Consider the following 57,671-nt stretch of genomic DNA (forward strand, 5'->3'; position numbering starts at 1 on the left):
CGAGAAAGAGACTAAAACAACTGAGAAAGAAACGGCTAAAGCAACTGAGGAACAGCAAAAACAGATGGAAGAAATGAAGAAGAAGCTGGACAAGCAAAAGGTGGATGAAAAGAAAACGGTAGCCATCGTCAATGACGAAAAAATTTCAGGTGCGGAATATAATACCGTGTTGTCCACCACACAAATGCAGATGCAGCAATTCGGACAAGACCCAACATCCAAGGAGGGCGCCAAACAAATTAAAGAGCAAACGCTCAACTCTTTAGTGGGGCAAACATTGCTGCTTCAAGCAGCTGATAAAAAGGGCTACACAGCTTCCAAGGCTGAAATCGAAAAGCAACTTGCCGAAATCAAGAAGCAATATGAGAGTGAAGAGAAATTCAAGGCGGCATTGAAGCAAGCAGGTCTGAATTCGGAAATGCTGAATGCCCAGATCGCAGAGAACATCCCATATACGAAGTACGTTGAAAAAGAGATTAAAGTAGAAGAAGCAACTGATGAAGAAATCCAAAAGTATTACGACCAGGTTGCGGAGCAAGCTAAAACAAGCGGACAGAAGGTACAGAAACTCGAAGAAATGAAGCCGCAAATCAAGGAACAACTAGAGCAGCAAAAGAAACAAGAAAAGCTTGTGAAGCATGTCGAAGAACTTCAGAAAAATGCTAAAGTCGATATTAAGATTTAATGATGAAAAGAGCTGCCGATTTTGAAGTAAACCCCAAAAGTTAGACACTTTATTTACTTAGGCAGCCTTGAGGGCATGACCCGGTAATCTTCCAGGTCATGCCTTTTAATGTTACCTTGATTCGTTGATGATTTTAGTAATGGATATATTCTTCTAGTTCTTGTTCGAAATGCTCCATGCTTTCAAATTCTTGAAGATAGAGTAATTCGGATTCCAAAGAAGTTTTCAATGACCCCATTATCGAGACAATTTCCTTTGCGGGACATGCTTTGTGTAACGTTATGTTCTTTCAAATAATGCGAGTATCGTTTCATCTGTAATGTCAGGCATTCAACTTTTTTAGATAGGCATTCTCTGCACGTAAGTTTTCTAATTCGTCAAGAAATGCTTCCTGAAAGACATTAGCTGGCGATTTTTTTTATATCTTTTTTCATGGATAGACATCCCTTTTTCTCTGGTTTAAGAGCATCTAAACCTCCTTCCTTAAACCGATTTGCCCAATTCAAAGATGTAGAATCGGAAGGGAGGTTATAATGGACAGCGGTCTCGTTGATTGATGCCCCATATTCGTTCATATATTTAAGTACCTATAGTTTAAAGGGCAGAGTGTAATTGGTATAGGTTCAAAAAAGTCCTTCCACCCTATGAGACCCATCTTTTCAGAGAGGATAAACCTTCATTTCTTTCTTGAGCAATGGATTTAATGGGTTTTTCCACTTATAAGTACTTTAAAACTGCATTTGATTTTTCATCTATCGTATATTTAGTCAAAAAAACTGCACCTCCAATTGTTAGATGTTGTCTAACAATTGGGGTGCAGTTTAAAATTGGCTGCTCTTTCATTATAATCTTGGTCGGCCTACTAAACGCATTAACCGTTTTAAGGTCATTCTGGTATTTGCGGGATTATAACCAGCCGCGCAATTTCTTAACAACAACTGCTACCGCCCACCAATACCAATCCTGCACCCTCTTGATTTTCTTCTTTGTCTAAAGTTAACTCCTCAGTTCCGGTAATCTGTGAATCGATAGCCACTTTGATTCCATTAATAGTTTTAATAATGTCAGATTCCTGCGGTTCCTCTAAAGATATGGTAAATTGCGGTCCACAACAACCAGCAACAGAAGTAAGACGAATTCCTCCTGCACCTTTTTCATTTAAATAGTTTTCAAGTAATTCTTTTGCACCATCTGTTATCTTCATATTAATTCTTCCCCTTTTCTTTTATGCATTAGGAAATATTCTTTTTAACGCATCCTTCATTTCTGGTTTCACCTTAATTTTAGGACGTGCGGACTTAGCTATTTCCTCTGCTTCTTCGATGGACTTTGCCTTACCCAAAGTCAACAAGGTTCCAACGGCAACAGTTCCCGTACGATTGCTTCCTCCAGCACAATGAAAATACACTTTCTTTCCTTCATTATATGCTTTTACGACATGAGCGATCGACTTTTTAATGGATTCATCTTGGTGTTCAGCATCATCGACAATTGGACTATGCATGCGGTTATACTCCGTATCTTCAGGCGCTTCTGCACGCAAGTCGAAAATAATATCGGCTTTCTCATTTTCCATCATGTCTTTCACATCATCTGCTCCACCGATGTAAATGCAATCTTTAATTAATTCATGATAAGTCTTTGTTGTCATTATATCCATCCTCCAATTAAAGTGACTTACTCTAGTAATGTACAACTTATCAATCAGTTAATGTAATCTTTTAGCTTTTCATACCCAATCTTTTCCTCATGCATCCAAGGGATGATTACACATTTCTCAGATGACTTTTCTTTAACTTCATGAATCCATTCCTTTTCTGACACTGCTTTCCCGCTTAATACAGGGTCAACCGTATTTGTAGCATATAGACTCTGATTAATCACCCACCACTGTGGATTGATATTCGCCCTTCTTAAATCATCTTGTAATCGGGATGCTTCTAACACGGGTGTGGCTTCGGCAAGTGTGACGATCACGACGGCAGTTTCTTCTGCATTCCTAATTTGAGGAAGTAATTTTGTTACACTCTCAGGGACTTCACCCGTTGACTTCGCAATCTCTTTACTATAAGACTGTGCAGCATCCAATAATAACAACGTGTGTCCCGTTGGTGCCGTGTCAATAACGACCATTTCATCTTCTGATTTAGCGACCACTTCAGCAAAGGCTCGGAATACGGCTATTTCCTCCGTACAAGGTGAATTAAGATCTTCCTCTAAATAAGCGAGTCCTTCTTCATCTAAATCTTGGCCTGCGTTCTTTAAGACATCTGCTTTGTATTTTTCGACTTCTTCTTTTGGATTAATGCTGCTAATCGTTAAGTTTTGGTTGAATTGATCATTTTCGAATTGGTAATTCAAGTGCCCCGCGGGATCTGTTGTCGTTAAGTGTACACGGTGCCCCTTCTCAACTAAACCAACGGCAATCGCGGAAGCCACCGTTGTTTTCCCCACTCCACCTTTGCCCATTGTGAAAATAAGCTTTGTATTATTTAATGAGAAATCAGTGATCATTTCATTCAATCTTGGAAGATTCGCTGTGTCATCTTCATATGTCACCATCTTTGATGGGATCGTGTACTGTTTAAATAAATATCGTAAATTGTCTATCCCTGTTAAGGAAAAAGAAACAAACGGTAACGAGTAAACAGCGATCTGTTTTAAATGTTCTGGTATGTGCTGCAACGCGTTTCGTTGTCGGTGATAAAAGGCTGATGACACTTCATCCTCTTCAAGGTGTGTCTGAAGAAGCCCATTCACGATAAGTATTTGGTTTTTAACGCCAATCTCTTTGAGTTCTTTTGAAGCACGGCCCGCTTCAAAAAGGGATGAATCATCAGGTCTTGTTACCAGGATTAATGTGGTTTTACTTGGATTGGAAAGGACCTCTACGGTTTTAGAATAGAGATCTTTTTTGTCCGCCAACCCTGATAAAGGACCTAAGCATGACGCACCGTGTGTGCTTTCTTCCAGGAATCCACTCCATGCCGTCGGAAGCTGTAAAAGCCTTAACGTATGCCCAGTTGGAGCGGTGTCAAAGATAATATGGTCATACTGATTGACTATGTCAACATTAGTCAGCAAATTGGAAAATTCATCAAATGCAGCAATCTCCACCGTACATGCTCCTGATAATTGTTCTTCCATGGTGGCAACAACAGAGTCAGGAAGGATTCCTTTATATGGACCCACAACCTTGTCACGATATGCTTTCGCTGATGCCTCAGGATCTAAATTACTGGCATATAAATTTTCAACACCAGGTACGGCTATGGGTGAATTGGTTAACGCTATTCCAAATACATCTTGTAAGTTGGAAGCTGGGTCTGTGCTAATGAGCAACACCTTTTTCCCACTATCGGCTAATGCAACGGCGGTGGCACTGGCTGTCGATGTTTTTCCTACCCCACCTTTTCCCGTTAAAAATAAAAAGGGTGTTTGAATGACATTCTTCGGATTGAAAGATTGAAACATGCTTTTTCCCCTTCTTTCTTTCTTATTTCAGTTGATTTAGATCAATGGAAAGACGAGCTTTTGGCTTTTCATTTAACTCTTCAGGTTTTACTTCAAACCATTCTCCAAACTCTTCGTTCGTTGGATAACTTCCCTCTTTTACAATCTGATTATTGACTAAAATAATTGGCAAGACGTCAGGTCCTTTTTCATGTAAAGCTTTATTAATCTCAGGGTTGTCTGCGAACTTAGCAGGATCATTGGTTAATTGATAACGTTTGATATCGAACCCTTTCTTTTCTAAAGAATAAACAGCAGATGCCACCCTTGTTAATTCAGGATCAACACTCGGTCCACATACCCCCGTTGAACAACACATCGCAGGATCAAAGATTTCAACTTTCATCACTTGCTCAACTCCCCTTCACATATAATCATTTACTTATGCCTTGGATAAAAGGAAAGCCGAGTGATTACTCGGCTTTTCAGTTTTATTTATACGCCCGTTTTAGAGAAACGTTCGATTCTTTCTCCGATTTCATCACGAACACGTTGGAAGGTAGCCCATTTTTCTTCATCTGTTCCTTCCGCTCTTGCAGGGTCATCAAAGCCCCAATGTTCACGTCTCACATTCGGTGGCGTCATTGGACATTTGTCTGCCGCATCGCCACATAATGTGACCACAAAATCGGCATTATTCAATATGTCAGGGTCAATGATATCGGAAGTTTGATTGGTAATATCCATTCCAACCTCGTTCATCGCTTTAACGGCATTCGGATTCAAGCCATGTGCTTCAATTCCTGCACTTAGGACTTGCCATTCGTCTCCTAGATATTTCTTCCCCCATGCTTCAGCCATTTGACTTCTACACGAGTTACCTGTACATAAGAAGTAAAGTGTTTTTTTAGCCATGTTGTTTCTCTCCTTTGAGTAAAAAGATGTGTTTAATGAATAATGAGCAACCATATATATAAGCCAACCAATGTGATGAACAATGTTGGGATGGTTAAGATGATACCCGTTTTAAAGTAGGTTCCCCATGAGATTTTCACGCCTTTTAGTGAAAGGACATGCAGCCACAATAACGTAGCTAAAGAACCAATCGGTGTAATTTTCGGTCCCAAGTCCGAACCGATGACATTTGCATAAATAAGGGCTTCCCTAATCGCACCAGTTGTATTGGTACTATCAATTGCAAGAGCGTCTATCATGACCGTCGGCATGTTATTCATAAGTGATGAAAGAATAGCTGCGATGAATCCCATCCCGATAGTAGCAGCGAATAATCCTTGATCGGCCGTCACTTGGATAAGGTCAGCTAAAATGTTCGTCAATCCAACGTTTCTCAATCCATACACCACGACATACATTCCAATGGAGAAAAACACAATCGCCCATGGTGCGCCTTTTAAAACGGTCTTGGTATTTACAGCTGGACTTCGTCTTGCCATAAACAAGAAGAATATGGCGATAACACCTGCAATGATGGATACAGGAATGTTCAAAAATTCACTGATAAAATAGCCTACCAACAGAACACCTAAAACAATCCCAGACAGGCGAAACATTTTCACATCCCGAATGGCATCGACTGGCTTCTTCAATTGAGCCATATCATAATTCTTCGGAATGCTCTTTTTAAAGTACAAATATAATACCAGGATGCTTGCTGCTAATGAAAATAGGTTGGGAACGATCATTCTAGAGGCGAATTCAATAAACCCGATATCAAAAAAGTCAGCAGAAACAATGTTGACCAGATTACTTACCACAAGCGGTAAGGATGTAGTGTCCGCAATAAACCCACTCGCGATGATAAATGGGAAGATCATTCGCTCTTCCAACTTCAGGTTCCGAACCATTGCCAATACAATCGGTGTAAGGATAAGAGCGGCTCCGTCGTTTGCGAAGAACGCAGCGACTAAGGCTCCGAGAATGCTCACATACACAAACATCCTTACTCCATTTCCCTTGGCCGCTCTAGCCATATGCAGGGCTGCCCATTCAAAAAATCCAATCTCATCTAATATAAGGGAGATAATAATAATAGCAATGAACGCCAACGTCGCGTTCCATACAATACCCGTAACGGTTATTACATCCTTGAAGTCAACAACCCCAACGAGTAAGGCAAGTACCGCCCCCCCACATGCTGACCAGCCGATTGACAATCCCTTGGGTTGCCAGATGACGAATGTCAACGTCAGCAAAAAGATGCTACTAGCTAATATAACTGTACCCAATTATGTTCTCCTCCTCGTCAGTCACAACAAATTCGTTTTCCTTGTGCAGTTAATTCTTCTACTTTAAATGCTTGACTTGGCAAATCCTTGATAACCGTTTGAATAAATGAGTAATACGAGGATGTTTGATTTAACGAGTAAAATATCCATTGTCCCCTTCTCGCTTCATTCACAATTCCGCTATCTTTCAACTTTCGTAAATGTTGGCTAATAGCAGGTTGGCTCATATCAAACAGGTCTACAAATTCACAGACACAACATTCATGTTCAGACATAATTTTCACCATCGTCAAACGTGTTTTATCACCTAAAAGTTTAAGAACGTTTGCCGTAGCTTCTATATCCAACGCTTCATTCGTTTGCATGTTATCCCTCCTAGCCGAATCGAACATATAATCAAATGCTTATGTGGTTATTCAATATCATTGTATAAGCATATTCTTATTTAATCAAGGATTAAATATTCAACAAAAATTAACGGAATATTGAGCATACTCTTCCTCTATCCCTTTTTTCTGATATTCTGAAAATCTTTTCATTACACCCCTATAAAATAAATAAGAAGGCTCCTTCCAAAGAACGGGAGCCTTCTTAATCAAGAAATTACATTATATTAATGGAACTTTATAAGCACCTGGTATCAATTACTTCACTATAAGAGCTGGACATTTAACTCTTTTCACCACTTTATGACTTACACTTCCCAATACCATTTCTTGTAAAGAGTTCAGACCACGGCTGCCAATTATCACTAAATCAAAAGGTCCTTTATTTGCATATTCGACGATGGTTGGACCTGGTTCTCCTCGTAAAACCTTAAAAGTGTATGACACATTATTGGTTTTCAACCGTTCTTCAATAGGCAAAAGTTTCTTTCGTCGGGAAAGTTCTAATTCTTCTTTTCCAAACGAATGAAGAACTTCGTCCTTTGCCTTAGAAAAGTCAACTACATAAACCAATTCAATGGTACAATTTTCAATCAAAGAAGCAATCTTAACTGCTTCTTCCGTTGCCCGCACTGAATGTTCCGACCCATCTACCGCTAATAAAATGTTTCTATACATATTTTTGCTCCTTTTCTTAAATTAATGTGATGATAATTTAGGATTGGTTTGATTATATATAGCTAACTTTTCCACTAACCTTTTACTAGCTGAATCTAACCCTTTAATGGTTACATTATTATTATTCTCACGATATTTTAAGACCACTTTGTCGATGGCTCCTACGGCTGAATCATCCCAAATATGTGCATTAGAAAAATCAATTATGATATTTGTATTTTGGACGCTAAAATTAAAGGACTCTACAAATCCTTCAACAGATGCAAAAAACAATTGACCTTCAACCTCAAAGATTTTATCTGAATCATTAAGTCGTTCTTTTACTTTTATGGTTGAAATTTTTGCTACAAAGAATATGGCGCTTAAAATAACCCCTGCAATAACGCCTTTTGACAAATCATGCGTTGCCACTACGATTATGACGGTTACCAACATGACTACTGCATCACTCTTTGGTGCTTTTACTAAATAGGTAAACGAAGACCAGTCGAATGTTCCAATGGACACCATAATCATGATACCAACGAGAACGGGCATTGGAATTTGTACAACTAGATCTCCCAAAACAATAATTAAAAAGATTAAAAACAAGCCAGCAGTAAGGGTAGAAAGTCTTCCACGCCCACCTGATTTCACGTTGATTACAGATTGTCCAATCATGGCACAACCCGCCATACCTCCAAAAAGTCCAGTAATGATATTGGCAATCCCTTGTCCTCTGGATTCTTTGTTCTTTTTACTTTCCGTTCCTGTCATATCATCAACGATGGAAGCTGTTAATAAGGACTCTAATAAGCCCACAATAGCTAATGCGATTGAGTAAGGAAAGATAATTTTTAGGGTTTCAAAAGAAAATGGTACGTCAGGAATGAAAAAAGAGGGCAATGATTGTGTGATTGCACCTAAGTCTCCAACTGTTCGTAATTCCGCATCTGAAAAGATTGAAATAGTTGTTAAAACAATAATGGCTATCAATGGTGCAGGAATCGATTTAATAAACCTCGGAAATACATAGACAATTACCAACGTAATGGCTACGAAAATGTATGTTAGCGAGGATATGCCAAGAAAATGCGGGACTTGAGCCATAAAGATGAGAATGGCTAATGAATTGACAAAGCCAATCATGACAGCCCTTGGAATGAATTTCATGAACCTTGCTATTTTAAATACTCCGAAAATCACCTGGATTACACCTGTTAATATCGTTGCTGCCAATAAGTAATTCAATCCGTGTTCCTTCACCAATGGAACCATTAGTAATGCCATGGCACCTGTTGCAGCTGAAATCATTCCTGGGCGCCCACCTACAAAGGCAATGATCACAGCAATACAAAATGATGCATATAATCCGACCATTGGATCTACTCCAGCAATGATGGAAAAGGCGATTGCCTCTGGAATTAAGGCTAAAGCAACAACAACCCCCGCAAGGATATCCGCTCTAACATTAGAAAACCATTCTTGTTTTATTTTTTCGACCACTTCTTTACACCTCATGTCTTTTTATTTTCTCACTCATACTGTATACAAGTTGAATTCGAATTTAATAAACCTAGTCTAACATCAACATTCCCAAAATGGAACATTTTTAGGACTTTTTTTAAATGGATAAATATTATGGTATGATGAAAGAAACGTAGAAAAGTAAGGGAGAGTCTTAATGTTAATTGGATATATAAGACCAAATGAAGATGACCTTGATTGTAATATTCAACGAACTATTTTAATGAAATTACATTGTGAAACAATCGTATCTGAGGAACATTCATCCGCTAAAAGAAGAACACAACTTGATAACATGATGAACACCCTCGATCGAGGAGATAAAATAGTCGTGACTAATCTATTTGCTTTAGCAGACTCTACACGGCATTTGGTTGAATTATTAGAAATAATTAATGGTAAAGGAGCTTTTCTCCACTCACTTAAAGAGGATATTGACACACAGCATCATTCTGGATATCCATTTTATGATATCGTCAAACACCTTTTAGAATTTCAAAGTGATGTGATCAGCGAAAAAACAAAAAAAGGATTATCCGAGGCAAAACAAAAAGGAATTACGACAGGGAGACCTAGAAAACCCGATGAAAATGTAAAGCGTGCCATTATTATGTACCAAAGTAAAAAGTATAGTCTAGCTGAAATTAAAAACGAAACAGGGATTAGTAAATCCACCTTATATAGATACTTAGAAAATTAATTTTGCTATCAACGTTTTAATGATAATATGACAATTTAAATATGGATAAAGTGACACTGCCATTAATCATGTTTTATCATTTCTTCTTGTATAAGAAAAGACCAGTCTGCATTAGACTGGTCTTCTGTTTTATTCGCAACAAGAATTATTTTTGATTTCCAACCTCACTGGAACAGGATTGCCACAGCAAGAACCATCCTTCACTTCAGTTGCTGGAGTACCAGAATCGCAGGAATTAATAGCCAGATTCACACTGCAAACTCCTGTTTCAGGGAGTTCCAACTGTACTTCTTTTGCTCCCTCCACATCCCCTGTCAGATATGCCACCACGGAACGGACTTGTTCGTAGCCTGTCGCCAGTAAGAATGTAGGTGCTCTTCCATAACTCTTCATGCCAACAATGTAGAAGTTCTTTTCAGGGTGTCGTAATTCTTGTTCACCATGCGGCCGCACAGTTCCACAGCTATGAATATTGGGATCAATTAGCGGAGCAAGCGCTTCTATGCTTTCCACAGCTGAATCAAGGTTTATCCTTACTTCATTTAAAAAGGATGTATCGGGTCTAAAACCTGTACTCACAACGATTTCATCGATATCACCGAGTGTGAATTCTTCCCCGTCTAACTCTCCCACCACAGTGATTTGACCGTTTGTTGGATACACTCCGGTAATATGAAAGGGAGTTAGAATATGGATTCGTCCAGACTCCACTAATTGCTGAATTCTTATGCCCAATTCTCCACGAGCCGCCAAGCCGTCGTTTTCTTGTCCTCCGTACACTTCATTAATCTGTTTTTTACGAAGAGCCCAGTAAATCTTTGTATCCGTAAATTTTTGCTGTAAAGTGGCCAGATCCAATAGAGCATTTATGGCCGAATGACCGCTTCCGATCACCACGGTGGATTTATTTTGATATCTGTTTTCCAGTTGTTCGACGTTAGGAATGCCATAGTAAATTTGATTGTGTAATTTTCTCTCGGCATTCGTCCAAATACCATTTGAAAGGATTGGGTTTGGATTGGTCCAAGTACCTGATGAATCAATGATAGCTTTAGCTTCAATGACTGTTGTGTCACCATTCCCTTCTACATATAGTTGAAAGGGAACATTGTCCCGTTTTCCTGTTTTTAATTTATCGTGAGCCTTTTTGGCAACGCCAACTACTTTTGCCTGTAAGATGATCTGTTCTTTTATTTCTGGAAGATTACTCAGCGGAAGAAGGTACTCTTCCACCAGTTCGCGACCTGTTGGCAAAGCATTTTCGTCAGGTGCTGTCCATCCAGCGTTCTCCAGTAATTCCTTTGCTGCTTGATCGATGTTATATTTCCACGGAGAAAACATTCGAACGTGTCCCCATTCCAACATACTCGAACCAACGGAATCCCCCGCTTCCAATACGATAAACTTCTCCCCTTTTTTTAGTAAATGAGCGGCAGCAGCCAGCCCCACAGGACCCCCACCTATAATGGCTACGGGTAAAGCACTTTTATCAAATTGACCCATTATTATTCCCTCCTATATTATCATTCTTTAAAAAAGTTGTAAATTGCAAGTATTGTCGAAAAATTATACTACCCCCAAGGAGTAGTACAACATACCGAAGACTTCAGCATTTTATCATTAAGCAATTTCAGGGAACGCACGACGGATTCCTTTTCAAACTCATTCATCGTCTTGAAGACCTCATTCAAGTAATCATTCATTTGCTGATCGATGGTTTGATTGACCTTCATTCCTTCTTCGGTCAAAGAAAGGATGGAAATTCTCCGATCTTCAGCATCTTGCGTTTTTGTGACCAAATTCAATTTTATCAGGGATTGGATTTGTCGGCTGAACGTCGTAATGTCCGTTCCCAGGGTTTCTGCAATTTGCTGGATGGAAGCTTTGTTTTGTCGATGTATTTCATACAGGATATGGCTTTGAACGAGTGAAATTTCAATTCCATCAGCGCTACAGCAATTTTTATTCAATAATCCAAACCGTCTTGTCAAGAGTTGGAAGAGACCTCTAAGGTTTTCATTTTCCATTACTTTCACCTCGCTTTATTTATACGCTAATTATTTGCATTTTGCAACTATTTGATTCAATTATTTTTTATTTATCCTTTTAGCTTGTTAAAAGCCGTCATAAATTTCGGTGAGTTTCCTCGCCGTAATAGCACGCTTCTCCTTTGAAAAAATTCTTTTCGATGTATTTCTTTGCATTATCCGCCACAGGTTCACGCGATGCTAAAACAAGCTTGAAATAGGCATCAAAATAACTGACAGACAATACGCTTGAATGGTTCACTGTCATAATACTCCTACCCCCTAATTGTTTACAGTAATTTCTCCATAGCCATCACATCGACAAATTCACCGTCTAATATTCCCTGGTTCTTAAACACTCCCACTTCTCTATACCCCCGTTTTCTGTACAATCCTTGCCCAATCTGGTTAAAGGGAAAAGTGAATAACACAATCTTATTGAAGTCATTTTCTTTTGCGTGCTTTTCGATGGATTGCAGCAATAAACCGCCAATCCCTTTTCCTCGATGATCTCTCGAGATATATACGGATAAATCGGCAACCCCTTTATAAGCAATACGGCTGTTATATTGATTCAAGGAAGCCCAACCGACAATTTCCCCATCTTGCTCGGCGACAATCAGCTTATATCGCCCGATATGCTTGGCAAACCATTCCTCCATGTAAACTTGATCCTTCGTTTCCGTTTCCAACGTGGCAATTCTATCCTCAATCCCCTGATTGTATATATCTTTGACCGAGTCCAAGTCTGCTTCAATCGCTTCACGAATGATCATAACATACCATTCTCCTTTCGTTTGCCAAATGATTTTTTTAATATTCTTAGTTGATTTATAACATCAATAGTTGCAAATTGCAAATATTTTGTTTTTTTACAGGATCACTATACGAATAACAGTGCTTGAAACAAGAAAACTGCCGAATGACCGGCAGTTTTCAGCTTTATAAATATTTACGGTGAATGCCTTTTCCATCATAGGAAAACAGGACTTCTTTTCCTTCTATGACTGATTCCATATGCACGGAGCGGCCCCAAAGCTGATGGATATATGGCATGACTTTTTCGAGATATTTCAGATCCAGCTCAATATCTTCATACCAATGTTTTAGATAAAGTTCCCCATTACGCATGAAGTCCCCATCGTTAACTGTGATATAAGGGAAACCTCCGTTAACCCTCATGCTCACGAGTTGATCACGAACATGTTCCCATGCCTTATCGACGACTTTATAATCCTTGCCCTGCTTTTGGAATAGGTACATATCCTCCCGCATGACCAGGTCCTTCGTCAAATAATTGCGGAGAAAGGAAATATCCGATTCGATTTCCCTGACCTCGAACATCTTTTCCCGGCCAGATCCTGGCTTGACGCCGAGCCTGATCATTTCTTCGGTCGGATTATCATAGCGTTCTTCAATATCTTCAAGCACTTTCAATCCAAGATAATAAGGATTGATGCTGGTCCGTGAAGGCTGCACGACACCTGCGTTCAGTTTCGCGAATTCAATGGCTTCCCCTGAGGATAGATCCAATTCACGGATAATGCGCTGATGCCAGTAGGATGCCCAGCCTTCGTTCATGATTTTCGTTTCCAGCTGCGGCCAGAAATACAGCATCTCTTCCCTGATCATCGTCATGATATCCCGCTGCCAATCGGTTAAATCCCTGCTGTACTGTTCTATGAAAAGCATAATATCCTTTTCTGGCCTTGGCGGGAATTTCTTTCTTTTTTTAATGTTGGATTTCTGCGGTTTATCCTTATTATCAAGATTCCATAAATCATCGTATTGTGTGGCTGTCGGTTTTATTTCCTCTTCTTCTTCCTCATCTTCCATCGTCCAGGCAAGCTTCGGTCTCATCAGCGACGGATCGATATGTTCTTCAATGGCTAAAAGTGCATCCAGGAAGGTTTCCACTTCCTTTTTGCCATGCAGGATTTCATATTCACGGATTCTTTCTGCCGTTGCCGACATACTTTCTACCATATCCCTCTTGGTATTATTGAAACGTATATTATTCTTAAAGAAGTCACAATGCGCCAAAACGTGGGCAACAATCAATTTATTTTGTACAAGTGAATTGGAGTCCAGCAGAAAAGCGTAACAAGGATCAGAGTTAATGACCAGTTCATAGATTTTACTTAATCCAAAGTCATACTGCAGCTTCATTTTATGAAATTGCTTTCCAAAGCTCCAATGAGAAAAACGGGTCGGCATCCCGTAGGCACCAAATGTATAAATGATTTCTGAAGGGCAAATTTCATAGCGCATCGGGTAAAAATCCAACCCGAACCCCGTTGCTATTTCTGTAATTTCACTAATGGCATATTCCAGAGCCTTTTGCTCCGCTTCATTCATCCGATATCCCCCTTGTCTTCCGCCTTTAAACTAATGTATGAAAAAAAGGAGGAAAAATGCCGTGATCATGAGTAAAGGTCCTCGATAACAGAAAAAAAAACACCTCCATGAAGAAGATGTCAGGCCAAATGTTTTATGCAGTTCTGCACTCAATCTCTTTGATATTAAAATTTCGCTAATTCCGGATTCACAGCCTCTTTTTTCATTTTTGAACGGATCCAGGAAATGATGAGCGCTGCAATGATGACAAAACCTAAGTATCCTGTGATTGGGTATACTGTCCCAACCAAATTAATAAAGCCAACGAAACTTGCAAGGAAGGCGAGAATCCCGACTATAATCACGGATAATTTAAATCGTTTCGTTTCCGCAGGCACCAGCCTGGCAGTGAATGCATACAGCATCCCGACAGCTGTATTATAAATCATTCCTAAAAGGATGATTGATAGGATATATCCCAACCATGGAGAAATCTGATTCGCTAAATGAAGGGTAGGCATACCAGAGCCTTCTATGCCCTTCAAGTCGGACATCATCCCCAAATTGATCAAAAATAACAGGATCCCCAATCCGATACCTCCCAGGATTCCTCCCATTCCAGCCTGTTTCTTATTCTTGAAGGTCCCGCCCATTACGGCCAGCATGGCAATTCCGGCAGTCATATTATATGAAACATAAAGTAATGAACCCATCAACCAATTTCCGGTTGCAGCCGTTCCTTTACTTGAAGATGAAATGATTTGATTGAAACTTAGATTGGATGTGAAAAATGAATAACCTGAAATAATGATCATGATAACGAATAAAAACGGTGTAACGGCACTAATGATGGACATTATTTTATTAACATTAAGTAAAAGCGTACCGATCGTGAGCACCGTCATGACGATTGCACCGACTATGCTTGGAATCCCGAATTGTTCCTCAAAAATCGTTCCGGAGCCGGCAATCATGATGACTGTAACGCCAAACAAGAAAAATGTGATGATAATATCGACCACCCTGCCTATATAGCGGCCGCAAATATGATCGATGATGCTTTTATGGGAACGTGTCTGGAGAGTGCTCCCCAACTGGGTAACTTGCATGCCCAAAAACGCGAATAAAACTGTCGCCACCACAATTCCCAATACACTGTAGATTCCAAAACTCGTGAAGAACTGTAACACTTCTTGTCCTGAAGCGAAACCTGCTCCAATGATGATTCCAATATATGCTCCTGCAAGATTAATACTGTTTTTCATATTAAATACCACCCTAATTATATGATTATTCTGAAAATTTTGGTTATAAGAATATCTTTCCTTTCATCGTTATCCTCCCAGCTTCAAGTTAACGGGCAATTGCCCATGAAGCCGGGAGGTCCTTTAATTCCAACTCTTATTAATTTGTATATCTTTTACTATAGGAAGTGAATTCATCGACCGCTGTGTAATCGACTTCATAGCCAATGCCTGCCGCTTTTGGAACGGTTATGACCCCATCATTCACTGTAACCTCTGGTTGGATGATGTCTTTATGCCAATAATTCGCGGATGCTGCCGTATCACCAGGCATCGTGAAGTTATCAAGTGTTGTCAATGCGATATTATGGGCACGCCCCACACCAGATTCCAACATGCCTCCGCACCAAACCGGTACATTCCTTTCTTTACATAATTCATGTATTTTCATAGCTTCCGTTAAACCGCCAACCCTGCCAATTTTAATATTAATGATTTTACAGCTTCCCAATTCAAGGGCTTTTCTCGCATCTTCGACGGAATGTATACTTTCATCCAAGCAAATCGGTGTTTTGATTTCCGCTTGTAATGTGGCATGATCGACAATATCATCCGATGACAAAGGCTGCTCGATCATCATTAAATCAAATTGATCAAGTTGTTTGAGTAATTCAATGTCTTTCAGCCGGTAAGCGGAGTTTGCATCTGCCATGATCGGGATATCGGGATATCGATTGCGCACCTCCCTGATTACGTCTACATCCCAACCTGGTTGAATTTTCATTTTGATTCTTTTATACCCATCCTTCAATCCAGCTTCTATCTTTGCCAGTAATTCAGGTACCGTTTTTTGGATGCCGATACTGATCCCAACATCGATTTTTTCCAGCTCCCCGCCTAAAGCCATACTTAAAGGGATATTCTTTTCTTTTGCGTATAAATCCCAGATGGCTCCCTCGATTGCCGATTTTGCCATATTATTTTTACGGATATGCGAGAACATATCCGATACATCACGAGGATGCTCTATTTCTTTATCCAATACAAGCGGAATCAGGAAATCCTCCAGCATGGTCCAATTGGTTTTTATCGTTTCTTCGTTATACCAAGGTGCTGAAAATGCCACAGATTCAGCCCAGCCTGAAAGTCCCTTTCCATTTTTCACTTCCACAAGAATGAACTCCTTATCCACAAACGTTCCAAAGCTTGTTGTAAAGGGAGCTACCAAATCCATATTTAAATGACGTAAACGCACTTCCGTTATTTTCATCCCGATTCCCCTCTTATTCTTGTTTTTTTAATAAATAGTTTTGAATGTTTTCACCTTGTTCCCGTTCGATCCCGGCTGCAACATATCCTTTGGCAAAAAGAGCTTTGAATAATTCACCGGTTTTTAACCGCCAATCAATCGCAAGGCGAAGATCAGATTTTTTGATTTGTTGAATATCCGTCGGAATGGGGATGGCGATCACCTCGGCATTGGTTTCGAAATGATAATCCTTGATGTAAGGAAAGCCTTGGTCATTCATTCCTGTCGTTACGATGTGTATGGCTTTATCAGGAAGCGGAGTCTCTTCCTTTGCTTCCTGCCGTATATTCCATTCCACCATGAATCGATCAGTGGAAAGTCCTTCATTGAGGGTATCCTTCATATTTCCATAACAATCTTCCATATATGTAGAGCAAACAGCTTTTAGCTTACCGATATTCAAGTTTGCATTCACACTTTCCAATGGATCATATGTCCATTTGATCAAGTCGTAGCCCTTTTTAAGTGCTTCTTCTTTTTGTGCAAGTTTAAGTAATCTGCCGTAGCCCTTCTTTTGATGGGCCGGATGGATGGCTAACATATGTGAACAAAGATATCCCCTTCCGTCCTTGAATCCCGGGAAACTGTATTGAAACCCGACTAACTGGCCATTGATATAGCCGCCTAATACAAGCCCGCCGTTTTTGACAGCTGTAATCGTCTGATGGATGGGAACGCAATCCATGCCCCATACAAGGGCTTCCAGCCGCTGCACTTCTTGTAGATCCTCTAGTCCGGATAGGGATTTTATGATGAATTCTTCAGTCATGTAAGTGGCCCTCCCCTCCATATTTCTCGAAAGTGAGTATGATGGCTTTGGCCAGGATTTCAATTCCCGATAACAAAGCTTCTTTGTTGAATGTCATGTTCGGATGATGGAGCCCTGGTGCCAAATCACAGCCCAATCCAAGCATCGTCGCTTTGAGTTCAGGTCTTTTCAACGTATAAAAATGAAAATCCTCCCCTCCTGTTGTAATGACAGGCGCTACCAAATTTTCCTCTCCAAGTGTATCGGCTATCGCTTCAGACATTATTTCCTGGGCTTGATCGTTCACGGTTGCTGCAGCAACACAGGTTCCCGGTTCGAGTTTCACTTCGACTCCATGGACAATGGCCAAAGATTCTGCAACCTTTTCCACCTTTTTGGTGAGCTCTTTCATCACTGCATTATCCTGTGCCCGTAAATCCAATGAAAAAGTGGCTCTCCCCGGGATGATATTGGAACTTTCGCCGCCAGCAAAAAACTGCGTCATTTTTACGGAATAAGGGATGGACGGATTGAGATGGATTCCATTTAACAAAGTGATGAATGCCGCTCCTATCTCGATGGCATTCTGCCCTTGATGCGGTCTGGCTCCATGCGCATCAGTTCCCGCTATTTCACCTTTAATGAACTGAGCGGCTCCATGGACAATGGCTGGCGCCGCTTGCCCATCTTTCACTTCCTCAACCGGTCTTAGGTGCACTCCATAAAGGAAATCGACATTATCCAATACTTTTTCTTCAATCATCTTCAAGGCGCCCGTACCTTTCTCTTCAGCAGGTTGGAAAATGAATTTAAGCTTGCCTCTTGGGCGAAAGCCCATTTCCTTCAATACAAGGAATACTCCAAGTGCCAAGGTCATATGACCATCGTGTCCACAGGAATGATTGGCTTGAAACGTCCCTTGCACCTCCTGCCAAAGTGCATCGATATCCGATCGTAATCCCACCGTGAAATCCCCATCCCCGATTTCGCCAACCACGCCTGTACAGTCCTCGAATGTTTTCACCGTACACTGATTGCCCGTTAAAATATTTGAAATGAAAGCTGTCGTATTCACCTCATTCCAACTCGTTTCTGGATTTGCGTGTAAATGGTCAAAAATATCGAGTATACGCGGCCTTAATTTTTCGATAGTTTGTGTGATATCCATTTCTGTCTCCCCCTTATTTAATCGGCATGTTCACCAACCGATGGATGTTTTATCTCAAAAGAAATAATCGTCTTGATTGAACGCATCATATATAGCTTTTCTTTCTTTGAATCCTTGTTCATCCTTAATCGATACACCAGCTACTAAACTATTCAATAATGAAAATAACACTGGCGCCGTATCGATCGTAGAAGTCCTTGGTGTTGAAATGGGCAATAAAATGTCAGTGTATTCCGTAATCGGAGCCAGTTCGGAATCCGTAATCCCAATTACAAATGCACCCGCTTTTTTGGCCATTTCCGTTATTTTCACAGTCTCTTTAACATAGCGGTGAAATGAAATGGCGACAAAAACGGAATTTTCAGTCATTTTATCCAACAGTAAAAATATATCATCAGTATCAGGCCGATATAAATGGACCTCTTCCCTAACAAGCCTTAGCGTAAAGGTTAACCAATGTGCTGCCGAAAATGATAAACGGTGTCCGGAAATCAAAACATTGTCAGCTGCCGTCAATTTATCGACTGTTTTGGTGAAATCTTCATTTGATAAATTTTTCATGGTCTTTTCGATGCTGATGATATCCTGCCCCATCACTTGAGCCATGAAGTTTGGCTGACTCGCGGCTTCAAGTTTTGAAGAATGATATTCATTCAAACTGCTGCTCTCATATATCAACTGATTTCGAATAAGGTTTTGAAGCTCTGCATATCCGCTTAGCCCCAATGAATAGCAAAAGCGGATGATGGTCGTTTCACTCACACCAATCTCTTTTCCAAGCTTTTGAGCTGAAGTGACTGCAAATGTATGTGAATGCACCAACAAGTATTTTGCTACCTTTTTTTGACCAGTAGATAAACCAGGGAATACTTCTTTAACTTTTTGCTGTAAATCCATAAAACATCCCCTCTGATGCAAGATATGAATCCAATACTTTTTATATGACAATATGAAGTATTAACTTCATTAATAATAGTGAGTATTTTATCACGGTCCTTTTAATAAAACAATAATATTCTGAATTTTCATAATGAGATGGTGACAATGTCCTTCAAGCACAAAAAACAGAGATGGACTCCATGGATTTAGTTTGGCGAAATAAGATGGGGTTCGGAGTACGAGGATGGTTTTTCAGTCGGCGAAAAGCGAGCGGATTTCTGAAAAAGGGTATGTGTAATGATTTCCACTCCAGGCACTCGCTTTCCGCGGGCGGTCCTTGCGACTGTGTGGTGTCCCTCGACACGCTTTTCCCTCAGGAGTCTCGTACCTTCCGTTCCAATCAACTGTAACTTTTTTCAAAAGAAATATTGTAGGAAAACTGGCTCTTCTCCAATTCGTCTACAGTCTGGGGGTTCCATCAATTTTTCGACAAAAGGAGTTTCGGATTGTTTCCCCTGAACCAAGATAAAAATAAACTTGATTATCTTTCATGTTTTTTACTGCCTAATCTCGTTGGATTGAAGAAATTTGAGACGCTCCTGCCGAATTTACCGGCTAGCCGAGACCCCACAGACGCTTGCTTTGATGCGGCTTGGCAGACAATCGGCGGAAAGGGAGCGGAATTCTGCAATCACCTGAACTTTTCCAATAAAAAAACTGCAGGCAAACTGATTTTCCATCGAGTTTGTCTACAGTCTGAAACCACGAAGGTGAACTCCGTAATTTTCCTTCATTTATTTTTTATGACGCTTTGCGTAGCCACATCGTTTACATAATTCTTCAACTGCACATCTTCTTGAGAAACCATCATACATATTTTTAGCCCGTTCACCATTTAAAATGTCTTCAAGTGATGTTTCGAATATATTTCCAAGCGGTATTTTCCCTTCACTATCCAAACAACAAGGTACGACTGTACCATCCACCAAGATACCTAACTGATCTCTAAGAGCATAGCAGAAAATATTTTCATCGATAATGTCACGGTCCAATTCCGGCCACTCGAATTTTTCGGCCATGTTTATATAAACCCGGTCCCTTAACTTAATATTATTCTTTTGCTGAAGAGCTTCACTTAAGCGAATGTCCAATGAAAGCTTCTCCTCCAGCATGCTCAGAATATCATCGTTCAGGCCATTACTCGCTTTTAATTCAGCCGTATCCATATTCCATAAACGAATGGCACAAATCACTTCACTTTTTTCATTTGCTTCATTTATAAAATCGGCAATATTACTGACATAAGAGTCAAGACTATTGGTCGTATCGTTTGCCTCAAAGCTATGAAGTGAAATATTCACCTGCCGGAGGGCTTTTTTGGAGAGCAGCTTGTCTTTGACCTTTTGAATCAAAGTACCATTCGTTGTAATATTAACCTTCAGGTCATTTTCAGCACTGATATCCAGGAATGTTCCCAAATTTTTATTTAAAAACGGTTCACCCATCAGATGAAAATAAATATGATCGGTGTGTGGTTTGATTTTCTTGATAACATCCGTAAACCCTTCGGGATCCATGAATTTAAGGGTCCTTTGCAAGCTGGAACTTGGGCAAAAATTACACTTCAAATTACATATATTCGTAATTTCCACATAAACTTTCTTAAACTTTCTCATTTTCTAATACCCCTACAATCAAGCTTATTGTTTCAATCTGATACTAACTATACTGGTTAGCTGCCCATAAATGCAATGAAAACTTCATGGCAGCTGACCGTATTGGAATAACAACGATTCCGATATCCCCTTTTCCGGACAACTTTTAAAAGAAATCAGAAAAAAACACCTTCTCGAGGTGAAGATGTTCGGTAAGATGCCTACCTGGAATTTCGGTTTGTCCTGATCTCACTTTCCTTTTTGCTCTGTAACTTTCAAACTAAGTAATTTTTCATTTTTCAAATCATGTTGTACGGTAACGATGACATTGAAGTCCTGACCTTTATCCTCGACCAAAAATCTGAAATCGTCTTCGACGAGGTTTTTCGCTACAGTTTTTCTGCCTTTATATTCGTAGTCAGTAATCTCAACTTCAGGATAATCTGCCTGCACAACCGTAATCGCAATCTTTCCGTATTTTTCATAATCGGGTTTTTGGGCCTGTGCTGAAATGGATCCTGCTTGTATGATCAAAAAAATCCCCATTAGCATCACGATGACTTTTTTCAAAATCTTTTCCTCCTCATACTTTCCGCTTAGTATTATTATGTAAAAATGTTCAGTTGTTATGCAGCTGCTCCGCTTCTTTTACAAGCATGATGCCAACTAATCGATTCCTCTTCCATTCCTCAGGAAACACAGTCAACGGCGGATTGGTTTCATCCACTAAATAACTAAGTTCGATCGTCATTCCCGGGCGGCTGAATTCAGTTATGAACCAATCAGTAAACCCGCTTCCTACCGCTTCTTTCTCCGGAAAGGTCAGTTCATATCCCGTCATTTCGGCAGTCTTTTTGGCAATCCCATAATCCCTCACCATATTTTTCCGTTTATTTTTGTAATGCCAAAAGATTTCCCTTCCTGAGGTATGATAGGAAACAGCAATAAGGGGATCGATCTCCTTCGTGAAATCCGTAAGCGCTTTTACTTCGGCTGCTTCCAGTGGTTGTCGGCCTTTATAAAATTGATACGTCGGTTTTGTTTCACGACTCATTACTTCCTTCCATCCAGCCGGATATTGCCTATTCAAATCAATGCCTTTAGCGTTGGCTTTCCACCTGGACCAATTCTTGCTATATCGGTTCATTTTCCATACTGCAGTCTTTTCAAGAACATTTAAATTGGATAAATCTCCTTGCTGGATGCTCACGCCATCTGGATTAAGCATCGGGATGAACCAGATGCTCACTTCATCCAATGATTCCGACGGAAATTCTCCAATAGGATTGCCCGCTCGATAGGCGGCTGCATACCCTTCAAGCATACGCATTAAAAGTATGGAACTGAGCCATTCCCGTCCATGATGTGATCCCACCAGCAAAATCGATTTTTTCCCTTTCCCTAACTTGACTGCCTTTATATTTTTCCCCTTTTCAGTTTGTCCGATTATTCGAGCGTCCAATTCATACTGCTTTTGGATTCCTTGCAAATCCATTTCCATCTGTTCAGGGGAATACACTTCTGCTGCCAGGGATGGTTCAGGGAAAAAAAGAAGCACCAATATTCCAATTACCATTATTTTTCTCATGTACTCACCTTTTATTTTTATTCAGGTAAAAAGCAACAACCGCGGTCCAAATACATCGCCACTTATTGTAAGGAAATGTTCTGTCAGATCTGAACAAAATACAAATAGCTCCTTATTAAGGGGGAGAAGAACATGAGGATTGCGGATTATGATCAGGCATTGTTTCACACACACCGTTCTGATTGGGACAGCTTGTTAGTATTGATGGTTCGAACGAAAGATCACTTTCTTTCGAAAAAAATAGAACATTTCTTGCACGCTTACAGGTTTGAGCATGATTATCAAATCGTTCAATCCCAGCTGTATGCACTGCTTCGTTATCTGGATCATGCGGCAGAAAAAACAAGTGATTATTTAAGTGAACTTCCAAGCTAAAATCAACTATAGTTTTTGCAAATCGGGAAAATTTATACAAGAGGATTAAATATCGGGGATATAACTTTGGCTGGTGAAACCCTATAAAAACAAGGAAGGGTCAGGTATTGAATACCTGACCCTCATTTCATCATTTTTTCATTGTAGCATATGCAGTTGAATACATTTTAAGCTCTTCGATCATACCTTCAACAAGTACCGCAGACTCTTCAAATAAACCATCATTTTCGTAATCGAAGCAATGCGGATCCAGAACCAATTGTTTGGCAATCACATTTGCATAAAGGCTTCGACCCACTGTCCTCATGGAATTCAAGGCATTGATCCCGCCTTTTCCTCCCCCGGAGACAGCCAATAGGGCGACAGGTTTATGCGTGAATTGTTCACTGCTTAAAAAATCCAAGGCATTTTTCAAGGCTCCGCTCATGGAACCATGATATTCCGGAGAGGCCAGAATTACGCCATCAGCTTCCTCGATGCTTTTCCTGAGCCCTTGAATCACTTCCAATTGATATTGCTCACCTTCACCTGAATATAAAGGGATTTCGCTATTGCTTAAATCAATAAGTTCCGCCCCGTATTTCTTGGATATGTAGCGTGAGGCAATCCCTGTACGCCCTTGTTTACGTGGTGAACCATTAATGATTACTAATTTCATGAATTAAACCTCCATTATTCCCGATGTTTCCGAGATCAGTCGCCAATACAGTATACCAAAACCGAAACGGAATTTCCTAGAATTTTGATTTTTCATTCAACTAAAAATCAAAAAAAACGAAAGACCGAAGAAGTCTTTCGTTTAGCTTTCATTCATTTAAACCAATGCTTCAATCTTGCTCATGAAATCTTCCATGACTCCAGATAACTTGGACTCAGCTTCTTGCATTGATTTACCTTGGACACCGAAATAGAATTTAATTTTCGGTTCGGTGCCTGAAGGGCGCAGGCAAACCCATGTACCATCCTCAAGGAAATACTTTAATACATTTGATTTCGGAAGCTCGATCAATTCTTCATCATTTGAAAGTAATGTCCGCTTCTTGCTGCTTTGGTAATCTTCTTCAATGACTACCGGAATGCCAGCTATTCGGGAAGGTGGATTTTGACGGAATTGATTCAATATTCCTTGAATCTGTTTCGCTCCCTCAATGCCCTTTAAAGTCAATGAACGCAAACCTTCCAAGTAAAAGCCGTACTTTTCAAACACATTCAGCAACCCTTCATATAGTGTCAATCCCTGCTTTTTATAATGGGCACAGACCTCGACAGCAAGCACTGCAGCTTGAATGGCATCCTTGTCACGTGCAAAGTCTTTAATCAAATAACCGTAGCTTTCTTCATATCCGAACAAAAAGCTACTTTCCCCGCTTTCATGATACTGATTTATTTTCTCGGCGATGAACTTAAACCCGGTAAGTACATCAACTGTCTTCAAGCCATATGACTCGGCAATCGTCCGACCGATTTCCGAAGTGACGATGGTTTTTAAGACTACTCCATTTTGGGGAATCTTTCCTTTCTCTTTTTTCTGGGACAGTAAATAGTCCAGGAAAAGTGCACCTGTTTGATTTCCAGTCAGGACAACATATTGACCCATCTCGTTTTTAACGGCAATTCCAAGCCGATCGGCATCTGGATCCGTTGCTATCAATAAGTCTGCCTCCACCTTGTTTCCAAGCTCAATGGCCATTTCAAATGCAGCTGGTTCCTCTGGATTTGGAGACTGAACTGTCGAAAAATCCGGATCCGGCAATTCCTGTTCCTTAACGATATGCAAATTTTGATATCCTAAGCTTTGAAGTGCCCGCCTGACGGATTTATTTGCCGTTCCATGAAGCGGCGTAAAAACGATTGACACATCTATTTCCTCGGCAAGCTGCGGATTCTCAGGAACCGTCAGCAGCTCACGATTATAGGCAGCGTCCAATTCCTCCCCAATCATTTCGATGAGGCCCTGCCCTTTAAGGACTTCAGCTTCTTCAACCTGAATTTCAAGCTCACTTTCAATGGCATTCACATAGCCGATCACCTGATCCGCTGCTTCCGGCGGCAATTGTGCCCCATCTGACCCATAAACCTTGTAACCATTATATTCAGGCGGATTGTGGCTCGCCGTGATGACGATTCCAGCAAAAGCATTCAGCTCGCGAACCGCAAATGACAATTCTGGAGTTGGACGCAATTCATCGAATAAATAAGCCTTCACCCCAAATGTAGCCAAGGTCTTAGCCGCTTCGAGTGCAAATTCCGGGGACTTATGTCTCGAATCATAAGCAATCACAGCCCCTCTTCCTTTTGCTTCTTCCCCAAACGAAGAGATATATTGAGCCAATCCAACCGTTGCCTTCCTTACAGTATAAAGATTCATCCGGTTCGTTCCCGCTCCGATTTCCCCACGCATTCCGCCTGTTCCAAACTCTAAATTTTTATAAAAGGCATCTTCGAGTTGTGCTTCATCCCGCTGCATTTCCTCAAGGAGGACACGTAATTCCCCATTTAAATTCTGGTACCCTGCCCAAGTAGTGTATAAAGATTTCCAATCCATCTCCAACATCTCCTCCCAAACGCCTTATTTGTAATTATTATGTATCTGCCTTACATATACAAAATTATCATATTTATTCCAATAAATGAAGTAAAGGCTCGTAATGAAAAGAACCTAATCCAGTGTTCTTCACATCACGAGCTGTTTTCTTCCTATTTATTTCCCGCCATCTTTGTAATGCAGATGGTATATATCATGACGGCGATCTTTCAATTGCTTTACAGTACCGGACTGACGCTCCCGCCTTAAGATCTCCAAGTCGACATCGCCAATGAGGACCATCTCAAGGTTCGGGCTGGTTTCCCCGACTATGCCGTCACGTGCAAATTCGAAATCCGAAGGTGAGAAGATTCCCGATTGGGCATATTGGATATCCATATTTTCCGTTTGCGGGAGATTTCCAACCGTTCCGGAAATGACGGTATAAATTTGGTTTTCCACGGCACGGGCCTGGGCACAATAGCGAACTCGCAGGTAGCCTTGCCTGTCTTCAGTACAAAATGGAGTGAATATGATTTTGGCTCCCATGTCGGTAGCAATCCGGGCGAGTTCCGGGAACTCAATATCATAACAAATTTGTATGGCGATCTTACCACAATCCGTATCAAAGACACGAACGCGGTCACCTGCGTTAATACCCCACCATTTTCTTTCATTCGGTGTAATATGAATTTTATATTGCTTTTCAATCGTTCCATCGCGACGGAATAAATAAGCGATATTATAGATATTATCATCATCTTCTTTAACGAAATGGGAACCGCCGATGATATTGACGTTATACCTTACAGCTAAAGTGGTAAACAATTCAATGTACTGCTCCGTGAAATCCGACAGTTTCCTGACAGCCAAGCTTGGTGATCTTTCATTCAAGAACGACATCAGCTGGGTTGTGAACAATTCCGGGAACACGGCGAAATCCGCATTGGCATCCGAAGCAACGTCGGTGAAATACTCAACTTGGTTAGCAAAGTCATCGAATGAATCGATTTTACGAAGCATGTATTGCACGACGCAAATCCGTACCGGTTCCGATGTTTTATAATACCGTTTTGTTTTCGGCTGATAATCTACGTTATTCCACTCCATGAGCGTAGCATACTTATTGGATTGCAGATCGTCCGGCAAATAATTCGGATTGATCCTCATAAGCGTGAACCCATTTAAAAGCTGGAACGAAAGAACAGGATCATATATTTTGTGCAATTGAACTTCTTTTACATACTCCCTTGGTAAGAGTTCCTCCGCATGTTTATGGTAATTGGGAATCCTGCCCCCGATAATGATGCTTTTTAAATTCAAGTGGGCAACAAGTTCTTTCCTTGAATCATATAGTCTTTGACCAATTTTCATCCTGCGGAACTCAGGATGGACCATGACCTCGATTCCATATAAATTATAACCATCCGGATTATGATTACTGATGTACCCATTATCGGTTACATCATCCCATGTATGGCGGTCATCATATTCGTCAAAATTAATAATGAGGCTGGAACATGAGCCAATCACTTTTCCATCATATTCAGCCACAAACTGCCCTTCTGGAAAAATTGCCAGATGGCTCTCAAGCTGATCTCGCTTCCATGGAACCATTCCCGGAAAGCAACTCGACTGCAAAGCAATTATTTCATCTATGTCTCCTAGCCTCATATTACGTATTTCCATTATTTTTTCATATTTATGCAGGTCCAAATTAGGCATTTTCCTCAGACTCCTTTAATCTCTTCCATAAGAATTATACCCCTTATTCAAAAATTAAAACAACCGAACCTACCCATTGATTTCAAATAATAACATTCTGAATGTCCGTTAAAAGAATATATATTTTACAGACGCGGTCCTTACATACTATACTTTTCATGAGAGTAAAAAGAGATGGGGAAGAGGAACCATGAACAATACAAAACGCAGTGTGGAAAACTTATTATTTGCAGCCCGGGCTGCTTCCATCATTGCGATGTTTGGAAGCTTATATTTTTCTGAAATTAAGCAATACGAACCTTGTGCACTCTGTTGGTATCAGCGGATCATCATGTATCCTTTTATGATCATATCAGGAATTGCAATCATTCGAAAAGATTATTGGATCAGTTTTTATACCATGATATCGTCCGCTATCGGTGCATTCATTTCCACGTACCATTACTTGATACAAAAGGATTCATTCTTTCCCGACCACACCCTTGCATGAGAAGGGTTCCAGGTACAGGACAATATATAAACGTATTGGTTTCATCACCATCACGTTCTAGCCTTGACTGCATTCGTCATTATTTTTACATCGTATGGACAAGATCCAAGGAGGTTGCAGCTTAATGAAGAAAATGGCTATATTTTTAGTGATAATCGTCGCCCTTTTTGTCCTGCTGAGCGTTTTTACAAACATGAAAAAAGAAGAAAAATCAAAAGGAAATCCATACGGCAAGGATAAGCTTAAACCCGCTACCGTCGATCAGCTGGATGACCCCAATTATCAAAATTTGATTCTTCCTGTAGAGCTGGAGCAGGACCTCCAAGATAGTAAAGACGTGACCGTTTATTTCTATAGTCCTACGAACTCAATCAGTCAAAAAACCACACCAGTCGTGGCACCTTTGGCAGAGAAATTGGGTATTGATCTTGTTCAATTCAATCTTTTGGAGTTTGAACAAGGATGGAGCGACTATGGCATCAAAAAGACCCCGACCATCGTCCACTATAAAAATGGGGAAGAACAAGAACGAATCGTCGGATTTAAAGATGAAGTAACGTTCGAGAAATGGTTCGAGGACCACGATATTAATTAAGGATGAAAAAATGAGCCGGCCCTAACGGAAATGCTTCTCCCGTTATAGCCGGCTCATTTTTTTTGCCTTATACTAAATATTGATTCGCCACCTGGATGTCCATCATCTGCATATCATTATTCGCTTCAAGGTTTATACTTGAAAAATGGTCATAATAAAAGGGGAAGAATATTCCGCATTCATTCAATAGAGTGATGTTATGTTGGAACAATTCTTCAGACTTAGGTTCCATCACCCTCTTTTGTTTGTCTAATATCGACATAAGGACTTGAAGACATGTCATTACTTGAAATGCGTCTCTTAATGTTGCCAAGTAAATAACAGAACTTTGATTGGGCTCTAAAACGCCAATCTCACGAAAATGAAGGATTTCACTTTCCGTAAAGTACTTTGGAAATACAGATTCGTAGAAACGAGACACGAGACTCGCTATTTCTTGCTCTTGTTCTTCCGTTGAAGAAAAGACCGTCTTCACTAAAAAAACCACCTTTTTTCAGATCCGTTAGACCTATCTATTATATGTATATTCTAGGACAAGGGATTTCTTTCCCCCTAGAATAACATAAATTTTGTAAAAAATATGTGGTAATTTCCACCACTGAAAATCTTAGCAATAGGCCCAAGGTTACTTTTTTACACCATTTCCATAATTATTATAGATTTTTTTCATTTAAGCACAACCAAACGAGTCGAAAGTAGGAGTTAAATTGGAAAATTTCAAAATAACTAACCAACATTTAATAATTGATGTACTCCAAAGTTGGAATGGATTAACATTGGAAAAGCTTTTCAGGGAGCGTTGGAAGGCCCCGAAAAAATTAGTGCATGAATGGAGGATGAGTAAAGAAGTGTCAATGAATGGGAACTACGTCACCTGGTCAACTATCCTCAATGAAGGAGATACGATCAGCATCCCCTTATTGGATCACGCTGAAAATGAAACAGTTCAAGCCGCAGACTTAGGAATTACCATCTTATATGAAGATGATGTGTTGTTGATAGCCAATAAGCCGGCTGGAATGGAAACCCACCCTTCTCAACCGGGTGATGCACACTCCCTCCTCAATGGAGTCGCGCACCATCTTCAAAAAACCAGCCAGACCTGTATGATCAAGCATATTCATAGGCTTGATAAAGATACCACCGGTGCGGTCCTTTTTGCCAAAAACCGCCTCATTGGGTCCATGCTGGATAGAATGTTGGAAGAAAGGGAAATCAAGCGGACTTACCTAGCTTTAGTCGAAGGAAATATTAAAAAGGATGAAGGAGAAATCAAAGAAAAAATTGGACGTGACCGCCACCATGCCACTAGACGAAGGGTTTCCCCTACTGGCCAGACGGCAGTCACCCATTATCGGGTGCTTAACCGTGATTCCAAGAAAAACTTGACCCTCGTCAGCTGCACCCTGGAAAGCGGCCGAACCCACCAGATCAGGGTGCATTTCAGTCATTTGAATCATCCCTTGGCCGGAGATACATTGTATGGCGGAAAAAAGACATTTCCACGTCAAGCCCTGCATGCAAGGAAAATCGAATTCATCCATCCCATTTCAGAAGAAAAAATGATCGTTGAAGCTCCTTTCATTGATAGACCTGAAATATTCGATGTTCACATATAATCCAAACAGAAAACACCGTTCCATTTCGGAACGGTGTTCATTCAATTTCTTCATGAAAGCGAAATTGTTCCTCATATTTTTATGCACCAGCGGACGGATTATATATCAATTTTAATTTTATTTTCGCATTTTTTTATTATTTATTTTACGTAAAAAAGATTAGCAACCTTTAAAATTTAATGGCTGATAAGCTAAAGTTTATTTATTACTAATGAATGAAATCCGTCTGGTATAGGTTATCAGAATTTCTCCTTAGGGAATTATCACAATGGAAATTCAATGTATCTTCTGCGTACAGCACAAGAAAAATTATTCTCCCTGGTATGACTACTATAGAAAGGCTTTTTGGAAAACTCGTCAGCGAGTAAATCATTGACTTGTACTCTTTCCAAAGGGCAAAAACAAAAGTTAGATATACTTATAGAACCTTTGTAGACAATAGAAAAACCCCTTAGCATGGCTGTGGGAACTTCCCGGCTACTCTTCACCAGTATTTCTATAATTTTATGCGCCGATATTTCCCCCATGATCATCCGTTATCTTTAATTGTTTAATGAATTAAAATATTTTTGTATGCATTCAATATCACAATTAGTATTATGCAAAAAAATTCTAAGCGCTTTATTACTTTTTAAAAAAGAAAAACAAGCTATTTGTAGTTTCTTGAATTATGACAATATATCGAATTTTCAAAATACGAATGCTACTATTATAATGGTTATACTCCGAGGTAAGGGTTAAAATTGCTATTCAACCATTTATTTGAAATAAAATACTACTATATTAAAGGAGTGGAATTATGGATCAATTATTTAAAGGATTAGATGATATTTATAACGAAATCGTTGATATTCGACGCCATCTCCATCAACATCCTGAGCTCTCTTTTGAAGAACTGAATACGGCAAATTATATTGCAGCTTATCATGAAAAACTTGGGCATAGAGTACGCAAAAGGGTTGGAGGAAATGGGGTCTTAGCTTATCTAGAAGGAGATAAACCCGGGCCGACGGTTGCTGTACGGGCAGATTTTGATGCACTTCCGATCCATGAACAAACGGAAGTTCCGTTTAAATCAGTTAATGAAGGTGTCATGCATGCATGTGGCCATGATGGGCATACTGCAACATTATTAGGCCTTGCAAAGGTTCTAAATGGCATGAAGTCGGAAATTGAAGGGACAGTTGTTTTTCTCCATCAACATGCCGAAGAACTTCCTCCAGGTGGAGCAATTGCTATGATAGAGGATAGATGCCTGGATGGGGTTGATGTAATTTTTGGAACGCATTTACAGGCACAGATGCCTTTAGGTGAAATTGGTTATCGGACAGGCCCTCTTCAAGCAGCACCTGATCGTTTTGATATAACAATTCAGGGTAAAGGCGGACATGGCGCTGCTCCTCATGAAACAAAGGATAGTATTGTAATTGGAGGACAGCTAATAGGTAATCTACAACAAATTGTTAGCCGGAAAGTAGACCCATTAGAATCTGCTGTTGTATCTGTTTGTGCTTTTGAAGCAAAAAATCCTTACAATGTTATTGCAGATACAGCTACTTTAACTGGTACAGTTCGAACATTTAAAGAAGAGATTCGTAATTTTATAGAAAAAGAAATTGAAAGAGTCGTTAAGGGAACATGTATTGTATCAGATGCAACATATGACTATAAGTATATGAGAGGATATCCGACGACAGTTAACCACAAGGAGGAGACTGAATTCGTTGCGAAATTGGCTCACTCAGTACCTGGGGTTGAATCTGTTAAAGAAACCCCACCTATTATGGGTGGTGAAGACTTTTCCTATTATTTAGAAAAGGTAAAAGGAACATTCTTTTTCACAGGAGCAAAAAATCCTGATTGGGAACAAGCCTATCCACATCATCATCCAAAGTTTGACATCGATGAACGCTCGTTATTAATCGCTGCGAAAACTCTTGGGGTAGCGACATTACAATACATGAAGAATAGTTCAAAAACTTTATCATCACAACAAGTAACCAAATAGGTGAAATTTAGGGGCCTATTTGTATTTGGCCCCTAATTCAAGACCAAAAATCAAAGGGGATGATAAAGTTGACGATTGAAACACAAAAACTTTGGAAAGATTGGCGAGTACATGCCACCGTCTTTGCTATCGTATTACTGTCTGAAACGATTGGTACACACGAAATTTCGTTAGGACCAGGAGTTATTTTATTATTACCAATGCTTTATGCAGTTATAATTGGAATTTCTTTATTCTTCACACCACTTGTTAAGGAAAAGCAATCCAAAAGTGCTGAATCACTTGTTTTTATATCGGTTACATTACTTATTGCGAAGTTTGGGGTACAAGCAGGGCCAGCCTTGCCTCTGTTAATTGAAGCAGGACCTGCACTACTCCTTCAAGAAATAGGAAATCTCGGCACCATTTTTCTGGCACTTCCAGTTGCAGTTTTACTAGGATTGAAACGAGAATCTATCGGAATGACACACTCTATTGGACGTGAGCCCAATGTCGCTTTAATTACTGATAAATACGGTTTTTCCTCACCAGAAGGCCGTGGAGTTATGGCTGTATACATATTTGGTACCGTTTTTGGCGCTATATTTATGGGATTAATATCTGGATTGTTAGCAACTGTTACGCCCATTCATCCATTATCCTTTGCTATGGCAACAGGAATAGGAAGTGGAAGTATGGCAGCTGCTGCATTAGGTCCTCTAGTTACGGCGTTTCCAGAAATGAAAGATCAAATTATTGCTTTTTCAGGTGCAAGTAATCTTGCGACATCTGTAACAGGTTTATATGTGAGTATTTTTATTGCTTTGCCATTAACAGAAAAACTCTATGGATGGATGACAAGAAGAAAAAGTAAAAATATGAAATCGAATGTGGGGGTGTAACCAATGTTAAAGAACATCCAAGAATGGATATTAGTTTTAGGGATTATCGGAGTTGTGGTGTTAATTGGAAATTATATTGGCTATGATATACTCCCAATTACTGCTTTACCAGGAATGGTTATATTAATCCTTATTTCTTTAGCGGGCCTTGTTATCGGTAAACTAGTCCCACTCAAAATCCCAAGTATAGCTTACATTGGAATATTAGGGTTTATACTTACTGTTCCTAGCATGCCTGGGTCAGATCAAATTGTGAAGTGGACTGCAGATGTCAGTCTTTTAGCAATAGCTACACCCATTTTAGCCTATGCTGGGATAGGTATTGGCCGTTCATGGGCAGACTTTGCTAAACTAGGTTGGAAAACGATCGTTGTTGGAATGTGTGTTTTACTTGGTACCTTTTTGGGTTCCGCAATTATTGCTGAAATTGTTCTGCGCTTTCAAGGGATTATTTGAAATCATATTATTATATCAATTTGTCATGGGAGATGGGGATAAATGTCATTCTCAGAAATCCCACACCTACAAAAACTTTTTTAATAAGATTCCTATAGCCAAATTTATAAAAACTGATTTACAAATTCACTTACACTTTAATTATGATCGATTAGTTCAAAACCTTTTTCCCATTTTACGCAATTGGGACGGATTATCTGCATGTAGGAAGCAATCCGTTCATTTTGGCATAAAAAAATAGCTGGCCACTTGGGCCAGCTTTATTTTTGTATTTATGAAGCTTTTCTCATGCCTTTTAAGATAAGGCTTAAGATGAAGACAAATACGATTGCACCAATCAATGCTGGAATTATAGCGAAATCTGCCACTGAAGGTCCCCAGTTCCCAAGAATTAATGAACCTAACCATGCACCTACAAAACCAGCGATAATGTTACCGATAATTCCAAATGGTACGTCACGTCCAACAATCATACCTGCTAACCAACCGATGATACCTCCGATAATTAATGACCATAAAAATCCCATAATATATTTCCTCCTTCAAATTAGTTATTTTTTGATTTTCTGCAGCAGACTCCAAGAAATTAAATCACTTCCATATTGTCATGCTTTTTTTCAGTACTTTTAACCTTTACATTCAAATGGTATGATGCCGATTCGCACAATATCTAATGAATGTGAATGTTTAGTTATTGGGTAGTGTTAGCTAGCTATAGCCCTTGAGTAACTGATTGGACAATCCTCGTGTTAGTGAATTTTTTCTTTTTGTTTGCTGCTGTACTCATTATTTTCCCCGTTTAATTAATCTAAAACCTAATTTTTTTTAAAAATATTTGGCAACAAAAACAGGATTATCAGATATATTAAACGGGTATACCATAGGCTTAACTTTGTCACATAGTTAGTATAAGCAGCATTCGTCTCAATTATGTTCATAAAGCAAAAAGAAAAAGGTGCCCCATTATCGGGACACCCTCCTATCATTTGCAGTATTCTTTTTAGAACAAAAGTTCATCGGGATTGCTGCCGAAACGTTCATTTTTGTTCAAGGCATCTATTTGATTCATTTCATTTAAACTCAATGAAAAATCAAATACCTGTGCATTTTCCTTGATACGGGATGGCGTAATCGATTTAGGTATTACAACTAGATCATGTTGCAAATGCCATCTAATCAACACTTGTGCTGGACTTTTCCCGTGCTTCTTTGCTATATGATTAATTGTCGGCTCTTCCAAAAGGTTCCCTCTGCCTAGCGGGCTCCAAGATTCTACCTTTATTTCATGTTTTGCACAGTAATCACGAAGTTCGACTTGAGTCAAAAGTGGATGCAATTCAATTTGATTGACGACCGGCTTCACTTCACTGTTTGCAAGTAAATTTTCCAAATGATGAACATGGAAATTACTTACACCGATTGATTTCACCTTTCCATCCTTATAAAGCTTCTCCAAGGCCCTCCAGGTTTCCAGATATTTATCTTTTCCCGGCCAGTGGATCAGGTATAAATCCAAATATTCCATTCCCAGTCGATTTAAACTATCTTCAAATGCCTTGAGCGTTGTATCATACCCTTGCTCGGTATTCCACACTTTGGAGGTTATGAACAATTCTTCACGTGGCACTCCGCATTCCCGAATCGCTTGGCCTACACCTTCTTCATTTTCATAAATGGCCGCTGTATCAATCGCACGATAACCGACTTTGACCGCTTTTTTGACGGACTCAACCGTTTCATTGCCGTTTTTCACTTTAAATACACCGAAACCCAACTGTGGCATTTTAACTCCATTATGTAAGGTGATCGTTTCCCCAATATTCGAAATCATTCCATCATTCCCCCTTACTTTTATTTACCAATTATACATCCCTCCACCCTCTATTTCTAACCATAAGCATCGGGATTTATTGAGATTCCTTTTAGCGAAAACACATCCTTAAATACCATTTATATATATTAAAGGAAACATTTTTTCTATTTAATCATTCACTAAGTTAAATATTTTGTAAAAAAATGACGAAACATCTATCCTAATAGGTATGTAATTCGTTACAATAGTATAGTTCGATTTTAAACCATGTAAAAAAGAAGGTGCCATCTTTAAAGAATAATCAAAACTAAAACTCCCATTCTAAATATTGAGGAGTGCAACTGTCCTGCGCCCATTCATTGGCCACAATCTATATACACTTTACATACTTGAAATCAAGGGAGTCCTCCATGTATGAATAGCATACTCATCTTAACCGCGCTAATAATAATTTTTGCTTTGGTCTTTGACTTTATCAATGGTTTCCATGATACGGCTAACGCCATCGCTACAGCCGTATCAACCAAAGCGCTTAAACCACGTCATGCAATCATCATGGCTGCGGTCATGAATTTATTGGGAGCATTGACCTTTACCGGTGTAGCGCATACCATTACGAAGGATATCGTCGATCCTTTCACATTGAATAATGGTTCTTATGTTATCCTTGCTGCACTAATTTCGGCAATAATATGGAATTTAATCACTTGGTATTTTGGCATTCCAAGCAGTTCCTCCCATGCGATCATTGGTTCAATAGCTGGAGCGGCCATCGTGGCCAGTGGATTCGATGCGATTAAATGGAGTGGATTCACTAAAATTGTACAAGCATTGATCCTATCTCCCATCCTTGCCTTTACGCTTGGATTCATTGTTTACAGTATCTTCAAGGTAGTTTTCAAAAATAATAATTTAGGAAAAACCAATACACGATTCAGGAGAATACAAATTGTCACGGCGGCCATCCAGTCTTATACACATGGGACGAATGATGCTCAAAAATCCATGGGTATCATCACGATGGCTTTGATTGCTAACGGATATGCCTCTACCTCAGAAGTTCCTTTCTGGGTACAATTATCTTGCGCTATAGCCATGGCGCTTGGTACATCGATCGGGGGATGGAAGATCATCAAAACCGTTGGCGGTAAAATCATGAAAATCCGCCCGGTTAATGGTGTGGCTGCCGATATGACCGGAGCAGCGATCATTTTCGGTGCAACCTTCCTGCATATGCCGGTCAGCACGACACATGTCATTTCTTCTTCAATACTTGGGGTAGGTTCTGCACATCGCATTAAAGGGGTAAAATGGGGAACCGCAAAAAACATGTTGGTCACTTGGTTCATTACATTGCCAATTTCTGCTTCCTTAGCTGGAATCATTTACTATTTGATTGCTTTATTTTTATAAAACCTTCTGCCTTTCCATATCGGAAAGGCTTTTTTTTTTACAAATACCCCCTTATAAATGCAGGTTTTTCCCTTTTTTTAATTTTCCTTGTTTTTTTATATAAAGTTTTATTAAGATTTTGTAAATTTTCGTCGAAAAACCTTCCCGGATACTACATGAATTCGTTACAATCAATTTGTTAATACTAAGCGTACGACTAAAGTGCGTAAATTTGCATGACTAATTGGGAGGCTTTAACATGGCTTTTAAATCAAAAAAAGACAAATTCGCGGTAATGCTTTTTAACATCGCTCAAAACCTTAAAGAAGGTGCTGACTATTTCGCGGATTATAAACTCAAGAACATCTCCGATCTCAAAGTATTTTCAGATACCATGAAAGACTATGAGCATAAAGGCGATTCAATGGTTCATAATGTGATCAAAGAGCTGAACAATGCTTTCATCACTCCTATCGAACGGGAGGATATCCTTGAATTAACCATGAGAATGGATGATGTCATAGATGGTTTGGAACACTGTGCGGCATTATTCGAAATGTACTCGATTGTCAATGCAGATGAGTATATGCTTAAGTTTGTGGATGCAATCAAACAGTGTACGTATGAGATTGAAAATGCTGTCGATACACTATCCACTAAAAAATTGCCATTGATACGTGAACATGCAATCAAAATTAAAGATCTTGAATCCGTTTGTGACGGAATCCAACGTCAATCAATCAAAAACTTGTTTACAGTTGAAAAAGATCCAATCAGGATCATTCAATATAAAGAAATTTACGAAAGCCTTGAAGAGATTGCCGATCACTGTCAAGCGGTGGCCAATACACTTGAAACAATCATAATGAAAAACGCCTAAGGAGTACCCCAATAAATGGATACTTTATTAATTATAACAATACTAATCGTTTTCTTTGCTTTAGCATTTGACTTCATCAATGGTTTTCATGATACAGCCAATGCAATAGCGACTGCCGTTTCAACAAAGGCCTTGAAGCCTAGGCATGCCATCATCATGGCAGCCGTCATGAATTTCGTCGGTGCCATGACATTTACTGGAGTGGCGAAGACCATAACGAAGGATATCGTGGATCCGTTCACGCTTCCGAATGGTTCATATGTAATAATGGCTGCTCTACTTGCCGCTATCATATGGAACCTTCTAACGTGGTATTACGGAATACCAAGCAGTTCCTCCCATGCATTGATTGGTTCGATTGCTGGTGCAGCCATTGCTGCAGCAGGATTCGCTGGAATTAACTGGGGAGGATTCATGAAAATTCTTCAAGCTTTGATCTTCTCCCCGCTAATTGCTTTTGCAATCGGGTTTATCGTATACAGCATCTTTAAAGTTGTCTTTAAAAACAATAACCTGACAAAAACAAACCAAAGATTCCGGACTATACAGATTGCTACTGCAGCACTTCAATCGTATACCCACGGAACGAACGACGCACAAAAAGCGATGGGTATCATCACGATGGCCCTTATTGCAAATGGTTATGCATCAAGTACCGATATCGCCTTCTGGGTTCAGTTCTCCTGTGCTCTCGCAATGGGACTTGGAACTTCCGTCGGCGGATGGAAAATCATTAAGACAGTTGGCGGCAAAATCATGAAAATCCGCCCGGTCAATGGTGTTGCAGCCGATTTAACCGGAGCCTTTATCATTTTCGGCGCGACTGTAATACACATGCCAGTCAGTACAACCCATGTTATTTCGTCTTCAATCCTTGGTGTTGGATCTGCGCATCGTGTCAAGGGCGTAAAATGGGGAACGGCCAAAAGAATGATCATCACTTGGTTCATTACCATTCCCATCTCGGCAACATTAGCTGGATTGCTTTATCTTTTAATTAACTTCTTATTCTAAAATAAAATCCCTTCCGGTTTCCATCGGTAGGGATTTTCTGTTTTACAAAGGATTTATCTATGCTTATCAATAGGAAATCGTTTAAAATTCAAGGAGAAGGAATTTTTTTAGCGAGGGGCAAAATAAAAATGAAGGAATTTGAAAAAAATAGAGATATTTTTAAAGACCTTTATGGAGATATGATGGAGTTTGCCGATAGAATCAGTTCTGTTTTAGGTTGCCCCATTACAATCGAGGACGGTAACCACCGCTTACTTGCTTATAGCACTCACGATGATACTACGGATCAGGCTCGTATCATGACCATAATCGGAAGACGTGTCCCTGAAAAGGTCATCAACAGTTTATGGAAAGATGGTTTCATCCCTGCGTTATTGAAGGAAGATGCCCCCATTAAAATCGGGGCCATCAATGATGTCGGTCTCGGTAACAGGGTTGCGGTTTCCATACGGAAAAATAATGAAGTACTTGGATTCATTTGGGCCTTGGAAGTAAATGAACCTTTCACCGAAGAAGATATGAAATTTCTGCAATTCGCTGCCAAAGAGGCAAAGAACCAGTTACAGCAATTGCAATTGAAAAAGAAAAGGAAAGAAGCAGGTCATCAAGAGTTCCTATGGCGCATGTTGACCGGGCATTACCAAGAAGAATCGGAAATAATTGAAAATTACAAGAAATTCTCAATCCATGTTCCAGTGGTTTTTTCCATATTGGTATTCGAATTTCCTAAAGAGATCAATCGCGAAGTGGAGCGTTACATTTCATATATGTTAACGACCACTCAAAAGATAAACAGTTCCTTATTTGCCATTGACCATAACAAGCTCATTCTTTTCGCGGGAGCCAACCAGGAAAACAGCCCTTCTTTCACTTCATCGATTTATGAGTTCATTCCTTTTTTCATTCTGGAGATGAAACGGCGTTTCGGTGTTGAACATATCCTTGGAACGGCTGGCAATATGTATAAAAACTTAATGGATGTTAAATCAAGTTACGAAGAAGCTCTATACACCCTAAAAATGAAGAATATATTCCCTGATGACATGGCACTCATTTTACATTATGAAGAACTTGGCATGTTTCAAATGATTGAATCACTCGCAAGCAACAAACAGCGCCGTGTTCATCCTTCCATCCTTAAACTTAAAGCATACGATATGAAAAACCAGACGGAACTGCTGCAAACACTCACCGTCTATCTAGAGAAAGACTGCAACCCAAATGAAGCTTCAAAAAATCTTCATATCCATGTAAATACTTTGAATTACCGATTAAAAAGAATCTCTGAAGTGGGAAATATTCGATTAAAGGATCCAATTCAAAAAATGTCCCTCTTTCTTAACATTAAACTTAATCAATATGATGAATTTTTCAAAAAAAATTAATGGTAATATTCCCAGATATGGAATACTAAAAGAAGTGTGGAAAGGTTGATCATATGAAATTAGAAACAAAAGAAGAACTTGAAAAAGAATTAACAATCATTGAAAAATGGGAGAAAGATCAGAAAGGACTATGGTTTTGGGAACGGATTGGGCGCATCCCCTTCAAGCTATTGGATAAGTTGACACCGGATTTCATTCAGAAAAAATTAGGTTTCATGCTTGATGAAATCGGCAGCTACATTCAGAATGGCGGAAAATATTTAACGAAAAAAGCCCATATTCTAAGTCAGTTGCAAGCCAAGGTTCCCGAGTTGAATATTAATGACCTGGAAGAGGTTTCAAGCATCCCCCTCCATATCATGGATAGCGTGAGTCAGGATATTAAAACTTCAGGCAGCAAATTGGCAACGGTTCAAGGTGCCACTACCGGGATTGGCGGAATCTTCACCTTGGCCATCGACATCCCACTTCTTCTCGGGTTGTCCATCAAAACCCTTCAGGATATCGCCATCACATATGGCTTCAATCCTAGGGACCGCCAAGAACGTATTTTCATCGTCAAATGTCTGCAATTTACAACATCGGATGTTGTCGGTAAAAAGGCTCTATTAAATGAATTGTCGAACATGAACCAGACGAATTCCCAATCAAAAAGGGAAATAGCATCCGAACTCCAGGGATGGCGAGAAGTCGTTTATACATACCGCGATCAGTTTGGCTGGAAAAAGCTTTTGCAAATGGTTCCTGTTGCCGGAATAATATTTGGCGCCATTACAAATCGTTCGATGATTGCAGATATCGCCGATACGGGAATCATGCTTTACAAGAAAAGAAGGATTTTAGAGCGCATTCAAGAACCTATTGCAAAGAATTGATTTCAGCTTTACAAAGGTCTTGATCCGCGCAAGTCCATGGTTTTTGAAACTGCGTTTGTGGAATTCCACAAATACACCTTTTTCATTTTTCTGATTTCCACATACTAACTGTTTCTTTTTCCAACTATACTTGTGATACAAATAGTAAAACATATTATTGGAGGGATTAAGATGAGAATAGGAATTCCAAAAGAGATTAAAAACAATGAAAATCGTGTAGCTATCACTCCAGCTGGGGTCGTGGCATTAGTCAATGCAGGACATGAAGTATTAATCGAAATGAACGCAGGTCTAGGAAGCAGTTTCACAAATGAAGCATATCAAGAAGCTGGTGCTGTTATAGTCGAGGACGCTGCTAGCGTTTGGGCAAGTACAGAAATGATCATGAAAGTAAAAGAACCTATCTCATCTGAATATAAATATTTCAGAAAAGATTTAATCCTTTTCACATATTTACATCTTGCGGCAGAACCGGCACTAGCTCAGGCACTAAAAGAAAGCGGTGTCTTGGCCATTGCTTATGAAACGGTTGCAGTAAACCGCACACTTCCATTATTGACACCAATGAGTGAAGTTGCAGGCCGCATGGCTGCACAAATCGGTGCTCAGTTCCTTGAAAAAAATAACGGCGGTAAAGGAATACTCTTAAGCGGAGTTCCTGGAGTTAAACGCGGTAAAGTCGCTGTAATCGGCGGAGGAATGGTTGGAACGAATGCTGCTAAAATCGCTATTGGTTTAGGCGCAGATGTTACCATTCTTGACTTAAGCCCTGACCGCCTGCGTCAGCTTGATGATATTTTCGGAAATGAACTGACTACACTCATCTCCAACCCTTATAATATTGCAGAAGCAGTCAAAGATGCCGATTTAGTAATCGGTGCCGTATTGATTCCAGGTGCTAAAGCTCCTAAGCTCGTTACTGAAGATATGGTTAAAACGATGTCTCCAGGTTCAGTCATTGTCGATGTTGCAATCGACCAAGGCGGTATCTTTGAAACGGTCGACCACATAACAACACATGATAACCCTACTTATGTTAAACATGGAGTAGTTCATTATGCAGTGGCGAATATGCCAGGGGCAGTGCCTCAAACTTCTACAGTAGCTTTAACTAACGTAACAGTCCCATTTGCACTTCAAATTGCAAATAAAGGTGCCATCAAAGCGATCCTTGAAAATGATGCTCTTGCAAAAGGCGTCAATGTCGCTAACGGTGAAATCACGTTCGAAGCAGTTGCCACAGACCTTGGCTACAATTACGTAAGTGTTGAAAACGCCTTAAACCCGAATAACATTAACGCTTAATATAAATAAGACTCCAGAATCTTGTCTGGAGTCTTATTTTTTTGGACGAGGGCCTCGATGAAGCTGAGCTTCTTCGTATGATATCTGGATCAGGCCGGGATATTCCGCACAAGGGTCGAATTATCCTCATATGGGTTGGATTATCTGCTCGAACGGGCGATTTTTCCGGAGATATAATGCCACTTCTTGATCAAGTCTGCCCTTTCCCCGGTTGATGTCCTTATTAATCATACAAAATAGAATATTCCTCTTAATCTATGAAAATCTTTCCTGGATTCATTATTCCTTTCGGATCCAAAGCCTGTTTGATCGTTTTCATCACTTCATAAGCAGCCCCATGCTCCCTTCGCTGATACTTCGATTTTCCAAGTCCTACCCCATGTTCACCGGTACATGTACCGCCTTTTGTTAATGCATATTCGACGATTTCTTCATTTAACCTCTTCGCTTCTTTAACTTCTTCAGGATTTTTCAAATCAATCATGAACAATACGTGATAATTCCCGTCACCTACATGTCCTATAATCGCACCCTCCACTTTGGATTGTTCGACTTTCTTCCTTGTATCCAGTATGGCATTCGATAATTCATGTAGTGGCACACTTACGTCGGTCACCATCAGCTTTTTTCCGGGTGCACTATGAATGAAAGCGTACGCGAGATTATGGCGCGCTTCCCATAAGGCGTTCCGTGCTTTTGAATCGGTTTCAAACTGGATATCTCCACAGCCAAAATCACTTACGATTTCCTTGGCAAATTTGACGTCCTGTTCCAGTCCGGCAAAATTCCCATGAAACTCGAGGAATAGAGTTGGTTGGACATCATAGGATTTGTCCATGAATTGATTAACTTTTTTTATGGACTCGGCATCCACCAATTCAATTCGTGCAATCGGGATTCCAGCAAGCATGATCCCATTAACCGCAGATACTGCCTGTTCGACGGTTGGAAATGAGGCTCTTCCGGCCATAGTGACTTCAGGGATGCCATATACCTTCAATGTCAGTTCAGTAAATACACCCAGCGTACCTTCAGAGCCGACAAACAAGCCATTCAAATGAATGCCTGAAGATGATTTTGTCGCTAAGCTTCCGGTATGAATCACTTCACCGTTTGCTAAAGCCACTTCCAAATCCCTGACTTGATCGCGCATTATCCCATATTTGACCGAGGTCGTCCCACTTGCATTCGTAGCTGCCATCCCACCCAATGTAGCATCGGCGCCAGGATCGACGGAAAAGAACAAACCGTATTTTTTTAATTCTTTATTAAGTTGCGTCCTTGTCACACCCGGTTGGACCTTAACAAGGAAATCATTTTCCCTGATTTCCAATATTTGATTCATCAAGGACAAATCCAGGGAAATACCCCCTTTGACTGGAACGACATGCCCCTCCAAACTTGATCCTAACCCAAAAGGAATGACTGGTATTTCATGCTCATTCGCATAACACATGACTGCGCTTACTTCTGCAGTATTCCTTGGATATATGACCATATCCGGTAAATGCGGGGTGTGATATGATTCATCATGGCTGTGCTGTTCCAATAGAGTTTCATTCACCGTTACTTGTTCTTCCGAAAGTATCTTCCTTAATTCTTCTATATAACCTTTCATTATTACAGCCTCCCTCTTTTCTCCGAACATTCTGAAAATAGTTCGCGAATGAGATTGCCCGCTAATAGGCAATCCATCTTTCTTCATTTACTGAAACCTTTCGTTTTATCCGTGCAGGCCTTCATTGCTTGCAGAATGCTGGATCTTAGCTGATTCTCTTCTAAAGCCGCTACCGCAGAAATCGTTGATCCGCCCGGCGTGCAGACATCATCCTTTAAAGCAGCAGGATGTCTTTCCGTTTCCAGTACCATTTTAGCAGCTCCCATTACAGCTTGTGCTGCCATTCGGTATGCTTGTTTTCGTGGGATGCCATCACGGACCCCTCCATCAGCCAGCGCCTCGATGAACATATAAACATAAGCAGGCGACGAACCACTGATAGCCGGAACTGCGTCCATCAAATCTTCATGCAGGATTTCCGTTTTACCGAAACTATTCAGCAGTGCAGTCACATCCTCTATATCAGCATCGGTAATTTCATCATTGATGCACATGGCAGTCATGCCTTCACCGACAAGCGAAGGAGTGTTTGGCATCGTCCGGACTACCTTCACTCTTTTTTCGAAGCTGTTCTCAACAAGAGATACAGTGACCCCTGCTGCCATAGTAATGATAACGGTGTCTTCTTTAACATGATTCTTCACTTCTTCAAGTACTTGCTTATGCATGGCAGGTTGGATCCCCAGAAAGAGAAAATCGGCAAAACCGGCAACCTCTTTATTATCCAAAGTACCCCTAACGTTATATTTCGTGGTGATTTTAGTTTTAGTCTCCGCACTCGAAGTACTGACCATTATTCCTTCAGGTGAAATGACCTTTGCATGCAGCATGCCCTCAAGCATTGCCTCACCCATTTTGCCGCATCCAATAAACCCGATTTTTTTATTCATATCTTACACTTCCAATCATAAGTTCATCTATGTTCCCACTTTATTATATCGGATATGATAAATGGAAACACGTTGGAGATATTAATCAGGAAGGATTTGGTAGTTTCTGGCCGAATTACTTAAAGTGATATGGATGAATCTTTATATTCACCTTTACGCACTATAGTCAAGTAATTGAATTCTTTTGCAAAAAAACGTTGACTAATTGGTCATTAGAGATTTATAATTTTGACCTATTAGTCACAAACGAATAAGAAATACGGTTATAGAAATGGAGAAATGCTATGCAAATGGAAAAAAAAGCGGTCAATACCAAGCTTGTCTTAACAGGATTGATCATAGGAATGTTTTTCAGTTCATTGGAACAGACGATCGTCGGTACGGCCATGCCGACAATTATCGGGGAATTGAATGGTTTCACCATCTTTGCATGGGTAACGACTGCCTATTTAATAGCCTCAACGACTGTTGTACCCATTGTTGGAAAGCTATCTGATTTATATGGCAGGCGTTCCCTTTATCTGCTTGGTACAATCATATTTACGATCGGTTCGTTTTTATGTGCCACAGCCACTTCGATGGAGCAATTGATCATCTACAGAGGTCTGCAGGGAATCGGCGGCGGAATGATCATGCCTTTATCCCAAACAATCATCGGCGATATATTCTCTGCGGAACAAAGAGCCAAATGGCAGGGTGTATTCGGAGCCCTTTTTGGATTAAGTTCTGTCATCGGCCCTTTTCTGGGCGGCCTGATCGTTGACCATATCAGCTGGCATTGGATCTTTTTGATCAATGTACCGACAGGCTTACTATCGGCCATTTTGATTTATGTAGGATTGAAACATGAAGCGATAAGGAAAACAGAGAAAGTGAATATCGATTATCTAGGAATCTTCACTTTGATTCCTGGTATTGTCCTGTTATTGCTTGGCTTGACCTTCGGTGGTGATAAATTCGAATGGTTATCACTGGAATCTATCTTGATTTTCGGCAGCACCATTGTCTTCATTATCCTATTCATCATTTTTGAAAGAAGAGCGGTCGAACCGATCCTTGATTTATCCCTTTTTAAAAATAGAGTTTTTTCCACCACGAATATTTTAGGATTCCTGCTTGGCCTTGGCATGTTCGGGGCAATCATGTTCGTCCCGCTGTTCATGCAAGGCGTTTTGGGAGTTTCACCAACAAAAGCGGGATCGACCATGACTCCGATGATGATTGGTATGATTCTTTCCAGCATCATTGGCGGGCGGTTACTTTTGAAATTCCGTTTTCGTACCGTGCTTACCTTTGGAATGGCCTTTGCGACGCTTGGCTTTTTCCTAATGAGTATGATGGACGGCAGTACGACTATATTCACTGCGTACTCATTCATGGCCATCCTTGGGATAGGTATGGGGCTTGTCATGCCGACATTGATGATTGCCGTTCAGAACGAATTTCCAAAATCGCAGCTAGGGTCGGTTACAGCGGCTTCAACCTTCTTCCGCTCAATAGGTGGAACGATGGGCATCACGATTTTGAATGCTGTCATGAATCACAATCTCCAGCAAAATATGGATGATGCGGTGGTAAGTCAAAAGGACCCTATATTGCATGAAGCACTGAAAGCATTAGCCGATAAAACGGATACGTTATTCAACATCATGCTTTATCCCGAAAACCTAAAAATGCCCGCAGAAGTCAGCAATGTCCTTGTTAAAACGATAGAAAATGCTTGGATCGATGCATTCTCCAGTGTTTTCATCACCGGTATCTTTTTTGTATCCGCAGGGATATTAGTGGCACTTTCCGTGGGTTCGGGCCGAATCAAAAGAGATCAAGAAACGGAAAAAGAATTAGGCTAAAACAGGCTCGGGACCGGCTGATATAATCAGCCGGCCTTTTTCATCCCTTCAATCCTATGTTTCTTTTTCATTGATAAGGGCAATTTACCTGTATGAGACTAAATGGGGTGATACTATGGACAGGATAAACGATTCAATTTTGCTTGCTGATTTTTATCAGCAGCCCACGCTTGAACTGGCGAAATCCCTTCTTGGCTGCCTGATCGTAAAAGAAACAGCGGAAGGAACCGCTTCTGGATTCATTGTTGAAACAGAGGCCTACATGGGACCTGGGGACAGGGCCGCACATAGTTTTGGAAATAGACGGACAAAGCGGACGGAAGTGATGTTCGGAAATTCCGGTTTGATCTATACATACGTCATGCACACACATACACTGGTCAATGTCGTAAGCGGCGGACCTGAAAATCCGGAAGCCATTTTAATTCGCGCGATTGAACCGTATTCAGGGCTCGAGTTAATGCATGAAAGACGCGGAATTGCCGATATTCGTAAATGGACCGATGGACCAGGGAAGCTAACAAAGGCACTAGGCATCACCGTGGATGATTATGGCCGATCTTTTACGGCCCCCCCGCTTTATCTGGCTGCAGGAAAAAAGCCTGAACACATATCCAGCGGCCCCCGCGTCGGAATCGACAACTCCGGGGAAGCAAAGGATTACCCTTGGCGTTTCTGGGTTACCGACAATCCATTTATATCCCGTAAGAACTTAATTAATAAAAGGGGACCAAAATAGTCTCCATGATGTTATTCCCTCTAAGCGAACATTGTAATTCTGTGTATGTTACACAACTTAGAGGGGATTTTGCTTTGTCGGTAAGCATTCCGATATATCAAAATTAGTGAATATAAACTTTAGGCAACTTCCAGCCAATTACCCCGGTAATAATATATTGACTTCCCTCTACTTGGAGTCCTTATACATAGTAAAATCGTGAACCTGATGCCCCCTACGTTTATAGTTCAATATTAAAAAATTAATCACGGAAAGGTAAGATTTGTTATTCTTACCTTTCTTTTAATTACCGTAACTCAAACTTCCATTTTATGAAATGCTCCTTTGAGTTTACTAGCTATCCATTTATGCGAAATTCCAAGATTTGGTCCTCTTATACTCCAATAATCCACCCGATGTAACAGACTCCCATTTTCCTGTTACAGAATAACCCGAAAAATGATGAAAAAATTGAATTTTATTGATATGGGTCATGTTTTTTATATTCCATACCTTTATAATATAAATGCTAGATATTTTTTTACCACATCAGGAGGAACTTTCCTAAATGAACAATTCTAAAAACTCTTTCATTCTTGCGGGGACCATTATAGGTACCCTAATCGCCGGCACTTCTGCTTATGCTGGTTCTTATCAAGTTAAATCAGGGGACACCCTAGATAAAATCTCTAAAGCCAATAATACAACTGTCCAGCACTTAAAATCTCAAAACCATTTGACTAGTGACCTTATTTTTCCCGGCCAAGTCTTGAAATTTAATACCATTAACAACCATACAGATAAAAGTAAAGATAAAACCGAAAAATATGTGGTTAAACTTGGGGATTCCTTATCTAAAATTGCCAATAAATATAATGTATCCGTTAGTGCCCTGCTTAAATTAAACCCTAATATTTCTAGTTCGGACCGGATATATATTGGCCAAACCATCCGGGTTTCCGGACAAACCTCCGGATCCAGCCCTTCGGCTAAAAATAGTTCAAATACTTCTTATAAAGTCAAATCCGGGGATACACTGGGCAAAATTGCCAGAGTCAATAATATGACTGTCCAACAATTAAAGTCTATGAATCATTTGACTAGCACTCTCATTTTTCCAGGTCAGGTCTTGAAGGTTAATGCCATTACCAGCAATCCGGATAAAGGTAAAAATACAACAGGCGTTTATGTCGTTAAATTAGGGGATTCCTTATCAACAATCGCTAAAAGATATAACCTTTCCCTTAGTGCCTTACTTAAAATAAACCCTAATATTTCCAATTCAGATCGTATTCGTATCGGCCAAACCATCCGGGTTTCAGGGAAGGCCTCGGCATCTGCAATCAATAAACCGTCCAAATCCAACAAGGCAGATCAAGTTTTGGCAGCTGGCGCTAAATACTTGGGAGCCAAGTATGTTTACGGTGCGAGCACTTCACGCACTGATGTATTTGATTGCTCTTCATTCACATTAAGAGCATTCCAAAGTGCAGGTATTTCCTTGCCTAGAAATTCAGTAGCCCAATCACACGTTGGTAAAGCTGTATCCTCAAAGGCCCTGCAAAAAGGGGATTTAGTATTTTTCGATACCAATAATGATGGAGTAATCAATCATGTAGGAATTTATGCCGGTAACGGTCAAATGCTGAATGCTTCGACATCTAAAGGTGTATCCTACGCTAACATTAACAATTCCTACTGGGGACCAAGCTTTGTGAAGGCAGTCCGTGTCCTAAACTAAATGATGGTGGCAGTAAACGATAAAAAGCAAAAAAGCGTGTTTCGATAAATGATCATACACGCTTTTTTTGCTTATGATAATGTTAACTAGCCGCCAACTGGTGTTATGGCTTATCCCCCTTCTTTTTGAAGCCATCCTAACTCTCGCATTAAATTATGCATATAATTCGTTAAAGTATTAAGTCTTTTTTTATAATTGATTTTACGATTAAAATACTCAAAACACATTAAAGTATTGCAAGATATACAAAATAAACTAAACCTTTCACTAGTAAACCCAAATTTATAATAGATACCCGAAGCAATGATACACACACCCGTTAAAAATATTTTATAATACCAATACTTACTCATTATCAATAGGTAGAATAATATATAAAGTTAAGCTAACCTTTTTTATCCTCTCTTTCCTCATACCTGGCGGATTAACCTTGCATTTCCGCAATCGCATAATTCAGTTGATTACTGATACGGACTCCTTCAAAACTTGATAATTCCTTTAGTTATCGTTTGATGTTGTTAGATGTCTTTCCTGCATTTCAACCTGCTTTCTATGGACTTTTTCTTCTATAAGATCTATGAACATCTGATTATTGTTGAGATTTTCTTTATTAGACTCTATTAACCGCGCTAATGATACATTTTTACGCATTTTTTGGACCTCCTTCTCTACAGAAATTGCTAGCAGGAAAAAGAATGGTTTTCTCTGATAATGAAGAATATTTTCCCTATTATTACATGAAAGTTTCATAATACTCTTAGTTTAAAAATTCTTGGTTTCAATTTTGAAATGACCGTTACTAATATTGGTATTGTCATTCCGGGTATATCCTGTTCACTTTTTCAACTTGCATTCTTGTCCTTGATCGGGCCGTGCAGATATAAGTAAGTACATTATCTACATTTCCAACAAAAAAAGGCCTTCATCACAGAAGACCTTTTCAGAAAGTATACTAATAAGGAGAGTAAGTTTGCCTGAGCTTTTTTCTTTCAAAAACGTTCCAGCCGATTCCAGAAATCCGCTCCCTTTTCCGCCGATTTTCTGCCCAGTTACCTCAAAGCAAACGCCTGTGGTGTCTCGGCTAGCCAGTTATTCGGCAGGAGTGTCGCAAATTTCTTCCATCCTTTAAGGATTAATGTAAAAAAACAGCAAGGATCACCTCGTCTTAAATTTGGTTCGGGTGTGTCCAGCCTACGCTTTTTTCTTAAATTACGTTCCAGTCGATTCCAGAAATCCGCTCCCTTTCCGCCGACTGTCTGCCAAGCCTCCTCGACGTAAACGTCTCCGGGGTCTCGGCTAGCCAGTTACTCGGCAGGAGTGTCGCAAATTTCTTCCATCCTTTAAGGATTAATGTAAAAAAAACTCAAGGATCACCTCGTCTTAAACTTGGTTCGGGATGAGCCTAGCCTACGTTTTTTTCTTAAATTACGTTCCACTCGATTCCAGAAATCTGCTCCCTTTTCCGCCGGTTTTCTGCCCAGTTACCTCAAAGCACACGCCTGTGGTGTCTCGGCTGCCAGTTACTCGGGAGGAGTATTTCATAATTTTTCAATCTAGTGAGGTTTCATAAACAAAACATTAAAGTATATTCTAGTGTTTAATCAGGGTTGATTGCATTTCGAACATGGAATTACTTTAGTTTCTCTTGCTCTTCAAGGTACTGCCTTATTTTTTTCAAATAATCCGGTGCATCCATCTGATCTTTCACGACCAGTTCTATAAGGCAAAGTTTATCGGCGTTCATATCTTGGGCATTTGTAATGGCTTCATCCAGTTCACCATTCGTCTCGACTCTTGCTGTGAATGCCTCTTGACCAAATGCTTCAGCCAGTTTTGTATAATTCCACTCTGGTATCTCGTTGTATTTCTGTTTTTCTATATCGACTTTTACGTTTAAGAATTTTTCTATCGTATAGCCGTTATTGTTGAGGATAAACACGATGGGCTTACAGCCGTTTTCCAGCATCGAGCTTATTTCCTGTGCTGTCAGCTGTATCGATCCGTCCCCGGTAAACAAAAGGACACGCCGGTTTCTATCCGCTATACAAGCACCGAAAGCTGCAGGCGTCGCATAACCAATGCTTTGCCAGCCTCCCTGGGCTATGTAGGTCGCCCCTTTCGGCAATCTGACCTGTGACATGCCATAAGAGAATGTTCCTGTTTCCGTGACCACAATGTCATTTTCCTTCAACATTTGCTGAATTCGAGGATAATAGGAAGTCGCTTTCAGTGGTGCTGACGGGTCTTCCACCATTGTGTCATACGGAAACGAGATGTTTCCGACAGATTCTTTCTGACGGTAGCCAATGTCCTGGAGCGCATTTAGTATTTCTTCCGCCTTGACATTCATATAGCTGGCTTCCCCCACTTTTAATGTGTCAGGTTGAATTTCCACCATTTTCAACGGGTTAAGCTTTGCTGTACCTTTGGAAGTATTGACGTCTGACCAAACAGTACCAACGGCTATGATCAAATCCGCTTCTTCAACAGTCTCAGTTACATCCTTACTTCCGAAAGCTCCGCCGTATACACCAATATACTGGGGATGACTCTCATCAAACCCGCTTTTACCCTGCATCAGTGAAGCAACTGGAACATTTAACCTCTCAGCGAGCTGCTGTACGGGTTTCTGCAAGTTATAACGAAGTGTTTTCACGTCCACAAGCAGAACGGCATTATTTACATGTTCTAACATGCCTTTTATATGCTTCACTGCTGACTGCAAAGCATCGACATTCGTTTTTGTCATGTTTTCTGATGTCTTACCGTGAGAAAGCAATGGTTTTTCAACGAGATCGATAGCCACTACCAAATAAACGGGCTTTTTCTTTTCTTTCGCGATTTTGATTGCAGCCGGTATCTCCCTAGCTGCGTTTTCTGGTGTAAGTATTGCTGTATAACCGGTAATATGCTCATAAACCTTACGGAAAACATCAAAATCTCCATCCATTAACGTATGGTGGGCAAGCTCCTTTTCCTGCTGCATCATGGTCTTTGGCGAGCCGACAATATGGATGAGCGGCACATTTTCACTGTACGCTCCAGCGATTGCATTACATGCGCTCATTTCACCGACACCAAAGGTGGTTATCAGTGCCGACATGCCCTTCACCCGGGCATATGCGTCCGCTGCGTATCCAGCATTGAGTTCATTTCGTCCATTAATAAACTCAATCCCATCGTAATCTTCCAAAGTATCTAGCAATGAGAAATTATAGTCTCCAGGCACACCAAAAATCTCTGTAATGCCTTCTGCTTTTAAGCAGTCGTATAAATATTGTCCCAAGGTTGTGTTTTCAGCCAAGTCAATCACTCCTTCAATCGATTACTCTCTACTTTATTTATACCCAAACATAAGTAGGTTAACCGTATAAGTATCCATTTGCTTTAATGTGGGTGGCGTCTCTATTACTCTAGTTTTAGCTTGATGAATGAAGTGAGTGAGACTATCCCAGGCAAGATTCATATAAAAAATGATTCAATTCCAAATCAAAATATCTGAAAATTCTTGATTTCGCTTCTGTTTTTGATTTATATTTGAATCACCGGCACAGTGATAAGGGGGAAAATGATGAGTGATAACAACGTCAAAAGAGTTTTGGAATGCATTATCAACACATCCAATAATAATATTACCGTGACCGATGAAAAAGGATTCATTTTATTCACGAATCCTAATCATTGGTGGATATATGGAATCGAACCAGAACATTACCTTGGAAAATCCGTTTACCAGCTCGAAACGGAAGGAATCCTTTCACCTTCGATTTCCGCCATGGTATTGAAAGAGAAAACGCCTATCCAGATCATGCAGCAAACGAAGACGGGAAAAATCGTCATGTCGACTGCCTATCCCATCTTTGATGATGATGGTGAATTGATTCGTGTCGTCAGCTATGCCCAAGATCAAACTGAAATCAGGAACCTCCAGGATCAGTACGGTCAATTGGAGAAAAAGATTCAAGAATACCAATCGGAGGTCGAGGAACTAAGGGAACAGGAGGAGTTGATCTATCGCAGCAAGGAAATGCGGCAAATCGCCAAAACGATACACCGTGTTTCCAAAACGGATGCGACAGTCATGCTTCTTGGGGAATCCGGTGTGGGAAAGAGCGTATTCGCCCGCCGGCTGCACAATCAGAGTTACCGCAGCAAAGAGCCATTCATCGAAGTCAACTGCAGTACCATCCCAGAAAGTCTCTTTGAATCCGAAATGTTTGGATATGAAGCGGGATCCTTCACCGGAGCGCAGAAACAGGGGAAGCAAGGGCTGATCGAACAAGCAGATAACGGAACCTTATTTCTGGATGAAATCGGGGAGCTTCCCCTCGATATGCAAGTGAAGTTATTAAATGTCCTGCAAGAGAAGACCTTTAAAAGAGTCGGAGGAAAAAAAGAGCATAAGATTGATTTCCGGCTTGTGACGGCAACCAATCAAAACCTTGAGGAAATGGTGGAGAAGGGAACATTCAGGCTCGATTTGTATTATCGCTTAAATGTGATTCCCATCCAAATACCGCCACTACGCGAAAGAAAAGAAGACATTGCCATCTTAATCAATCATAATCTCGAAATCATCAATAAGAAATACAAGTCGGATAAGAAATTGCACCCTTCCACTTACGAAATACTGATTCAGCATAAATGGTCAGGAAACGTGCGTGAATTGGAAAACCTGATTGAACGGCTCATTTTGACCTCGGAAGACTCCATCATTTTCCCAGGCTTTCTCCCCTCCCATTTCCATGGACAAGAATCTTTGGAGAAAATGGATGATACCCTAATGATCGACAATATGATGGTTGATGATAGTGATCTCAATACCGCTCTCGAACAAGTCGAAAAATGGATGTTGATGAAAGCGAGTAAACAATGCAAGTCCACATATGAAATGGCTAAATTCTTAGGTATCAGCCAGCCATCCGTCGTCAGGAAAATGAAGAAATATAAAGATCATCTGCCCATTAAATAACAGCGGAATAGAAGAAAGTTTCAATGCAGTATCCACTTTTTTACCGTATAAAAAGGAGACCAGCGTATCGAGGTCTCCTTTTTCTTACTTATTTGACACGCCCGCAGATTCAAATGTTGCCATTTCTTTAATGACCAATGTCGCTGCCTTGAGAATGGGGTATGACAGGGCAGCCCCTGTTCCTTCCCCGATTCTCATTCCCAGGTCGAGGATCGGTTCCTTGCCTAGCAGTTCTATGGCCGCTCTATGACCAGGTTCTGCAGATCGATGTCCAACAAACATATAATCGGCTGCACGTCCGGAAATCAGGTTTGCCAATACAGCAGCCGTTGTTGTAATGAAACCATCAACAAGAATGGGTATACGGTTATTCGCTGCAGCAAGCATGGCCCCTGCCATACCTGCAATTTCGAATCCACCGATATTCATCAAAATGTTGATTGGATCATCAGGATTAGGATTTCTTAATGAAATCGCTTCTTCAATTATTCTTCGCTTATGTAAAATGCCTTCTGACTTCAATCCTGTTCCCTGCCCCACTAGTGATTCGACGCTTTTCCCGCTTATGATGGAGATGATGGCGGTACTGGATGTCGTATTTCCGATTCCCATTTCACCAAGAATCAGACAGTTCACCCCACGGGCAATCATTTTCTCTGCACGGTCATACCCAATGTCAAGCGCTTGATTTACTTCTTCCTTTGTCATAGCCTCTTCCTTATAAAAGTTTCTAGTTCCATTACGGACTTTTCTGGAAGTTAACCCCGGTCCTTCGATATCTGCATCGATCCCTATATCGACAATGTCCAAGTAAGCATCTATCGCACGGCTTAATACATTGATGGCAGCACCGTCATTCAGGAAATTAAGTGCCATTTGTTCCGTCACTTCTTTTGGATACGCGGAAATCCCTTCTTCCGTAATTCCATGGTCGGCTGCAAACACGATCACCCCCGGTTTCGAAATGTCCGGAAACGCCTCCCCTGTCATCTTGGCCAGTTCAATTATCCATTCTTCCAGCCGTCCTAAGCTTCCCTGAGGAACCGTCAGCGAATCGACATGTCCTTTAACCTGACGTCCCATTTCTTCATCCAGCATCGGGATGGAAATGGCTGATAAACCATTCTTCATATTAATCCCCCACAATCCAAAATAAAAACCTTACCAATAGGAAAAGGTTCTTATCCATCATCTGCTATAAATACAACTTAGTCCATATCATTATCATCCAGGCTTTCACTTGATTCACTATAATCCTTTCACTTCGGCACTCCCATTTCATTTAAAGGGTAGATGCGAAATTTCACTTTGCCCACAAGTGATTTTTCAGAAATAAAACCAAATCTTCTTCCATCCCAACTATTCCTTCGATTATCCCCCATGACAAATAAATGACCGACAGGTACCTTGGATTTCCCGAGTAAATCACTTAGGGTGAAATTCTCCGTCAGATTCTCTTCTGGTGGAATTTCCCCTTTTTTTGTATTCAAATATGGTTCTGTATACTTTTTCCCATTGATATATAAGACATCATCTTTCATTTCGACGCTGTCCCCTGGTAAACCGATCACCCTTTTTATATAATTCTCTTCCGCGTCCGGAGCATAAAATACCACCATATCGAAGCGCTCTGGCTTTCCGATTTTAGCTACCACGATCCGGTCATCATTTTCATAAGTCGGCTCCATTGATTCACCTTTTACCGTGACTGGCGTAAATAAAAACTGTTGGCAAATGAACACGATCATTAAAGCGAATAAGATAGCTTTCAACCACGAGAACACTTCACTTTTCATATTCTTCACACGGACTCCCTCCCATCCATTGTCAACGGCTAAACCCACGATAATTGCTGTATTTTGGCTAGCAGCGCCAAAAAGAATTCATTAGCTTAATTTGCCGGTCGGTGATTTTTAGAGGAGACATTCCAAAGAAATATCTGGAAAAATTGTAACACATTCATTTATTGCTCGCGAGAATAAATGATTTTTCAGAGCCAATCTCAAACCATGAGAAAAAGGATAGCGATTTTAGCTATCCTTTTTCTCATGGTTTGTTCCTCAGAATTTATTCCAAGTCAATATAGTATCGAGTGGCAAACGGACTTTTTCAAAGCCTGCTTTAGTTCCTTTTCCAAGGGAAATCAACATGACAGGTTTGAAGTTTTCCGGTACATTGAACGCATCCACAAATTTGGCTTCATCGAACCCTCCCATTGGGACTGTATCGTATCCTTTTGCTTTTGCAGCCAACATGATCTGCATGGAAACCAAGCCACCGTCAATCATGGCTACGCTTAAAGCCTTCTCAGCGGAAAAGTTGCCGTAATTATGCAGAATAGAGGCTACATATGGCTCTTTGATTTCATTCTTCATGATCCCTTTATTGACTAATTCACCATAAATCCGTTCTGCATTTTTGTAACCTTCTATATCAGCTAAAACGGCAATGACAGCAGATGCATCGACGATTTGTTGTTGGTTATTTGCGATGGGTAGCAATTCTTGTTGGGTTTGCTTATCTTGAATCACAAGGAATCTCCATGGCTGTAAGTTGGAAGAAGAAGGCGCTTGAATCGCAATCTCCAGGATTTCACGAATTTCCTCTTCAGTCATCACGTATTCAGCATCGTACTGGCGAACAGATCTCCGTTCTTTTGCTACCGTAGTGAAATCCGTATCATTAAGGACTTTCGGCTTTTCAAGCGGTACATTCAATTCTTTAGCTTTATTCAGGTACTCTTCTTTACTCATTATATTTTTTGTCATTGATAATGACCTCCATTTAACTGTAATTATTATAGGAACAGTATATAACGCATACTGTTCTTTTGTCAAATACAGTTTAAGAAAAACGAAACCCTTGCAGTTTCGTTTTTTACATCAAGATTTTGATAGTAAATCAGCAATCGTCTTTTGTTCCAAGCCTTGTATAATCCAGCTCTCCATCTCGTTTTTCAAGCCGCATAAAGCTTCGCGGGAAGATGGTTGAAAGCATTTTTTAGCATTCACATCAAGAAAGCCTTTTGAAAAAGGTTCGGATTTAATTGCAGAGTATATATCTGCAAGAATGATTTGTTCAGGATTTTTGGCAAGTGAATATCCCCCATCTCTTCCTTCCTTCGCTTGAATCAGCCCTGCCTTCACTAAATTACTTAATATTTTTCTAAGAAAACCTGACTCCGAATCAAGCTTAACGGCCAATTTATTACTATTGCATAATCCATCATGTTCAGCAAGTACAAGCAGGGCTTGTACTGCAAGACTAAACCACATTATACTGGAAACCTTTTCTGCCATTTCTTTCACCTCTCTCCTCTACTTTAAACTATTTTTCATTGAATATACAACGTTACATCGAACAATCCTGCCTAAAAACCTCCTTATAAAACCATCCATCAGGGAAAGCTTGCAGCCCTTTTTGTTTCATAGCAGTGAAAGTATAGAGAACACAAAAAGAATGGATAGATTAGCATCCCACTTGGCCTATTTTATATAGTCTTACATTAAATGCATTTCACCATTTCCAAAAAATAAATTGACAAAATTCTTGTCTTACAAATTATATGTTTTGGAATATGGTAAACTTACTTAATAGAATGGATGAGGAAGTGGATGGAATGATGCTGAAAACAATAAATGAACAACTCGATAAAGTCATGCCTTTCATCACGCCGATAAGCGTGATTATTGGGGTATTATTGTCCGAACATCTAATGGATTACACCTTTCTTGTTCCATGGATATTTGCCTTCATTACATTTTCCGGGAGTTTAGGCTCTAACTTTAAATCTCTGCAACAGGCAGTCACCCACCCTTTACCCGTTTTCATCGTATTGATCATCCTTCATATGCTTATGCCAATTTGGGCTTTTGGCCTCGGTCATTTAGTGTTTCATGGTGATGCTTTCACAATTACCGGCCTAGTCCTCGCTGT

At 40.2% G+C, this 57,671-nt stretch carries 57 protein-coding genes and 1 pseudogene (2 of these 58 running past the window's edge); 20 read left to right on the forward strand and 38 right to left on the reverse strand.

The genetic code is table 11. The annotated features are described in order from the left end of the window. Window positions 1-685 carry the 3' portion of a SurA N-terminal domain-containing protein gene (locus ACFX4H_RS10610; RefSeq protein ID WP_034315033.1) on the forward strand. The gene continues 92 nt to the left of window position 1, outside the view, so the window shows 685 of its 777 coding nt (coding positions 93-777); its start codon lies beyond the left edge, outside the window; its stop codon occupies window positions 683-685. 57 nt (window positions 686-742) lie between these two features. Here ACFX4H_RS10610 and ACFX4H_RS10615 read toward each other — a convergent pair. From ACFX4H_RS10615 to ACFX4H_RS10665, 11 genes and pseudogenes are all read right to left on the reverse strand, one after another. Next, window positions 743-1,002: pseudogene (locus tag ACFX4H_RS10615) on the reverse strand (IS3 family transposase); the annotation flags it as partial. 84 nt (window positions 1,003-1,086) lie between these two features. Continuing rightward, complete coding sequence (locus ACFX4H_RS10620) at window positions 1,087-1,260, reverse strand: helix-turn-helix domain-containing protein (RefSeq protein WP_156319572.1); 174 nt, start codon at window positions 1,258-1,260, stop codon at window positions 1,087-1,089. A gap of 353 nt (window positions 1,261-1,613) precedes the next feature. Then, window positions 1,614-1,889 (reverse strand): iron-sulfur cluster assembly accessory protein, encoded by a 276-nt coding sequence (locus ACFX4H_RS10625; protein ID WP_377435154.1) that lies wholly within the window; start codon window positions 1,887-1,889, stop codon window positions 1,614-1,616. 21 nt (window positions 1,890-1,910) lie between these two features. Beyond that, the gene (locus ACFX4H_RS10630) at window positions 1,911-2,336 is read right to left on the reverse strand and encodes a protein-tyrosine phosphatase family protein (RefSeq protein WP_377435155.1); all 426 of its coding nucleotides are present in this window, start codon (window positions 2,334-2,336) and stop codon (window positions 1,911-1,913) included. A gap of 53 nt (window positions 2,337-2,389) precedes the next feature. Then, on the reverse strand, window positions 2,390-4,159 hold the full coding sequence (gene arsA / locus ACFX4H_RS10635) for an arsenical pump-driving ATPase (protein ID WP_377435156.1): 1,770 nt from the start codon (window positions 4,157-4,159) through the stop codon (window positions 2,390-2,392). Between the two features lie 22 nt (window positions 4,160-4,181). Then, the gene (gene arsD, locus ACFX4H_RS10640; RefSeq protein WP_134783030.1) at window positions 4,182-4,547 is read right to left on the reverse strand and encodes an arsenite efflux transporter metallochaperone ArsD; all 366 of its coding nucleotides are present in this window, start codon (window positions 4,545-4,547) and stop codon (window positions 4,182-4,184) included. A gap of 86 nt (window positions 4,548-4,633) precedes the next feature. Then, complete coding sequence (gene arsC, locus ACFX4H_RS10645; RefSeq protein WP_377435159.1) at window positions 4,634-5,053, reverse strand: arsenate reductase (thioredoxin); 420 nt, start codon at window positions 5,051-5,053, stop codon at window positions 4,634-4,636. A gap of 32 nt (window positions 5,054-5,085) precedes the next feature. Beyond that, window positions 5,086-6,384, reverse strand: coding sequence for an arsenic transporter (locus ACFX4H_RS10650; protein ID WP_377435160.1), 1,299 nt, complete (start codon window positions 6,382-6,384; stop codon window positions 5,086-5,088). A gap of 17 nt (window positions 6,385-6,401) precedes the next feature. After that, window positions 6,402-6,749, reverse strand: coding sequence for an ArsR/SmtB family transcription factor (locus ACFX4H_RS10655; RefSeq protein ID WP_258833037.1), 348 nt, complete (start codon window positions 6,747-6,749; stop codon window positions 6,402-6,404). A 279-nt stretch (window positions 6,750-7,028) separates the two neighbouring features. Further along, the gene (locus ACFX4H_RS10660; protein ID WP_377435162.1) at window positions 7,029-7,448 is read right to left on the reverse strand and encodes a universal stress protein; all 420 of its coding nucleotides are present in this window, start codon (window positions 7,446-7,448) and stop codon (window positions 7,029-7,031) included. A gap of 21 nt (window positions 7,449-7,469) precedes the next feature. Continuing rightward, a complete protein-coding gene (locus ACFX4H_RS10665) occupies window positions 7,470-8,933 on the reverse strand; it encodes a SulP family inorganic anion transporter (protein WP_377435164.1) in 1,464 nt (487 codons plus the stop codon). 178 nt (window positions 8,934-9,111) lie between these two features. Here ACFX4H_RS10665 and ACFX4H_RS10670 point away from each other — a divergent pair, with 178 nt between their 5' ends. Next, a complete protein-coding gene (locus ACFX4H_RS10670) occupies window positions 9,112-9,654 on the forward strand; it encodes a recombinase family protein (protein WP_377435165.1) in 543 nt (180 codons plus the stop codon). 129 nt (window positions 9,655-9,783) lie between these two features. On the opposite strand, the gene ACFX4H_RS10675 is transcribed toward ACFX4H_RS10670, so the two are convergent. The 13 genes from ACFX4H_RS10675 to ACFX4H_RS10735 all read right to left on the reverse strand — a co-directional run bounded on the left by ACFX4H_RS10675 (window position 9,784) and on the right by ACFX4H_RS10735 (window position 22,609). Continuing rightward, window positions 9,784-11,157 (reverse strand): FAD-dependent oxidoreductase, encoded by a 1,374-nt coding sequence (locus tag ACFX4H_RS10675; RefSeq protein WP_377435167.1) that lies wholly within the window; start codon window positions 11,155-11,157, stop codon window positions 9,784-9,786. Between the two features lie 68 nt (window positions 11,158-11,225). Further along, window positions 11,226-11,681, reverse strand: coding sequence for a MarR family winged helix-turn-helix transcriptional regulator (locus ACFX4H_RS10680; RefSeq protein WP_057275664.1), 456 nt, complete (start codon window positions 11,679-11,681; stop codon window positions 11,226-11,228). Window positions 11,682-11,778: 97 nt separating this feature from the next. Beyond that, window positions 11,779-11,949, reverse strand: coding sequence for a hypothetical protein (locus ACFX4H_RS10685; protein WP_377435169.1), 171 nt, complete (start codon window positions 11,947-11,949; stop codon window positions 11,779-11,781). A 22-nt stretch (window positions 11,950-11,971) separates the two neighbouring features. Continuing rightward, window positions 11,972-12,457, reverse strand: a complete 486-nt coding sequence (locus ACFX4H_RS10690) for an arsinothricin resistance N-acetyltransferase ArsN1 family A (protein WP_377435170.1) — start codon at window positions 12,455-12,457, stop codon at window positions 11,972-11,974. Between the two features lie 166 nt (window positions 12,458-12,623). Next, window positions 12,624-14,039 (reverse strand): SpoVR family protein, encoded by a 1,416-nt coding sequence (locus tag ACFX4H_RS10695; RefSeq protein WP_202314832.1) that lies wholly within the window; start codon window positions 14,037-14,039, stop codon window positions 12,624-12,626. 164 nt (window positions 14,040-14,203) lie between these two features. Continuing rightward, on the reverse strand, window positions 14,204-15,283 hold the full coding sequence (locus tag ACFX4H_RS10700; protein WP_377435172.1) for a YkvI family membrane protein: 1,080 nt from the start codon (window positions 15,281-15,283) through the stop codon (window positions 14,204-14,206). Window positions 15,284-15,422: 139 nt separating this feature from the next. Beyond that, the gene (menC, locus tag ACFX4H_RS10705; protein ID WP_377435174.1) at window positions 15,423-16,532 is read right to left on the reverse strand and encodes an o-succinylbenzoate synthase; all 1,110 of its coding nucleotides are present in this window, start codon (window positions 16,530-16,532) and stop codon (window positions 15,423-15,425) included. A 13-nt stretch (window positions 16,533-16,545) separates the two neighbouring features. Continuing rightward, on the reverse strand, window positions 16,546-17,340 hold the full coding sequence (locus ACFX4H_RS10710) for a GNAT family N-acetyltransferase (RefSeq protein ID WP_034315050.1): 795 nt from the start codon (window positions 17,338-17,340) through the stop codon (window positions 16,546-16,548). Continuing rightward, window positions 17,333-18,481, reverse strand: a complete 1,149-nt coding sequence (locus ACFX4H_RS10715) for a M20 peptidase aminoacylase family protein (RefSeq protein WP_063592660.1) — start codon at window positions 18,479-18,481, stop codon at window positions 17,333-17,335. Before ACFX4H_RS10715 ends, ACFX4H_RS10710 begins: the two co-directional genes overlap by 8 nt. A 60-nt stretch (window positions 18,482-18,541) precedes the next feature. Further along, window positions 18,542-19,384: a MurR/RpiR family transcriptional regulator gene (locus tag ACFX4H_RS10720; RefSeq protein WP_377435176.1), complete on the reverse strand. Its 843-nt coding sequence runs from the start codon at window positions 19,382-19,384 to the stop codon at window positions 18,542-18,544. Window positions 19,385-20,160: 776 nt separating this feature from the next. Then, on the reverse strand, window positions 20,161-21,042 hold the full coding sequence (locus ACFX4H_RS10725; RefSeq protein ID WP_034315057.1) for a radical SAM/SPASM domain-containing protein: 882 nt from the start codon (window positions 21,040-21,042) through the stop codon (window positions 20,161-20,163). A 228-nt stretch (window positions 21,043-21,270) separates the two neighbouring features. Continuing rightward, window positions 21,271-21,591, reverse strand: coding sequence for a DUF3889 domain-containing protein (locus tag ACFX4H_RS10730; protein ID WP_034315058.1), 321 nt, complete (start codon window positions 21,589-21,591; stop codon window positions 21,271-21,273). 49 nt (window positions 21,592-21,640) lie between these two features. Beyond that, window positions 21,641-22,609 (reverse strand): M14 family zinc carboxypeptidase, encoded by a 969-nt coding sequence (locus ACFX4H_RS10735; RefSeq protein ID WP_241636936.1) that lies wholly within the window; start codon window positions 22,607-22,609, stop codon window positions 21,641-21,643. 132 nt (window positions 22,610-22,741) lie between these two features. On the opposite strand from ACFX4H_RS10735, the gene ACFX4H_RS10740 reads away from it, so the two are divergent. After that, on the forward strand, window positions 22,742-22,984 hold the full coding sequence (locus ACFX4H_RS10740; RefSeq protein ID WP_048689737.1) for a YhdB family protein: 243 nt from the start codon (window positions 22,742-22,744) through the stop codon (window positions 22,982-22,984). Window positions 22,985-23,114: 130 nt separating this feature from the next. Here the strand turns inward: ACFX4H_RS10740 and ACFX4H_RS10745 are convergent, their stop codons facing one another. From ACFX4H_RS10745 to ACFX4H_RS10755, 3 genes are all read right to left on the reverse strand, one after another. Next, a complete protein-coding gene (locus ACFX4H_RS10745; protein WP_241636938.1) occupies window positions 23,115-23,642 on the reverse strand; it encodes an NADPH-dependent FMN reductase in 528 nt (175 codons plus the stop codon). 156 nt (window positions 23,643-23,798) lie between these two features. Continuing rightward, on the reverse strand, window positions 23,799-25,529 hold the full coding sequence (locus ACFX4H_RS10750) for a phospho-sugar mutase (protein WP_034315070.1): 1,731 nt from the start codon (window positions 25,527-25,529) through the stop codon (window positions 23,799-23,801). A 156-nt stretch (window positions 25,530-25,685) separates the two neighbouring features. Continuing rightward, window positions 25,686-27,233 carry a GNAT family N-acetyltransferase gene (locus ACFX4H_RS10755; RefSeq protein ID WP_377435179.1) on the reverse strand — a complete coding sequence of 516 codons (1,548 nt, stop codon included), beginning with the start codon at window positions 27,231-27,233 and terminating at the stop codon, window positions 25,686-25,688. A gap of 190 nt (window positions 27,234-27,423) precedes the next feature. On the opposite strand from ACFX4H_RS10755, the gene ACFX4H_RS10760 reads away from it, so the two are divergent. After that, window positions 27,424-27,723, forward strand: a complete 300-nt coding sequence (locus tag ACFX4H_RS10760; RefSeq protein ID WP_377435181.1) for a disulfide oxidoreductase — start codon at window positions 27,424-27,426, stop codon at window positions 27,721-27,723. Window positions 27,724-27,847: 124 nt separating this feature from the next. Continuing rightward, window positions 27,848-28,318, forward strand: a complete 471-nt coding sequence (locus ACFX4H_RS10765; RefSeq protein WP_034315075.1) for a thioredoxin family protein — start codon at window positions 27,848-27,850, stop codon at window positions 28,316-28,318. A 67-nt stretch (window positions 28,319-28,385) separates the two neighbouring features. Here ACFX4H_RS10765 and ACFX4H_RS10770 read toward each other — a convergent pair whose 3' ends face one another. Beyond that, complete coding sequence (locus tag ACFX4H_RS10770) at window positions 28,386-28,793, reverse strand: DUF5365 family protein (protein WP_377435183.1); 408 nt, start codon at window positions 28,791-28,793, stop codon at window positions 28,386-28,388. Between the two features lie 232 nt (window positions 28,794-29,025). On the opposite strand from ACFX4H_RS10770, the gene ACFX4H_RS10775 reads away from it, so the two are divergent. The 4 genes from ACFX4H_RS10775 (at window position 29,026) to ACFX4H_RS10790 (ending at window position 33,282) form a co-directional block, all read left to right on the forward strand. Then, on the forward strand, window positions 29,026-29,937 hold the full coding sequence (locus ACFX4H_RS10775; RefSeq protein ID WP_237752166.1) for an RluA family pseudouridine synthase: 912 nt from the start codon (window positions 29,026-29,028) through the stop codon (window positions 29,935-29,937). Window positions 29,938-30,736: 799 nt separating this feature from the next. After that, a complete protein-coding gene (locus tag ACFX4H_RS10780; RefSeq protein WP_377435185.1) occupies window positions 30,737-31,945 on the forward strand; it encodes a M20 family metallopeptidase in 1,209 nt (402 codons plus the stop codon). 68 nt (window positions 31,946-32,013) lie between these two features. After that, window positions 32,014-32,826 carry a DUF3100 domain-containing protein gene (locus tag ACFX4H_RS10785; RefSeq protein WP_377435187.1) on the forward strand — a complete coding sequence of 271 codons (813 nt, stop codon included), beginning with the start codon at window positions 32,014-32,016 and terminating at the stop codon, window positions 32,824-32,826. Between the two features lie 3 nt (window positions 32,827-32,829). Beyond that, window positions 32,830-33,282, forward strand: coding sequence for a hypothetical protein (locus ACFX4H_RS10790; protein ID WP_063577227.1), 453 nt, complete (start codon window positions 32,830-32,832; stop codon window positions 33,280-33,282). Window positions 33,283-33,554: 272 nt separating this feature from the next. On the opposite strand, the gene ACFX4H_RS10795 is transcribed toward ACFX4H_RS10790, so the two are convergent. After that, the gene (locus ACFX4H_RS10795) at window positions 33,555-33,809 is read right to left on the reverse strand and encodes a GlsB/YeaQ/YmgE family stress response membrane protein (RefSeq protein ID WP_170946860.1); all 255 of its coding nucleotides are present in this window, start codon (window positions 33,807-33,809) and stop codon (window positions 33,555-33,557) included. A gap of 473 nt (window positions 33,810-34,282) precedes the next feature. Next, the gene (locus ACFX4H_RS10800; RefSeq protein ID WP_377435188.1) at window positions 34,283-35,113 is read right to left on the reverse strand and encodes an aldo/keto reductase; all 831 of its coding nucleotides are present in this window, start codon (window positions 35,111-35,113) and stop codon (window positions 34,283-34,285) included. Window positions 35,114-35,509: 396 nt separating this feature from the next. Between ACFX4H_RS10800 and ACFX4H_RS10805 the strand changes: the two genes are divergently transcribed. From ACFX4H_RS10805 to ald, 6 genes are all read left to right on the forward strand, one after another. Continuing rightward, window positions 35,510-36,508, forward strand: coding sequence for an inorganic phosphate transporter (locus ACFX4H_RS10805; RefSeq protein WP_063596724.1), 999 nt, complete (start codon window positions 35,510-35,512; stop codon window positions 36,506-36,508). Window positions 36,509-36,746: 238 nt separating this feature from the next. Continuing rightward, window positions 36,747-37,367 (forward strand): DUF47 domain-containing protein, encoded by a 621-nt coding sequence (locus ACFX4H_RS10810; RefSeq protein WP_034315087.1) that lies wholly within the window; start codon window positions 36,747-36,749, stop codon window positions 37,365-37,367. A 15-nt stretch (window positions 37,368-37,382) separates the two neighbouring features. After that, window positions 37,383-38,381 (forward strand): inorganic phosphate transporter, encoded by a 999-nt coding sequence (locus ACFX4H_RS10815; RefSeq protein ID WP_137018051.1) that lies wholly within the window; start codon window positions 37,383-37,385, stop codon window positions 38,379-38,381. 128 nt (window positions 38,382-38,509) lie between these two features. Further along, window positions 38,510-39,766, forward strand: a complete 1,257-nt coding sequence (locus tag ACFX4H_RS10820; RefSeq protein WP_034315574.1) for a PucR family transcriptional regulator — start codon at window positions 38,510-38,512, stop codon at window positions 39,764-39,766. A 53-nt stretch (window positions 39,767-39,819) separates the two neighbouring features. Next, window positions 39,820-40,641 carry an EcsC family protein gene (locus ACFX4H_RS10825; protein ID WP_377435189.1) on the forward strand — a complete coding sequence of 274 codons (822 nt, stop codon included), beginning with the start codon at window positions 39,820-39,822 and terminating at the stop codon, window positions 40,639-40,641. 171 nt (window positions 40,642-40,812) lie between these two features. Next, on the forward strand, window positions 40,813-41,946 hold the full coding sequence (ald, locus tag ACFX4H_RS10830; RefSeq protein WP_063577231.1) for an alanine dehydrogenase: 1,134 nt from the start codon (window positions 40,813-40,815) through the stop codon (window positions 41,944-41,946). Between the two features lie 250 nt (window positions 41,947-42,196). Here the strand turns inward: ald and ACFX4H_RS10835 are convergent, their stop codons facing one another. Together ACFX4H_RS10835 and proC are read right to left on the reverse strand one after the other, a co-directional pair. Then, window positions 42,197-43,564 carry an FAD-binding oxidoreductase gene (locus ACFX4H_RS10835; protein ID WP_377435191.1) on the reverse strand — a complete coding sequence of 456 codons (1,368 nt, stop codon included), beginning with the start codon at window positions 43,562-43,564 and terminating at the stop codon, window positions 42,197-42,199. A gap of 83 nt (window positions 43,565-43,647) precedes the next feature. Continuing rightward, entirely contained in the window at window positions 43,648-44,454 is an 807-nt protein-coding gene (proC, locus tag ACFX4H_RS10840) for a pyrroline-5-carboxylate reductase (protein WP_377435192.1), read from the reverse strand. A 284-nt stretch (window positions 44,455-44,738) separates the two neighbouring features. Between proC and ACFX4H_RS10845 the strand changes: the two genes are divergently transcribed. From ACFX4H_RS10845 to ACFX4H_RS10855, 3 genes are all read left to right on the forward strand, one after another. Then, a complete protein-coding gene (locus tag ACFX4H_RS10845; RefSeq protein WP_034315100.1) occupies window positions 44,739-46,304 on the forward strand; it encodes an MDR family MFS transporter in 1,566 nt (521 codons plus the stop codon). Window positions 46,305-46,419: 115 nt separating this feature from the next. Next, window positions 46,420-47,043 (forward strand): DNA-3-methyladenine glycosylase, encoded by a 624-nt coding sequence (locus ACFX4H_RS10850; protein WP_377435194.1) that lies wholly within the window; start codon window positions 46,420-46,422, stop codon window positions 47,041-47,043. A 547-nt stretch (window positions 47,044-47,590) separates the two neighbouring features. Next, on the forward strand, window positions 47,591-48,763 hold the full coding sequence (locus ACFX4H_RS10855) for a C40 family peptidase (RefSeq protein ID WP_377435195.1): 1,173 nt from the start codon (window positions 47,591-47,593) through the stop codon (window positions 48,761-48,763). Window positions 48,764-49,261: 498 nt separating this feature from the next. On the opposite strand, the gene ACFX4H_RS10860 is transcribed toward ACFX4H_RS10855, so the two are convergent. Beyond that, window positions 49,262-49,414, reverse strand: a complete 153-nt coding sequence (locus ACFX4H_RS10860; protein WP_174878757.1) for a hypothetical protein — start codon at window positions 49,412-49,414, stop codon at window positions 49,262-49,264. Window positions 49,415-50,393: 979 nt separating this feature from the next. After that, window positions 50,394-52,067, reverse strand: coding sequence for an alpha-keto acid decarboxylase family protein (locus tag ACFX4H_RS10865; protein ID WP_377435197.1), 1,674 nt, complete (start codon window positions 52,065-52,067; stop codon window positions 50,394-50,396). Window positions 52,068-52,331: 264 nt separating this feature from the next. Between ACFX4H_RS10865 and ACFX4H_RS10870 the strand changes: the two genes are divergently transcribed. Continuing rightward, the gene (locus ACFX4H_RS10870) at window positions 52,332-53,735 is read left to right on the forward strand and encodes a sigma-54 interaction domain-containing protein (RefSeq protein WP_063591987.1); all 1,404 of its coding nucleotides are present in this window, start codon (window positions 52,332-52,334) and stop codon (window positions 53,733-53,735) included. Window positions 53,736-53,819: 84 nt separating this feature from the next. Here ACFX4H_RS10870 and cobT read toward each other — a convergent pair whose 3' ends face one another. The 4 genes from cobT to ACFX4H_RS10890 form a co-directional block, all read right to left on the reverse strand. Further along, window positions 53,820-54,866, reverse strand: coding sequence for a nicotinate-nucleotide--dimethylbenzimidazole phosphoribosyltransferase (cobT, locus tag ACFX4H_RS10875; protein WP_377435199.1), 1,047 nt, complete (start codon window positions 54,864-54,866; stop codon window positions 53,820-53,822). A 128-nt stretch (window positions 54,867-54,994) separates the two neighbouring features. Beyond that, entirely contained in the window at window positions 54,995-55,531 is a 537-nt protein-coding gene (lepB, locus tag ACFX4H_RS10880) for a signal peptidase I (protein WP_034315582.1), read from the reverse strand. A gap of 264 nt (window positions 55,532-55,795) precedes the next feature. Further along, complete coding sequence (locus ACFX4H_RS10885; RefSeq protein ID WP_063591988.1) at window positions 55,796-56,503, reverse strand: nitroreductase family protein; 708 nt, start codon at window positions 56,501-56,503, stop codon at window positions 55,796-55,798. Between the two features lie 114 nt (window positions 56,504-56,617). Continuing rightward, window positions 56,618-57,034 carry an RrF2 family transcriptional regulator gene (locus tag ACFX4H_RS10890; RefSeq protein ID WP_034315113.1) on the reverse strand — a complete coding sequence of 139 codons (417 nt, stop codon included), beginning with the start codon at window positions 57,032-57,034 and terminating at the stop codon, window positions 56,618-56,620. Window positions 57,035-57,357: 323 nt separating this feature from the next. On the opposite strand from ACFX4H_RS10890, the gene ACFX4H_RS10895 reads away from it, so the two are divergent. Next, on the forward strand, window positions 57,358-57,671 hold the beginning of the coding sequence (locus ACFX4H_RS10895) for a bile acid:sodium symporter family protein (protein WP_377435303.1). It continues 652 nt past the right edge of the window; the window shows 314 of its 966 coding nt (coding positions 1-314); the start codon lies at window positions 57,358-57,360; its stop codon lies off the right edge, out of view.

Source organism: Peribacillus sp. YIM B13477 (assembly GCF_042787955.1).
Lineage (GTDB): Bacteria > Bacillota > Bacilli > Bacillales > DSM-1321 > Peribacillus > Peribacillus frigoritolerans.

What these genes read in the sequence shown, in the direction of transcription:
- ACFX4H_RS10620 (WP_156319572.1), bottom strand. Translation starts at nt 1,260, where the DNA reads ATGAACGAATATGGGGCATCAATCAACGAGACCGCTGTCCATTATAAC.
- ACFX4H_RS10625 (WP_377435154.1), bottom strand. Translation starts at nt 1,889, where the DNA reads ATGAAGATAACAGATGGTGCAAAAGAATTACTTGAAAACTATTTAAAT.
- ACFX4H_RS10630 (WP_377435155.1), bottom strand. Translation starts at nt 2,336, where the DNA reads ATGACAACAAAGACTTATCATGAATTAATTAAAGATTGCATTTACATC.
- arsA (WP_377435156.1), bottom strand. Translation starts at nt 4,159, where the DNA reads ATGTTTCAATCTTTCAATCCGAAGAATGTCATTCAAACACCCTTTTTA.
- arsC (WP_377435159.1), bottom strand. Translation starts at nt 5,053, where the DNA reads ATGGCTAAAAAAACACTTTACTTCTTATGTACAGGTAACTCGTGTAGA.
- ACFX4H_RS10655 (WP_258833037.1), bottom strand. Translation starts at nt 6,749, where the DNA reads ATGCAAACGAATGAAGCGTTGGATATAGAAGCTACGGCAAACGTTCTT.
- ACFX4H_RS10660 (WP_377435162.1), bottom strand. Translation starts at nt 7,448, where the DNA reads ATGTATAGAAACATTTTATTAGCGGTAGATGGGTCGGAACATTCAGTG.
- ACFX4H_RS10670 (WP_377435165.1), top strand. Translation starts at nt 9,112, where the DNA reads ATGTTAATTGGATATATAAGACCAAATGAAGATGACCTTGATTGTAAT.
- ACFX4H_RS10675 (WP_377435167.1), bottom strand. Translation starts at nt 11,157, where the DNA reads ATGGGTCAATTTGATAAAAGTGCTTTACCCGTAGCCATTATAGGTGGG.
- ACFX4H_RS10680 (WP_057275664.1), bottom strand. Translation starts at nt 11,681, where the DNA reads ATGGAAAATGAAAACCTTAGAGGTCTCTTCCAACTCTTGACAAGACGG.
- ACFX4H_RS10685 (WP_377435169.1), bottom strand. Translation starts at nt 11,949, where the DNA reads ATGACAGTGAACCATTCAAGCGTATTGTCTGTCAGTTATTTTGATGCC.
- ACFX4H_RS10690 (WP_377435170.1), bottom strand. Translation starts at nt 12,457, where the DNA reads ATGATCATTCGTGAAGCGATTGAAGCAGACTTGGACTCGGTCAAAGAT.
- ACFX4H_RS10695 (WP_202314832.1), bottom strand. Translation starts at nt 14,039, where the DNA reads ATGAATGAAGCGGAGCAAAAGGCTCTGGAATATGCCATTAGTGAAATT.
- ACFX4H_RS10700 (WP_377435172.1), bottom strand. Translation starts at nt 15,283, where the DNA reads ATGAAAAACAGTATTAATCTTGCAGGAGCATATATTGGAATCATCATT.
- menC (WP_377435174.1), bottom strand. Translation starts at nt 16,532, where the DNA reads ATGAAAATAACGGAAGTGCGTTTACGTCATTTAAATATGGATTTGGTA.
- ACFX4H_RS10710 (WP_034315050.1), bottom strand. Translation starts at nt 17,340, where the DNA reads ATGACTGAAGAATTCATCATAAAATCCCTATCCGGACTAGAGGATCTA.
- ACFX4H_RS10720 (WP_377435176.1), bottom strand. Translation starts at nt 19,384, where the DNA reads ATGGATTTACAGCAAAAAGTTAAAGAAGTATTCCCTGGTTTATCTACT.
- ACFX4H_RS10725 (WP_034315057.1), bottom strand. Translation starts at nt 21,042, where the DNA reads ATGAGAAAGTTTAAGAAAGTTTATGTGGAAATTACGAATATATGTAAT.
- ACFX4H_RS10735 (WP_241636936.1), bottom strand. Translation starts at nt 22,609, where the DNA reads ATGAGAAAAATAATGGTAATTGGAATATTGGTGCTTCTTTTTTTCCCT.
- ACFX4H_RS10740 (WP_048689737.1), top strand. Translation starts at nt 22,742, where the DNA reads ATGAGGATTGCGGATTATGATCAGGCATTGTTTCACACACACCGTTCT.
- ACFX4H_RS10745 (WP_241636938.1), bottom strand. Translation starts at nt 23,642, where the DNA reads ATGAAATTAGTAATCATTAATGGTTCACCACGTAAACAAGGGCGTACA.
- ACFX4H_RS10750 (WP_034315070.1), bottom strand. Translation starts at nt 25,529, where the DNA reads ATGGATTGGAAATCTTTATACACTACTTGGGCAGGGTACCAGAATTTA.
- ACFX4H_RS10755 (WP_377435179.1), bottom strand. Translation starts at nt 27,233, where the DNA reads ATGCCTAATTTGGACCTGCATAAATATGAAAAAATAATGGAAATACGT.
- ACFX4H_RS10760 (WP_377435181.1), top strand. Translation starts at nt 27,424, where the DNA reads ATGAACAATACAAAACGCAGTGTGGAAAACTTATTATTTGCAGCCCGG.
- ACFX4H_RS10765 (WP_034315075.1), top strand. Translation starts at nt 27,848, where the DNA reads ATGAAGAAAATGGCTATATTTTTAGTGATAATCGTCGCCCTTTTTGTC.
- ACFX4H_RS10780 (WP_377435185.1), top strand. Translation starts at nt 30,737, where the DNA reads ATGGATCAATTATTTAAAGGATTAGATGATATTTATAACGAAATCGTT.
- ACFX4H_RS10790 (WP_063577227.1), top strand. Translation starts at nt 32,830, where the DNA reads ATGTTAAAGAACATCCAAGAATGGATATTAGTTTTAGGGATTATCGGA.
- ACFX4H_RS10795 (WP_170946860.1), bottom strand. Translation starts at nt 33,809, where the DNA reads ATGGGATTTTTATGGTCATTAATTATCGGAGGTATCATCGGTTGGTTA.
- ACFX4H_RS10800 (WP_377435188.1), bottom strand. Translation starts at nt 35,113, where the DNA reads ATGATTTCGAATATTGGGGAAACGATCACCTTACATAATGGAGTTAAA.
- ACFX4H_RS10805 (WP_063596724.1), top strand. Translation starts at nt 35,510, where the DNA reads ATGAATAGCATACTCATCTTAACCGCGCTAATAATAATTTTTGCTTTG.
- ACFX4H_RS10810 (WP_034315087.1), top strand. Translation starts at nt 36,747, where the DNA reads ATGGCTTTTAAATCAAAAAAAGACAAATTCGCGGTAATGCTTTTTAAC.
- ACFX4H_RS10815 (WP_137018051.1), top strand. Translation starts at nt 37,383, where the DNA reads ATGGATACTTTATTAATTATAACAATACTAATCGTTTTCTTTGCTTTA.
- ACFX4H_RS10820 (WP_034315574.1), top strand. Translation starts at nt 38,510, where the DNA reads ATGAAGGAATTTGAAAAAAATAGAGATATTTTTAAAGACCTTTATGGA.
- ACFX4H_RS10825 (WP_377435189.1), top strand. Translation starts at nt 39,820, where the DNA reads ATGAAATTAGAAACAAAAGAAGAACTTGAAAAAGAATTAACAATCATT.
- ald (WP_063577231.1), top strand. Translation starts at nt 40,813, where the DNA reads ATGAGAATAGGAATTCCAAAAGAGATTAAAAACAATGAAAATCGTGTA.
- ACFX4H_RS10835 (WP_377435191.1), bottom strand. Translation starts at nt 43,564, where the DNA reads ATGAAAGGTTATATAGAAGAATTAAGGAAGATACTTTCGGAAGAACAA.
- proC (WP_377435192.1), bottom strand. Translation starts at nt 44,454, where the DNA reads ATGAATAAAAAAATCGGGTTTATTGGATGCGGCAAAATGGGTGAGGCA.
- ACFX4H_RS10845 (WP_034315100.1), top strand. Translation starts at nt 44,739, where the DNA reads ATGCAAATGGAAAAAAAAGCGGTCAATACCAAGCTTGTCTTAACAGGA.
- ACFX4H_RS10850 (WP_377435194.1), top strand. Translation starts at nt 46,420, where the DNA reads ATGGACAGGATAAACGATTCAATTTTGCTTGCTGATTTTTATCAGCAG.
- ACFX4H_RS10855 (WP_377435195.1), top strand. Translation starts at nt 47,591, where the DNA reads ATGAACAATTCTAAAAACTCTTTCATTCTTGCGGGGACCATTATAGGT.
- ACFX4H_RS10860 (WP_174878757.1), bottom strand. Translation starts at nt 49,414, where the DNA reads ATGCGTAAAAATGTATCATTAGCGCGGTTAATAGAGTCTAATAAAGAA.
- ACFX4H_RS10870 (WP_063591987.1), top strand. Translation starts at nt 52,332, where the DNA reads ATGATGAGTGATAACAACGTCAAAAGAGTTTTGGAATGCATTATCAAC.
- cobT (WP_377435199.1), bottom strand. Translation starts at nt 54,866, where the DNA reads ATGAAGAATGGTTTATCAGCCATTTCCATCCCGATGCTGGATGAAGAA.
- lepB (WP_034315582.1), bottom strand. Translation starts at nt 55,531, where the DNA reads ATGAAAAGTGAAGTGTTCTCGTGGTTGAAAGCTATCTTATTCGCTTTA.
- ACFX4H_RS10885 (WP_063591988.1), bottom strand. Translation starts at nt 56,503, where the DNA reads ATGACAAAAAATATAATGAGTAAAGAAGAGTACCTGAATAAAGCTAAA.
- ACFX4H_RS10890 (WP_034315113.1), bottom strand. Translation starts at nt 57,034, where the DNA reads ATGGCAGAAAAGGTTTCCAGTATAATGTGGTTTAGTCTTGCAGTACAA.